Genomic DNA, 55,537 nt, shown 5'->3' with positions numbered 1-55,537 from the left:
TCGTCACCATCCGCGCCAGCTCGCTGGCCGAGTTGTTTGATTGCCCGGCGCGCTGGGAGGCCAAGCACCTCCTGGGCATGCGCATGCCTTCCGGCCCGGCCGCTCACCTTGGCACGTCAATCCATGCCGGCACGGCCGCCTTCGACCAGGCCGAACTGGACGGCCAGCCGATCACGGCTGATGACGCCGCCGGCGCGCTGGTCTCCACGCTGCGCGACAAGAACGCCGAGGTGGACTGGGAAGACACCAATCCCGCCGACGCAGAGCGCATCGGGCTGGCCCTGCATGCGCGCTACTGCGCGGAGATCGCGCCGAGCCAACATTACATCGGCGTCGAGGTGGCGTGCGAGCGCCTGGAGATCCCCGAGTTGGGCATCGCGCTGACCGGCACAACCGACCGCGTGCGCACCACCGCCGCCGGCGCCGGCATCTCGGACCTGAAGTCCGGCGGGCGCGCCGTGAGCGCCGACGGCATCGCGGTCACTGCCGGCCACGGCCCGCAGCTTGGCGTCTACGAGCTACTCGCGGAACACGCCGTGGGCATTCCCATCACCGCGCCGGCGCAGATCGTAGGCCTGAACACCGGCAAGACTGCGGCGGCGCAGCGAGTTGGCGTGGGTGAGATCGAATCGCCGCGCGCCGCGCTACTGGGCACCGAAGAGCGGCCCGGCCTGCTGCAGCACGCCTCGCGCCTGATCCATTCCGGCGCCTTCTACGGCAACGCCAAATCCGTCCTGTGCTCGCCGAAGTACTGCCCGCGGCATGCCACCTGCCCCTACAAGTCCTGATCCCCGATTCCTGAATCCTGAGCGAGACCACCACCATGAACACCGCCACCCTCGAACAAATGCGCGCGCCCGCCGTGCGCGAACCCGCGCCGATCATCACCATGGGCTTCGGCTCGTCGCAATCCTTCGAACTGATGCAGCGCGCTGCCAACCTGCTGTCCTCGTCCACCCTGGTGCCTGCGGCCTACCGCAAGGTCATTGAGAAGCTCGACAAGTTCGGCAACGTGAAGGAATCACGCGAGAACCCAAACGCACTGGCGAACAGCGTTGTGGCGCTCAACATGGCGCAGCGCATGGGCGCCGACCCGCTAATGGTGATGCAGAACCTCTATATCGTCGAGGGCCGCCCGTCCTGGTCGTCGCAGTGGATCATCGCCGCGGTGAACGGCTGCGGCCGCTTCTCGCCGCTGCGCTTCGACATCAAGGTGCTGGGCAAGAAGGTCGTCGAACGCGTCGAGACCGTGTGGGAGAACGGCAACCGCAGCATCGTCACGAAGAAGGTCGAGATCATCGACAAGGTGGCCATTGCCTGGGCGGTGGAACGCGAGACCAAAGAGCGCCTGGAATCGCCGCCGGTCACCATCGAGATGGCCGTCAAGGAAGGCTGGTACACCAAGAACGGCAGCAAGTGGCAGACCATGGACGAGGTCATGCTGCGCTACCGCACCGCCAGCTTCTTCGGGAAGCTCTACGCGCCCGAGCTGCTGATGGGCCTGCAATCCGTCGAGGAAGCGCAGGACATCATCGACCTCAACCCGGACGGCTCGTACACGGTGGCCAGCGCCTCGGTCGATGAGCTGCGTGGCAGCTCGCGCGCCCAGCCGGCCCAGCCCGCCGAGGTGGTCAAACGCGCTTCCGAACCTGCCGCCAGCTCCTCAACCGAGAACGAAAAACAGGAAGTGAGCACTGCGGGCCAGCCGGCCAGCGACGAACTGCCGCCGGATGGCAACCAACAGGATGGTGAGTCCGGTACCGCCGACGGCGAGCCCGCCCTCTCGTTCCAGGACGTGAACCGCGAACTGTTGACGGCAAAGACCATCGACGACCTGGACTACGCGCGCAGCCTCATCAAGCAGATCCCGGATGAGAAGGCCAAGGCGACGCTGAACTCGGTGGCGGCGCGCCGCATGCGCGAACTGGCGCCGCCCGATGAGCCGGCAGCTGCGCAGCCCGCCCGCCGCGCACGCGCGCCGATCAACGCGGACTGAACGATCACGGGCGAAAGCGGATGCCGACGATGACTGCCAGGTGCGCCAGCCCTGGCGTATCAGGTTCGCGGTGCAGCGAGTAGCCCACCCCAACACCCGACAGGACACAGAAATGAGCCATTCCCCTGAATTCAAGAACACCCTGAACATGACCGCCGGAACGCTGGGCAAGGATCTGCTGTCCGCTCTCGTGTTGGAACTGAAGATGCTGCCCGACACCTGGGTGAAGCTGTCGCAGAAGAAGCAGGACGACATCCTTGATCGCCTGCGCAATCGCGTTGACACGTCCGTGAAGATGGCCGTGCACCTGATCGCCAGCCAGGGCCGCACCGTGGTGGTGGGCGACCTGGACAAGGTGACTTTTAAGGGAGGCGCGCAGGCCACTATCAAGATCGGTAAGTCCGCACCAAATCTACATGGTCTGGTTGATGCGGAGGGGCAAGCCGTGATGTTGGTCCTGAGCGGCGACGAAGGCTTCACTGCCGGCATGGAGGAAGTTCGCGGCGAATCCGACCAGCGCGCCTTCGACCTCGGCAAGGAATACACCGACGGTGATGGCGACGGCATGCCCGACGGCAACGGCCCGACGGACGACGACAACATCGTCGATGCCGAATTCACCGAAACGCCGCTGGCGATCGAGCAGCAGCCCCTGCAGGAAGAACTCGAAGCCGCGCACGAGGCCGGCCACCAGGCTGCCAGCGAAGGCAAGCCCGAATCTGACTGCCCGAAGTTCGCCGGCGCGCTCTGCATCGCGTGGGTCAAAGGCTGGAAGCGCTGGCACGAAGAGCAGGCCGGCGCCGATCCGCTTTACGACAAGGTCGTGGCCTTCGTGGTGGAAAAGCAGAAGGTGAGCATCTCCCTCATCCAGCGCCACTTCAAGATCGGCTACAACCGCGCCGCCCGCCTGATCGAACAGATGGAAGCCGATGGCGTCGTGAGCACGCTGGACCTCGAAGGCCACCGCAACGTGCTGAAGACGACCGAGGAAACGGAGTAACTCGCCATGCGCATCACTGCCATCCACGCCCGCAACTTCCTCGGCATCCGGGCAGCCGACATCATCCCAGCCACGCCGGTCTCGCTGATCTGCGGCCCCAACGGCGCGGGCAAGTCCAGCATTCAAGAGGCCGTCCGCATGGCACTCACCGAGGAGACCGTGCGCGTCGGCCTGAAGAAGGAATACAGCAAGCTGCTGCGCGATGGAACCGAGTCCGGCTCGATAGTGGTATCCGTTGGCCCGCAATCGAACAGCATCGCGCTGCCGTCGGGGAAGATCTCGAAGGGTGTTCCAGCGGACGAGCGCGTGAAATACCTGCTCGACGCCCAGCGCTTTGCCAGCCTAGACGTGAAGGCGCGCCGCGCCTTTCTGTTCGACCTGATGGGCCTCAAGATCGGTACCGACCAGGTGCGCGAACGCCTGGTGGCGCGCGGCTGTAACGCCAAGAAAATCGAAGCCGTCCTGCCGCTGGTGCGCGCCGGGTTCGATGCTGCTGCCAAGGAAGCCGGCGGCAAGGCCACCGCGGCGAAGATTGCCTGGCGCGAGCTGACCGGCGACACCTATGGCAGCGTGAAGGCCGCGGACTGGGTGGCGCCGCTGCCCGCCTGCGCCGAGGACCCCGAAGAACTGGCCAGCCTGATCGCCGAGTCGGAAGAGACCATCCGGATCCTGTCCACCGAGGCCGGCGAGCTGCAGCGCCAGCTGGGTGAGATCAACGCAGCGGCGCGGCAGCGCGCGCAGCGCGCCAGCCAGATCGCGGACCTGCGCGCCAAGGCCGAGCTGCTGCCCAAGGCGCAAGACAGCGCTATGCGCGCGATGGTCGAGCGCGATGACTTCCTGCCGAAGGTAGAGGCGCTGCGCGCTGCCGCCGGTGGCAAGGTGGTGGGCATGCCCTGCGCCTGCCCGGACTGCGGCGCCGCCCTGCTCTTCCTGGCCGGCCAGCTCGCCAAATACGAGTCGACGAAGATCGACCCGGAAGCGGCCGGCCGCCTGCCCGAATACGAGCGCAGCCTGACCGTGCTGGAAAACGCGCTGAAGAGCCGTACCACCGAGCGCGACGCTGCCGACACTGCGGCGAAGCAGCTGCGCCTGCTGCAAGAGCAAGCGGAAGCCGAGGCCACCGACAGCGCCGACGAAGTAGAGCGCCACGCCATCGTGAGCCGGCTGGACGCCATCCAGGCCGGCATCGCGCAGTTCAGCAAGGATCTGGACGCGGCACGCGGTACGCAGCGCACCGCAGCCCAAGCCGGCGAGATCACCAAGAAGGCGGCCCAGCACCACGCCGACGTGGCCGCATGGGATGCGCTCGCGGAAGCTCTTGGCCCCAGCGGCATCCCCGCCGACCTGCTTTCCGAAGCGCTGGACCCCATCAACGAGCGCCTGTCGGCCGCCGCGAACGAATCCGAATGGATGCGCATTGGCATCGAGGCGGACATGACCATCACCGCCGACGGCGGCCGGCCCTATGCCCTGCTGTCCGAGTCCGAGCGCTGGCGCGCCGACGCGATGATCGCCGAAGCCATCTCGCGCCTCACCGGCTTGCGCCTGCTGGTGCTGGACCGTGCGGACGTGCTGATCGGACCCGAGCGCGATCGCCTGCTGTATTGGCTCGACGACCTGGCCGCCGCCGACGCGATCGACACCGCGCTGATCTTCATGAGCCTCAAGTCGCCCCCGGGCGCGCTGCCCGAGTCGATCACCTCGTTCTGGATCGCGGATCACGAGGTGGGCACCGTGCGGGAGGCAGCGTGATGGTCAGCACCACCGTGATGATCCAGCGTCTGGAAGGGCTGCTGGGCACCAAAGATCTGAACGACTGGGAAACCAGCTTCGTGCGCTCGCTCGCGACACGCATGCACGCCGGCGAGGTGACGAAGCTCAGCGGCGACCAGGTCGACAAGCTGGACGAACTGCATGGGAGGCACTTCTCGTGAGCGCGACACCGCAACGCCGAATCATCCGGATGCCGGAGGTCCGCACCCTTGTCGGCCTGAGCGAGGGCGCCATCCACGAGCGGATCAGGGAGAAGAAGTTTCCTTCACCGATCAAGCTCGGCCGCGCCAGCGGCTGGATCGAGGAAGAGGTTCAGGCGTGGATCGACGCGCAGATCAAAGCCACTCGTGGAGACCACTGATGCCGCGCGCCATGAAATTCACCCGCAAGGCGGTGCTGACATATCTGCAGGAACGGGCCGGCCAGCGCTTCACGCCGACGCAGATCGCGAACAACTTCAAGCGCAGCAACGCCGAGGCGCGCGAGGTGCTCGACGACTTGCATGCGAACGAGCTGATCCGCAGCGGCGTCGATGGCACCACCCGCGTGTTCTTCGTCGCCGCCCCGGGCAGCAGCGAGCCCCGCCCCGAACGCATCGTCGGCCGCGGCGAGCTGCGCGGCTGGGAAGCCGGCCTGCGCCGCTTTGAGGCGCTTTGCATGACCGTACGGCGCTAAGACAGCGGCCTACCAATCAACAAGCCGAGACCCGGCGCAAAGGAGAAATTGTGGGACTGGACATCACTGTATATCGCGGGTTAACGAAGGTGGAGAACCCGGAACTGGACGCCGACGGCCAGCCAGAGCACGACGACGACGGCGAGCGCATGTTCCGCGAGAACCCCGATTTCCCGGGGCGCATGGAGGGCATCGAAGCCGGCACCGTCTATAGCGCAGAGGAATGCGACGGCTTCGGCTGTGGCGCGTACAGCAGATACAACCGCTGGCGCGAGGACCTTGCGAAGCTGGCCGGCTACCCTGCCGTGGGCTATGAATCCTTCGGCACGGTCGAGCAACGCCACGATGCAGGCGCCTGGAAGGCCGGCGCTGGCCCCTTCTACGAGCTGATCAATTTCTCGGACTGCGAAGGCACCATCGGCCCGGTGGTGAGCGCCAAGCTCGCCAAGGACTTCGCCAATTTCCAGGCGCGCGCCGATGCGCACGAGTCGGAGTACTTCCGCGAGAAATACGCCGAATGGCGCAAGGCCTTCGACATGGCCGCACAGAACGGCGCCGTCTCATTTCACTAACGAGCCGCCCAGGTCGAAGCACCCCCCGCCACTACCCCCACAGGAACGACATCATGACGCCCATCCTCTTCTACGACACCGAGACCTCCGGCCTGCCGCAATGGAGCCTGCCCAGCGAAGACCCAAGCCAGCCGCATATCACGCAGATCGCGGCCGAGCTGCACGACGAAGACACCGGCACCACGCTGGCCTTCATGGACCTGCTGATCCGGCCCGACGGCTGGACCATCCCCAAAGATCTTGAAGCGCTGACCGGCATCACCAACGAGAAGGCCCAGCGCTTCGGCGTGCCTATCGAGAAGGCGATGCCGCTCCTTCTCAGCATGTGGCGCAAGGCAGAGCTGCGCATCGCCCACAACGAGTCGTTCGACATGCGGATGGTGCGCATCGAGATGATGCGTCTGATGACCCATGACGCGCCGATCCACGATGAGTGGAAGACCGCCCCCGCCTTCTGCACGCAGTCGAAGAGCACCAAGATCATCAACCTGCCGCCGACCGAGAAGATGCTGGCCGCCGGTCGCCGCACGCCCAAGTCGCCGAATCTCGGCGAGGCCTTCCGGCACTTCACCGGTAACGACTTGGTAGGCGCGCACAACGCCGCCATCGACCTGGCCGCCTGCCGCACCGTGTACTACGGCATCAAGCGGCATCTCGCCACGGCGGCATGAACTGCCACACGGCATTGATCATCGTCGCCGCAGCCGGCCTGATCTTCACCGCCCTCGGTATCGTCGCAGTGATCCTCCAGGCGGCATGGATGAACCGCTCTCTTGAACAGAACAAGGAATCCGAGCAATGAGCGAACAGAACAAAGACACGCGCGAGGCACTGACCGCCGCTGAGCGGCGAACGGCGGACCGAGTATTCCAGACGGTACTGCGTCGCGCCGGCGACATCGATGATTTCGAGCAACGCCTGATGCGCGATGCATGGGATGCCGCCATGGCGTATAACGCGAGCGCCGCCACCTCGCTACCCGCAGTGGGGGATGGGCTGACGGATGAGCGCACAACCTTCGAAGCGTGGATTTCTTCATGGCAGCTTGCCGAAGGCCAACGTCAGGGGTTCATCGAGTTCTGCCTGCGTCGCGACGTTGATGGGAAATACATCGAGTGGGTCCAGAATCGCTGGCTTGGATGGCAGGCAAGGCGCACGCTACTCGCCGCGCCCGCCGCATCGCATGCGCCGCATTTCGAAACCATCGCGATGGGTTACGGCAAAGTTGACGTGGGAGACGCGATCCACGATGGATTGCCGGCGTTGTGGTTCGGTCGGAATGGCAACGGGATGCTTGGATCGACACGAAACGGTATGCGCGTTGCCGATGATGGCGAAACCATCATCCTGTTCACGTTCGCCAACATTCAAGGATTGGAAGCGATCGAGCGCGCCATGGCCGACGTCCGCCGGCATATCGAAACCGGGGAATTGCAGACCGGTGATGGCCAGACATATCCGGCCGCCCCATCGTCGCAGCAGGTAGCCAGCCAGAGCAGAGAGCCGGTGTCGTTTCAGCAGCGCGTGCAGCCGTGGATGCTTGCCTGCTTCGGCGCAGAGATTGCCGCCGACACCCAGGAGCGCAACCACCGCTTCCTCGAGGAAGCCTTGGAACTGGTGCAAGCCTGCGGCGCCACGGCCAGCGAGGCGCACCAGTTGGTGGACTACGTTTATGGGCGGCCGGTCGGGGACAAGCATCAGGAAATTGGCGGCGTGATGGTGACGCTCGCCGCGCTGTGCCTGGCGCAGGACATTGATATGCATGCCGCGGGCGAGATCGAGCTGGAGCGCATCTGGACGAGGGTCGAGCAGATCCGCGCGAAACAGGCCGCGAAGCCAAAGCACTCGCCTCTTCCCGCTCACCCGGCAGCCGCCGTGCCGATGTTCTACGTCCAGGACACACGCCAGTTCGTCGGCAACTGCGTGATGTGGTGGGGAAAGAATCGCAGCGGCTACGTTACCCGTCTCAACGAGGCCGGCAAGTACACGTTCGACGAGGCGTCGCGCATCTGCGATCGCGACACCGACCGCATGTGGCCGTGCGAGCAGATCGACGCGCTGGCACAGCCTACGGTGGATATGCAGCACCTGCCGCGCAAAACCGCCAAAGGAGTGCGCGCATGATCCGCCGCGAATACACCACCTTCGGCATGTGCTCCGGCCTGGGCGGCGGCGCCAAGGGCTTCAAGAAAGCAGCCTCCCAGGTGGGCAACATGATCGCCACCTGGCGCTGCTTGGGCGGCATCGACGTCGACCCGGCCGCCGCGCGCGACTTCGAGCAGCTCGTGGGCGTGCCCTGCACCGTCATGGACCTGTTCACGCGGGCCATGTACACCGCCTTCCACGGCAAGGAACCGCCGGCGGGCTGGCGCGAGGCCACGGCTGCCGACATCCGGCGCGCCGCCAACAACGAGCACCCGCACTGCGTGTTCATCTCGTCGCCGTGCAAGGGCGCGTCCGGCCTGTTGTCCGAAGCTCTCAGCCGCACGCCAAAGTACCAGGCGTTGAACGAGCTGACGCTGCGCTGTGTCTGGCTGATGTGCGAGGCTTGGAAGGACGACCCCGTCGAACTGATCGTCTTCGAGAACGTGCCGCGACTGGCCACGCGCGGCCGGCACCTGCTCGACCAGATCAAGCAGATCCTGCAGCACTACGGCTATGCCGTGAACGAGACCACGCACGACTGTGGAGAGCTCGGCGGGCTGGCCCAGAGCCGCAAGCGCTTCCTGCTGGTGGCCCGGCACATGGAGAAGGTCCCGGCGTTCCTGTACGAGCCTGAGCTGCGACGCCTGCAGGGTGTCGGAACGGTGCTAGGTCGCATGCCGCTGCCGGGCGATCTGGCCGGCGGGCCGATGCACCGCGTGCCGTCGCTGCAGTGGAAGACCTGGGTGCGGCTGGCGTTTGTCGAGGCCGGTAGTGACTGGCGCAGCCTGAACAAGCTGGCGGTGGAGAACGGGCACCTGCGGGATTACCTGATCCTGCCGGAACGCAGGTCCGGGCACCTTGGCGTCATCGACTGGAAGGATCCAGCGGGCACCGTGGCCGGCGAGTCGCTGCCGACCAATGGCGCTTTCTCTATCGCCGACCCGCGCTTCGCCAAAAGCGCGAAATGGAACGATGGCCATGCTTACGGCGTGCTGCCGTGGGACCAGCATGCAAACACCATCGCCGCGCAGCAGATGCCCGGCCAGGGCTACTACACCGTCGCCGATCCGCGCCACGCCGGCCCGGCCAAGCACTACAACGAGTTCCGAATCGTTCCGTGGGACCAGGCCGCCGGTGCTGTCACCAGCGCGCACGGTACCGGGCAGTGTGTGCAGGACCCACGCGCGTCGACCGGCTTCGAGGGCGCGGGCAAGTACCGCGTCACCGGCTTCGACGAGCCGGCGGGCACGGTCATCGCGCGCAGCGACACCGGCCAGGGGGCGTATGCCGTTGCGGACCCGCGCCCGGGCATGCGACGCGAGCGAGGCGATCACTATCTGACTGGCGGGCACTACGGCGTCGTGGCATGGGATCAGTCGAGTGGCGCCGTGTCGGCAGCTGCTGGCCACGACAACGGCCGCTGGTCGGTCGCTGATCCGCGCCTGCCCGCGGCGAACGACAAGCTGATCGCCGTCATCCGCGCGCTGGACGGCACCTGGCACCGCCCTTTCACCACGCTAGAGCTGGCAGCGCTGCAGTCGCTGATCGAGCCGGAGGAATACCTGGAGTTGGACGGCCTGAGCGATCAGGCCTGGCGCGAGCGCATCGGCAACGCTGTGCCGCCGGACGCCGCGCGCGCAATCGCGGAGGTGATGGGCACCACCCTGCTGCTGGCCGAAACCGGCGAGACGTTCATGCTGTCGGCCACGCCGGTGTGGGTGCGGCCGGTGGCAGTGGCGTTGTCGGTGGCACAGCAGGGGGAGGCAGCGTGATGCTACCCGTTGTTCACAAAACCACCGCCTTCATGAACGTTTGTCGAGTCAATCACGTACAAGGTCGTCTCCGGCTGAGCACGCCACGCATGCCCAAGTTGCGCCGCAAACTTCAACCGATTCTCGGAAAATATCTCCATGAAATCGCGGTTTCCGCCCAGCATCGCGAGCGCAGTACCGGCAGCCATTCCCCGGTAGTTCCACGTGTTTCCCTCACTCTTTACGGTGGCGGTGAAAGATATCCCGTCGGCTTCACCTACATGCTCGCTGTGAATGGACGGAAAGAATGCCAGAACCATGGTTGTCTCCTTGCAGATGTCGGGATGGCAGAAGGGATCCTAGCATGCTGACCAACCACTGCTACCAAGGCGACTGCCGCGCCGTGATGCGCGACCTGATTGCTGCCGGCGTGCGCGTGCAATGCATCGTCACCAGTCCGCCGTATTGGGGCCTGCGCGACTATGGCGTGGCCGGCCAGCTCGGGCTGGAGCCGACGCTGCGCGAGTTTCTGGCCAATATGGTCGAGGTATTCGACCTGTGCCGCGAGTTGCTTGCCGACGACGGCACGCTCTGGTTGAACATGGGTGACAGCTATGCCGGAAGCCGGTCCAATGGCCTGAAGCCGAAGGACCTCATGGGTCAGCCGTGGCGGCTCGCGTTCGCCCTACAGGACGCCGGCTGGTGGCTGCGTCAGGACATCATCTGGAACAAGCCGAACCCGATGCCTGAGACGCTGCGCGACCGCTGCACGAAGGCCCACGAGTACGTGTTCCTGATGACGAAGAGCGAGCGCTATTTCTACGACTTCGCCGCCATGCAGGAGCCGGTCGCCGGTGGCGCCCACGCGCGCGGCGCTGGCGTAAATCCGAAGGCCGAGATCCCGAGCGGCTGGGACACGTCCGCCGGCGGCCACCGGGCGCTGAAGGGGCGGTATCCCGGTACGGGTGTCGGCTTCGGCCGCGGCTACGACAAGGTCGCCAAGCCACGCGCTAAGCAGAACGCCTCGTTCAGCGCTGCGGTGACTGACCTGGTCGACACGCGCAACCGGCGCAGCGTCTGGACCATCCCAACACAGTCCTACAGCGAGGCGCACTTCGCCACGTTCCCCGAGGCGCTGGTCGAGCCCTGCGTGCTTGCCGGCAGCCGCTCGGGCGACATCGTCTTCGACCCATTCATGGGCTCGGGCACGGTGGCCAGCGTGGCGCAGCGCCTGGGCCGCCGATGGCTCGGTGCCGAACTCAATCCGGATTACATTGCCCTTCAGGCGGCGCGGACGCGTCAGGCTGGGCTTCAATTGGAGACAGCGTGACCCCAGTCAGCCCCGGCTCCCAATCGAAGTCTTCCGGCTTGGCATGGCCAGCCTCGATCGCGCTCTCTTCGTCAGCCTTCAACTCGGCCATCTGCTGCTCGAGCGTTGGCTGCCCCTTCGCCACGCGGATGGCGTTGCTTGCCGCGATGAACCCGTTGAGTTCCGAGGCAATGCCGGCAATCTCGACGGCAGCACCGGTACCCAGTTCCTCTTCGAGCTTCTTGTCGAATAATTTTGTCATGGTCGCCTTATCGGCGACCGGCAAGCAAACCTTTAGGCAACTGGCATGCGCAAGGCGGGGCTATCGGATCGTGTCCGCCGCAATTGCAAGCGCCCACCCTGCAAACAGGCAGACAACAACCCAGCCGGAGGTGATGGCCGCAATTTCACGCCAACTCATTGCGTGGCTCCTTCAGCTGTCGATCGCAATAGGGTTAAGGGTAGTAACGATCACCAAAAAATCACGCGGCGAGATGTAAAGAAATGTTGCAACGCACCCACGTCGTGACGGCATCGAAGAAACGGAGATGAAGGAAACATGAGCGAAAACACAAATATCGAATGGACCGATGCCACCTTCAACCCATGGATCGGCTGCACCAAGGTGTCGCCCGCATGCGACCACTGCTATGCCGAGGTGTCGACACCGGCGCGCGCGCTGGGTGTGAGCTGGGGCGCTAAGGAAGAACGGCACCGCACGTCTGCGGGCAACTGGAAGCTGCCGCTGCGCTGGAACGCCCAGCACGAAGAGTTCTACGCGGCGCACGGCCGCCGCCGCCGCGTTTTCTGCGCCAGCTTGGCCGACGTGTTCGACAACGCCGTCAGCGCGCAGTGGCGCTTTGACCTGCTCCGGATGATCGTCGATACGCCCAACCTGGATTGGCTGCTTCTGACGAAGCGCATTGGCAACGCCGCCGAGATGCTGGAACAGGCCATGCGCGCGCTCACCCACGGCAGAGAGGGCTGGCGCGACAACTACATGCCCAATGTCTGGCTCGGCGCCACGATCTGCAACCAGGAGGAAGCCGACCGTGACATCCCGAAGTTGCTGGCCGTGCCGGCGCGCGTGCGGTTTCTCAGCATGGAGCCGCTACTGGGGCCGGTGGACCTGCGCCTGCCGGCTCGCGCGTTCGGCTTCCCGCAACACATCAACCGGCACGGTCACGCGAGCGGCAGGCCTCAAGGTATCGACTGGGTGATCGTCGGCGGCGAGAGCGGCGCCAGCGCACGACCGATGCATCCGGACTGGGCCGCCAGCCTGCGCGATCAGTGCGCCGCGGCCGGGGTCCCGTTCTTATTTAAGCAATGGGGTGAGCACGCGCCGAACAACCGCACGATGGCACAGGTCGAGGCGGCCGAGCGTGGATACACCTTCGTCCACTACAGCGCCAGCCAGCCCTACCCCATTGCGGCAATGGACCGCGTCGGCAAGAAGGCCGCCGGCCGCCTGCTCGACGGCGTGCGGCACGATGGATTCCCGGAGTCGGCTCTATGAGTTCCTACCGGAATACGTGTGGCCACGCGGCAACGACAAGGGCGGCAATCGAGATAACGACTGCCCATCCGGCCCATTTGGCGGAGTTTCTCGCGGCAGCAGCGGAAATCTCCGCGGCTCGCACTGCTCGTTCAGCGCGTTCCTCATCCTTTAGTTTTCCAGAAATTGCGTCGCCGAGCACAGCCTTCTCCCAATGTTTGACGAAATCCTAGCATGACCAAAGAACGCCCCATCCTCTTCAGCGGCGCCATGGTATGCGCCATCCTCGACAGCCGGAAGACGCAGACGCGGCGGGTGATGAGCGAGCGTCACCGCTACCACTTCATCGAGGCCAGCGGCGATCTGACGCTCTGTCCCTACGGAAAACCCGGCGACCGCCTGTACGTGCGCGAGACCTGGGCGCAGCCGGTCCCTTTGGACCCGGGCCCGACGTTCTACCGAGCCGACTATCCGGACAACGTGCTTGGCAGGTACGAGAACTTGCCGTCGGCCGAGGCCATCACCTGGAAGCCGAGCATCCACATGCCGCGCGCGCTGTCGCGGATCCTGCTGGAGGTCACCGCCGTGCGCGTCGAACGACTGAACGACTGCGGCGAGGCAGATGCGATCGCAGAAGGCATCGCACCGGAACTGGATGGCTGGACGGACTACAGCAATCCGAGCTGCCAGATGTGCACGAACCCGATCGATTCCTACCGGAGCCTCTGGGACAGCATCAACGGCGCTGGCGCTTGGGAAACCAATCCTTGGGTGTGGGTGGTGGAGTTCCGGAGGGTTCAGCCTTGATCCTCGATCCACGCTTTCGCCCATGCGATGCCTGCCGCGACGGCAAAATCGAACGTTGCATAGGAGCCCAGAGGCTCAGACGCCTCCAGAACGAGATGGTCCCTTTGCACGGTGCCAAAGGCTTCGAACGAACCATCAGCCAGTTGCTTCGCAAAGCCACGAACTGTGTAGTCCTTGTAGCTCTCAATGCCCATGGTGGCCCCCTGTTTTGGAGGATCGTAGCATGAAGCACCTGACCATCGATGGCGAAGCCGGCTGCATCCTTTCCGACTGCGAGCAATACCGCTATCGCCTCTGGCGTGAGTGGGATCGCACCCAGGCGGCCCTGGGTTTCATCATGCTCAACCCGTCTACCGCTGATCACCAGGTCAACGACCCGACGATCACCCGCTGCCTGCAGCGCGCGCTAGCCGGCCGCTATGGCCGGCTGGAGGTGGCGAACCTGTTCCCGCTGCGCTCGACCGATCCGGACGGCCTGGTGGCCCACCCGGCGCCGCTCGGCGACCGTGCTGACCGGAACGACGGCGCGATCATGGGCGCTCTGGATCGCTGCTCGCTGGTGATCTGCGCCTGGGGCGCGCACAAGGCCGCTCCCGCGCGGGCGGCCGAGGTGCTTCGCATTATCCGGTTGTGCGGGCGCGGCACCCTACTCCATCACCTCGGGCTGAACCAGGATGGGAGCCCGAAACACCCGCTGTATATCGCGGCCAAAGTCCGGCCTCAGCGCTTCACCCCGTAGCCCAACAAACACCAACCACATGGGTAAATGTCATTTACCCGTGTGGTGAGTAGAAAAAGGAAAGCAGTGGAAGCAGCAGCACAACGAATCATCGAATTGACGCGCCAGGCTTGGCGGATTGGAGAAGAAAAGTGAGCGACGCAGACCTGATTGAGCGCTTGGCCGACGAAGTGGCAAAACGCGTGAAGCCATCGCTTCCGCTGTCGGTGCAGCTATGGAACCTGGATATGATCGGCGCCTACCTGCAACGGTCGCCGCGCGTGGTCGGCGAGCGCATCGTCAGCCTGCCGGACTTCCCCAAAGCCATCCGACTGCCGGCAGCCACGGCCGGCAAGGCCGGCGGCGAAGGCAAAAGCAACCCGCTGTGGGAAGCCGCCGAGGTCATCGCTTGGGCGCGCACGCACAAAGAGAAGGCCATGGGACGGCCTCGGAAAACGGACTAGTCGAGCCGCTTGGCGATCTCGGCTGCCGTCTCGTTGTAGTAGGTTCGCAGTTCGGAGAGATTCGTGTGCCCCGTCATGCGCGACAGCTCGAGCACATTGAGCTTCTTCGCCAGACGGGTAATTGCCTCGTGCCGGGTGTCGTGGAAGGTAAGGTCGGTGATGCCGACCTTGGCCTTTGCTTTGCGGAAGAGAGCGTCCCGACTTGCCGGCGACAGCGCAAAGAGGGGCTTCCCCGCCTTTACCTCCGGCAGCTTCTTCAGCAACTCCACGGCCCGCGTGGTCAACGGCACATCTCTGGCCCCACCGTTCTTCGTCAACGGCAGATGAGCCACGCGCACGTCCAGGTTCACCGTGGCGGCCGTCAGCCCCAGGATCTCCCCGGACCGCATGGCCGTCTCGATAGCCAGCAGGAAGGCTACGGCCACCCGCTGGGATGGCAGCACCACCGGCATGGCCTCCTGGTACCCAAGCGCGGCTGTAATTTCCTCAATCTCGGTCTGGGTGATGAGGCGGTCGCGCGGCGGGTTGTCAGGCGGCCGGCGGACATCTTTCATCGGGTCCGTGACGAGCCATCCCCATTCCTTGCGGGCCACCTCCAGCGCGTGGGAGATCAGTGACATTTCCCGGGACACCGACGCGCCGGAGACTTCCCGCACACGCACGTCCCGCCACGTCGCTATGTGCGACGGCTGCAGGTCAGCCAGGCGGATGTCCCGGAACTGCACTCCAGCTACCTTCCGCTTCCCGATTAGCTCCAGCCGCAGGATCTCCCAGCGCTTGCCGCGCTTTGTCGGGCTAACCTTCCTTTGGTATTCGTCCAGCACATCCCCCACCGTGTAGGTCTTGCTTCCCTGCCCCGAACCGATCGATCTCAGTTCGGTCTGGCGCCTGTCCGCCCACTCCTGGGCACTCGCCTTGTTCGGAAAGGTGCGGCTCTCGCGCTGGCCCTTTACGTCGAGCTGCACGCGCCAGCCTTTCGCGGTCTTCTGAAACGATGCCATCGTGGGGGCTCCGTGGGGGATTTCTGGGGGCGGAGCGCCGATTATAAGGTGAAAACGAGTGGGGGCAGGTGCAGACCGGTGGACACACAAAATTGCCGCAAAGCTTTACTGGGCTTGGCTTAGCGGGCTATCGGTGGTGTCTGGTGCAGTGAAGTGCGGCGAGGTGAAAAGTGCTGAATAAGGAACTGTGGTGCGAGGAAGGGGACTCGAACCCCTACACCATTGCTGGCGTCAGGACCTAAACCTGGTGCGTCTACCAATTTCGCCACCCTCGCAGTCCCTGCGGCGTGCATCCCTGGCGGGAGGCCGCTGTGCTCGTTGATTTGCAGGCGGGCCAGGCAGCGATGGGGGTGATCACAAAGCACAAAAGCAAACAGGCGGCTGAAACTGCCCGCCTGGCTTTGTGTTACCCGTGCTGCCGGCGCACTTTGCGCATGCAGCGCAACGAGGCAGCGGATTCTAGCGCAAAGCGCCGCGGGAATCCAGCCCCCTCGTGCTACCTAAGGCATCCGGCTGGCCGTCGCCTCCGTTCAGCGCCTGGTTTTGATAAACGCCAGCACAAGCACGGTGGCGCCCGCCTCGAGCGCTGCGACAAAGTACAAGCCCGCCGAGAGCTGCCCGGTACTGGTCTTGAACCACCCGATCATGTACGGCGCAACGAAGCCTGCCAGGTTGCCGATCGAGTTGATCAGGGCAATCCCGCCGGCTGCGGCGGTACCGGCCAGGAAGGCTGAGGGCAACGACCAGAACACCGGGAAAGCCGCCAGGATGCCGATGGAGGCAATGGTCAGCGCAATCAGCGCCAGTACCGCGCTGTGCAGCCACATGCCGGTCAGGACCAGTCCGGCAGCGGCCATCAGCGTGGCCAGCGCGCAGTGCAGGCGGCGTTCGCCGGTGCGGTCGGAGTGGATGCCGTTCCAGACCATGGCAAGCGTGCCAGCGATGAAGGGAATGGCGGAGACCAGGCCGATCTGCAGGTTGCCTTGTACGCCTAGCTCTTTGATGATGGATGGCGACCAGAAGGCGATGGTGGCGTTGCCGCTGACCACGCAGAAGTAGATGGCGGCGCAGATCCAAACGCGCGAGTTGGTGAAGGCGGCGCGCAGGGAGGAGTGCTTGGCGGGGTCGCGGTTTTCGGCTTCGATCTCGCGGGTGACGAGGTCGCGTTCGCTGGCGGTGAGCCATTTGGCGCCGATGGGCTTTTCGGGCAGGTACATCAGCACGGCGATGCCGGCGAGTACGGAGGGGATGCCTTCGATGACGAACAGCCATTGCCAGTTGGCAAGGCCGTCGACGCCTTCCATGCTGCTCATGATGAAGCCGGCCAGCGGGCCACCGATGACGCCAGCGATGGCGAAGGAGGTCATGAACAGGCCGTTGATGCGTGCGCGGCGCTGGGCCGGAAACCAGTAGGTCAGGTAGAGCACGACGCCGGGGAAGAAGCCGGCTTCGAATACGCCCAGCAGGAATCGCAGGGCGTAGAACTGCATCGGCGTCTTGACGAAGATCATCGCCATGGAGGCGAAGCCCCACAGGATGGTGATGCGGGCGAGCGTGCGGCGCGCGCCGATCTTTTCCAGCAGCAGGTTGCTGGGGACCTCAAACAGGAAGTAGCCGATGAAGAAGATGCCGGCGCCGAAGCCGTACACGGCTTCGCTGAATTGCAGGTCTTGCAGCATCTGCAGCTTGGCAAAGCCGACGTTGACGCGGTCAATCCAGGCGAGCACGAACAGGAAGACGAGGAAGGGGATCAGCCGTACCGCGATCTTGCGGTAGGCTTCATTGCGCTCGGCCGGGGTGTGGGCCGGGTTCTCCACGGCGACAGGGGCGCCGGTCATCACGGAAGACATCGGTGGTACTCCTTGGGTGTTGATTGACGGGGCCGCGCTGCTTGGTCGCGGCCCTCGGTTTTTTGCCTGCTTACCGCAACGCGGCTTCGATGGCGCCGGCTACCTGCAGCACGCGCGCGTCGCTTCCGTTCAGGCCGCCTACGCTCAGGCCAATGCCCTGCCCTGCCGCCAGCAACGGCAGCGATACCGCACAGCCGTCGAGGAAATTGAGCACGCTGGGGTTGCGCAGCACCAGGCCGTTGGTGGCGAAGAAGGCTTCGTCGCTTTCCAGCGCGTCCAGGCGCGGCGGGCGTACTGCCACGGTGGGCATCAGCCAGGAGTCGGCTTCGCGCAGCAGGCCGGCGGCGCGGGCCTGCATGGCGCGGCGTTCGGCCAGCAGTTCGATGTAGTCGGCCGCGCCAAGCTGTTCGCCGCGGCGGATGCGCATGGCGACGCGCTGGTCGTAGTCGTTGCCGCGCTCGGCCAGCAGTTGCTTGTGCCAGTGCCACGCTTCGGCCGCGGTCAGGCCGCCGCCGGCGTTGATCTGCGGCAGGCGCTTGAGTTCGGGGAAGTCGAACGGGATGATCCGCGCACCGAGCCGCGACAGCGTGGCCAGCGTTGCGTCGAAGGCTTGCGCCACCTCGGCGTCGAGGCCGTCGCAAACGAAATCGCGCGTCACCAGCAGGCGCAACCCTGCCAGCGGCGCTGGCCGGCTGTCCAGCGTTTCGCCGCTGACGATGGCGTCGAAGGCCGCGCAGCAGGCAACCGAGCGTGCCAGCGGGCCGGCCGAGTCGAGCGAGGTCGACAATGGCACGGCGCCGGCCAGCGGCACCCGGCTTGCGGTTGGCTTGAAGCCGGTCAGACCGCAGAACGCGCTGGGGATGCGGATGGAGCCGCCGGTATCTGTGCCGAGCGCGGCCACGGCCATGTCGAGTGCCACGCTGACCGCGCCACCCGACGTGGAGCCGCCAGCGATGCGCGCTTCGTCGAAGGGCGTGCGCGGCGTGCCGTAGTGCGGGTTCAGGCCGAGCCCGGAGAACGCGAACTCGCTCATGTTGGTGCGCCCGATCAGCACGGCGCCGGCAGCGCGCAGGCGTGCCACCACGGGTGCGTCGGCGCTCGCGGGGGCGCCGGCCAGCGCTTTCGAGCCAGCGCGGGTTACCTGTCCTTGCACGTCGAACAGGTCCTTGATGGAGATCGGCAGCCCGGCGAGCGGCGATGCCACCAGCCCCGCGGCGCGGGCCTGGTCGGCTGCGCGGGCCGCGGCGAGCGCGCCAGCGGCGTCGACTTCAAGGAACGCGGCGCCGCCGCCGTTGCGGTGGGCGTCGATACGGGCCAGAGCCTGCTCGGTCAGCGCAACGCTGGTGGTGCGGCCGGCAGCCAGATCGGCGGCGAGCGCGGCGATGGTTGGCAGCGCGGCGCTCATGGCGCCACCGCCAGGCATTCCACCCGATAGACATGGCGCAGCGTGCGCTTGCGTACCGGATCATGCAGTTCCACTTCGAAGGCTTCGCCGCTGCCCAGTTCGCCGATCACGGCTTGCGTGCCGCAGAACATGGCGGTGCCAGCCGGCAGCTTGTCTTCGCCGGTCAGGCGCCGGATCAGGTCGCGCGGGTCGAGCAGGCGCGTTACCAGGCCTTCCTGATAGAGCTCGCGCTGACCGTTGCGAGTGCGCCAGCAGCGCATCTGCAACTGGTCCCAGTGCGCTGCCACGTCGGCGAAGCGCCAGAGTTCGGTACCCAGGGGCTTGGCGCACATCTGCTTGGAGACGGTGACGTCGTAGGCTTCGACCTTGCGGTCGGTGTGGTCGGAGCCTACGCCGATGTACATCTCGTCCTTGGCCGCAAGCAGCACGAATTCGATTTCACCGGAGGAATCCTCGCGCGGCACTTCGAGCAGCGCGTCGGTGGTCAGCAGCGAGGCGGCCAGCGGGTAGAAGCAAGGCACGGTGGTGGGCGGCTTGACGCCGATCTCTTCGAGCTCGCGGATGTGATGGTTGACGGCGTCGGCGTCGCGGCCAGTCCAGCCGGCGATGATGAGGCGCTGGATATCGAGGACGAGTTCGCCCTCGCCGGCTACCTGGAAGTGAAGTGTCGGCATTGCTTACTACCTTATCTATTGCGGAGAAAATCGGTCAGATGGTCCGGATGATGTTCTTCCGGAATTCGTCAATGTGTTCGCGGATGGCCTCGCGCACCGCCGGTACGTCGCGCCGCTCGAGGGCGTCGATGATCACCCGGTGCTCCTGGTAGACGTTTTCCAGGTGCTGCGGGTCGGATAGCGAGAGAAACCAGAAGCGCGCCTGCTTCTCATGCAGGCTGCGCAGCAGGTCGGCCAGCACGCGATTGCGCGAGGCGGCCGACATGGCGGTATGGAATTTGAGGTCGAGCGCGGCGAGGCCGGCGATGTCGCGCCGCGCGATCAGGTCGGGAGAGCGGTCGACGATCTCGCGCATGGCCTTGAGATCGCTCTCGTGGGCGCGCTCGCATGCCAGCGTGGCGCACAGCACTTCGTTGGTGGCGCGCACTTCGATCATGTCGAGCACTTCATTGAGCGACAGCGGCGATACCAGCACGCCCTTGCGCGGCATGATCGACACCAGCCCTTCCACTTCCAGCCGGTGCAGCGCCTGATGCACCGGCGTGCGGCCCAATCCGAGCAAGGCCGCGACCTGCGCCTCGTTCAACGGCTCGCCCGGCCGGAACTCGCAGGAAATGATGCGCCGCTTGATCTCGGCATAGGCATGCTCGCGCATCGCGGCGCCGGTCGCTGCCCGCGATGGCGGATCCGCATTGTGATCAGCGCCGCCAACCAGCCGGATCGGGTTCGACATGATGGTTCCTGCGTGTTGAAGTTGTTGTGATACTAGTCTGATATTTCACTGAGCGTCAACCCGTGTGGGCTGCGGGTAAACACTGAAAACTGCGGCACCCGCATGGGCTGCCTTGTCATATTCTTGCGTCATCGCCCACCACGCTTCCAGTCTCATATCGTCAGGAAAGCCTTACCGGGCAATGGTTCCCGGCAAATCCCGGAGATGCGTGCGGCGGAAATCCGGCAGTTTTAGCGGGGCCGCTATTCCCAACGAAAGCCGGGCCGAATATCATTGATGGCAATCCATAGAATCGATAATCGATACAGTTGTATATTGGTGCAATATGCATTCATCGTGGTGCAGGCTCCCAGCGATGGTGCCGCCACGATCGGTACGACGACGACGCGGAACCCGAACATGACCCGGCAAGACAAGCAGGAACCCAGCAACGGATCGCCAGCCACCCCGGAAGAAAGCGGCGAAGAAGCCACTCGCGCGGACCCACTGTTCAACCAGTCGCTGGAGAAAGGCCTGGATGTCCTGCGGGCCTTCAGCGCGGTGCATCGCACGCTCACCCTGGCCGAACTGGCCAGCCTGACCGGCATGACCAAGAGCTCCGCGCAACGCACCGTGCATACGCTGGAGACGTTGGGCTATGTGGCCAAGCACCCGCAGACGCGGCGCTTCCGGCTGACGCCCAAGGTGATGGAGATCGGCTACAACTATCTGTCCGCGGATGCGTTGATCCAGGCCGCCAGCCCTTACCTGTCGCAGCTCGCCAACGCCAGCGGCGAGACCGCCAACCTGACCGAGCCGGTCGGGCTGGAGATGGTCTACGTGGCGCAGCTGATGACGTCGAAATACATCCCGGTGCTGACGCCCGTCGGCATGCGCATTCCCATGTACTGCACCAGCAGCGGCCGCGCGTATCTCAGCACCCTGCCCGACGAGCAGGTCATGGCGATGCTGGAGAATTCGGCGCGCGTGGCGCGCACGCCGGCCACGCTGACCGATGTGGCGGCGATCTTCGAGACAGTGGTGGCTTGCCGCAGGGTGGGCTATGCCTGCAACAACGAGGAGCTGTTCCTGGGCGATATGGGCGTGGGCGCGGCCATCGTCAACAGCCAGGGGCAGGCGGTGGGCGCGGTGCATGTATCGCCGCCCGCTAGCCGCTGGAGCATGGCCGAGGCGCAGAAGAAGCTGGCGCCGATGGTGATCGAATGCGCGTGGGCGATCTCGCGTTCGATCGCCCACTGAGATTGACGCGCGGCGGCGCGGGCGGCGCGCCTTAGCGCGCGTGCTCCAGCATCGCTTGCAGCAGCACGTTCGCCCCGGCCTCGATATGCTCGGGCAGCGCATCTTCCAGCTCGTTGTGGCTGATGCCGTCCTTGCACGGCACGAAGATCATGCCAGTGGGCGCACGCTGCGCCACGTAGACGGCATCATGCCCCGCCCCGCTGACCACATCCATATGCGGCAGGCCCAGCGCGGCGGCGGCGCGGCGCACGCTGTCCACGCATTCTGGCGCGAACGCGCACGGCTCGAACTTCACCACCTGGCGGATCTCCACGCTCACCGCGCCGCGTTCAGCGATCTCCGCGAACGTGGTCCGCATGGCTGCGTCCATACGGTCCAGCCCCGCCTGCGACAGATTGCGGAAGTCCACCGAGAAATCCACCCGCCCGGGAATCACGTTGCGTGAGTTCGGCGTGACCTGCACATAGCCCACCGTGCCGCGCCCGTGCGGCGCCTCGGCCACGGCGATGCGATTGACCTCGTCGATCATGCGCGCCGCCGCCAGCATGGCGTCGTGGCGCAGCGCCAGCGGCGTGGGGCCGGCGTGGGCGTCCATGCCGGTCACGGCCACGTCATACCATTGCTGGCCGAGCGCGCCGGAGACCACGCCGATCGGCAGCCCGGCGGCTTCCAGCACGGGCCCCTGCTCGATGTGCGCCTCGAAGTAGGCTGCGAACATGCCGCCCGGCACCTCGCCCACGGGCTGCTCGCCGCGATAGCCGATCTGCTCCAGTGCCTCGCCTACGCTGATGCCGTCCAGGTCGTGCTGGGCGCGTATGAACTCCGCGCCGAACACGCCGGCAAAGGCGCCCGAACCCATCATCACCGGCGTAAAGCGGGTGCCCTCTTCGTTGGTCCAGAACGCCAGTTCCAGCGGCGCGCGGGTGACGATGCCCTGGTCGTTGAGCGTGCGCATTACCTCCAGGCCCGCCAGCACGCCGAAGTTGCCGTCGAACTTGCCGCCGGAGGGCTGGGTGTCGATATGGCTGCCGGTTGCCACCGCACGCGCATCGGGATCGCTGCCCGCGCGGCGCGCGAACACGTTGCCGACCTCGTCGGTACGCACGGCGAGCCCCGCTTCGCGGCACCAGCCGACCACCAGGTCGCGGCCCTGGCGATCCAGCTCGGTCAGGGCGATGCGGCACACGCCGCCCTTGGGCGTGGCGCCGATCTGCGCCAGGTCCATCAGCGATTGCCACAGGCGTGCTGCGTTGATGCGGGGAAGGTATTGCTGGTCCATGTCGGGAAGCCGGTTGGTTGGGAGACAGGCAGGGATCTCAGCAAAAAGCAGGCCATAGGCGATGCGAGTCCTCTGGTCCATGTTTCATACATGGCTAACGATGGAGAGGCCGCGCTGTACCGGCGGCCAGGATGGAAGCGGCACGAAACGCAACTGGCATGTGACTTGCTTGATTGCCTTCGTCTTCCCTTCCCCCACCCAGGAGCTTTGCCCGTGACCGTCTTTTCTTCCGACTCCGTAAGAAGCGTGAAACCCGGCCTGAAAACCTTCGCTGCCGCCGCTGCCATTGCCTCCGTCTCCCTGCTTGCGTTGCCAGGCACGGCGATGGCCGAGAAGGTGCTGCGCATCGGCATGACCGCCGCTGACATCCCGCGCACGCTGGGCCAGCCCGACCAGGGCTTCGAAGGCAACCGCTTTACCGGCATCCCGATGTACGACGGGCTGACCCAGTGGGATCTCTCGAAGGGCAACGGCCCGAGCCTGCTGATTGCCGACCTGGCCACGGAATGGAAAGTCGATACCAAGGACAAGACCAGGTGGGTCTTCAAGCTGCGCCCCGGCGTGAAGTTCCACGACGGCTCGCCGTTCAATGCGGATGCCGTGGTGTGGAACGTGGGCAAGGTGCTCGACAAGACCGCCAGGCAGTTCGATCCCAGCCAGGTCGGCGTGACCGCCTCGCGCATGCCCACCTTGCGTTCAGCCAGGAAGATCGACGACATGACCATTGAGCTGATCACCTCGGAGCCTGACTCCTTCCTGCCGTACAACCTGAGCAACCTGTTCATGGCTTCGCCCACGCAATGGGAGAAGAAGCTCGCCGCGGTACCGGCCTCGGTGACGGATCCGGCGGAGCGTTCCAAGCAAGCGTGGGTAGCCTTCGCCGCCGACGCCTCGGGCACCGGCCCGTTCAAGATGAGCCGTTTCGTGCCGCGCGAGCGGCTGGAACTGGTGAAGAACGCGCAGTACTGGGACGCCAGGCGTGTGCCCAGGATCGACAAGGTGGTGATGCAGCCGATGCCCGAGGCCAATGCGCGCACCGCCGCCCTGTTGTCTGGCCAGGTCGACTGGATCGAGGCGCCGGCACCGGATGCGGTGGCACAGATCAAGAGCCGCGGCTTCGAGGTCTACGCCAACGCGCAACCGCATATGTGGCCGTGGCAGCTGTCGTTCGCGCCCGGATCGCCCTGGCTCGACAAGCGCGTGCGGCAAGCCGCCAACCTGTGTGTCAACCGTTCCGGCCTGAAGACGCTGCTGGGCGGCTATATGGCCGAGGCCAAGGGCATTGTCGAACCGGGCAACCCGTGGTGGGGCAATCCCAAATTCGATATCAAGTACGACGCCGACGCCGCGCGCAAGCTGATGCAGGAAGCGGGCTACTCCGCCGCCAAGCCGCTCAAGGTGAAGGTGCAGGTCTCGGCTTCGGGCTCGGGCCAGATGCAGCCGCTGCCGATGAACGAGTACGTGCAGCAGAACCTGAAGGAGTGCTTCATCGACGTCGACTTCGACGTGGTCGAATGGAACACGCTCTTCACCAACTGGCGCATCGGCGCCAAGGACCCGAGCGCGCACGGCGCCAACGCGGTCAACGTGAGCTTTGCGGCGATGGACCCGTTCTTCGCCATGGTCCGCTTTGTCAGCACCAAGACGCAGCCGCCGGTCTCGAACAACTGGGGCTACTTCGGCAACGCGGAGTTCGACAAGCTGATCGAAACCGCGCGCACCTCGTTTGACGACAAGGGGCGCGACGCGGCGCTGGCCAGGCTGCATGCGCGCATCGTGGAAGAAGCGCCTTTCGTGCTGATCGCGCATGACGTCGGCCCGCGCGCCATCTCCAGGAAGATCAAGGGCGTGGTGCAGCCGCAGAGCTGGTTTATCGACATCGCCACCATGTCGATGGACTAAGCAGCGCATTGCGCGGCTCGCGTGCGAGGCCGGTCCCGGGCCGGCCACGCACAGCGCAATCAAGAGAATGTCCGGCCGGCACGCATCGGCCAGGCACCCCGCAAACCACGGCAGGCGCCCGCGCCTGCCTTCCCGGCCACGATCATGTTCTACCTGCTCCGCCGCTTCATCTATGCGATCCCCATCCTGCTAGGGGTCGCCCTGCTCTGCTTCTCGCTGGTCCATATCGCGCCGGGCGACCCGCTGGTGTCGGTGCTGCCGCCCGATGCTTCCGAGGACCTGCGCCGCCAGCTCACCGCGCTGTATGGCTTCGATAAGCCCTTTCTCGAACAATTCCTGCACTGGCTCACCCGCGCGCTGCATGGGGACCTCGGCACCTCCATCGCCACCAACCGCCCGGTGATGAGCGAAGTGATGACGGCGGTGATCAACTCGGTCCGGCTCGCCACGGTGGCCACGCTGATCGGTTTTACCTTCGGCTGCCTGTTCGGCTTCGTGGCCGGCTACTTCCGGGATTCCGCCGCGGATCGCACCGCCTCCTTCCTGTCCGTGTTCGGCGTGAGCATGCCGCACTACTGGCTGGGCATGGTGCTGGTGATCGTGTTCTCGGTCTTCCTCGGCTGGCTGCCCGCCACGGGAGCGGGCCCGGGTGGTTCCGGCGACTGGGCGTGGGACTGGGAACATATCCAGTACATGGTGCTGCCGGCCGTGACGATGTCGGTGATCCCGATGGGCATCGTGGCCCGCACCATCCGCGCGCTCGTTGCGGAAATCCTCTCCAATGAATTCATCGTCGGCCTGAAGGCGCGCGGCCTGTCGGAGCTGGCGGTGTTCCGCCATGTGCTGAAGAACGTGGCGCCTACCGCGCTGTCGGTGATGGGCCTGCAACTCGGCTACCTGCTGGGCGGCTCCATCCTGATCGAGACCGTGTTCTCCTGGCCCGGCACGGGTTTCCTGCTCAACTCGGCGATCTTCCAGCGCGACTTCCCGCTGTTGCAGGGGACCATCCTCGTGCTCGCCGTGTTCTTCGTGCTGCTGAACCTGCTGGTCGATGCGCTGCAAACCCTGTTCGACCCGCGCATCCAGCGCAACTGACGCCGTAACTGACGCCATCAAGGAAACCGGGAGTCCCCATGGAAATAACTTTGACGAAGCCCGCGCTGCCTGTCGTGCAGCGTTCGCCAGGCTACTGGACCACCGTAGGCCGGCGCCTGCTGCGCAACAAGCTGGCCATGCTGGCCGCGCTGATCCTGCTGGCGCTGGTGCTGATGGCGATCTTCGCGCCAGTGCTGATGCCGGCGGATCCCTACGCCGCTTCCATCCTCAAGCGCCTCAAGCCCGTCGGCACCGAGCACTACCTGCTTGGCACCGACGAACTCGGGCGCGACATGCTGTCCCGCCTGATGCTGGGCGCCCGCCTGTCACTGTTCATGGGCATCACGCCGGTGCTGATCGCCTTCGTGGTCGGCAGCGCGCTGGGCATCGTGGCGGGCTACGCCGGCGGCTGGACCAATACCGTGATCATGCGGCTGGTCGACATCCTGTACGCCTTCCCCTCGGTGCTGCTGGCCATCGCGCTGTCGGGCACGCTGGGCGCGGGCGTGGGGAATGCGTTGTTGTCGCTGACCATCGTGTTCGTGCCGCAGATCGTGCGCGTGGCGGAAAGCGTGACCACGCAGGTACGCAACCGCGAGTTCGTCGACGCGGCGCGCGCCTCGGGTGCGTCGTCGCTGACCATCGTGCGCGCCCATGTGCTCAACAACGTGCTGGGCCCGATCTTTGTCTATGCCACCAGCCTGATCTCGGTCTCGATGATCCTGGCCTCGGGCCTGTCCTTCCTGGGCCTTGGCGTCAAGCCCCCCGAGCCGGAATGGGGCCTGATGCTCAACACGCTGCGCACGGCGATCTATACGCAGCCGTGGGTCGCCGCCCTGCCCGGCGCGATGATCTTCCTGACCTCGATCTCCTTCAACCTGCTCGCCGACGGCATCCGCTCGGCGATGGAAATCAAGGACTGATGCCATGACCGATGCCATGACCGATACCCTGCTCAATGCCGATGTGGGCGGCCCGGCGCAGCCGCTGGTGATCGCGCGCGACCTGATCAAGCACTTTCCGCTCAAATCGAAGCTTCCCTGGCAGCGCGGCGGCGAGGTTCGCGCCGTCGATGGCGTCAGCTTCGAAGTCAGGAAGGGAGAGACGCTGGGCGTGGTCGGTGAATCCGGCTGCGGCAAGTCCACCACCGCGCGGCTGCTGATGCAGCTGATCGAGCAAAACAGGGGCGAGCTGATCTTCGATGCGCTGGGCGTCGGATCGGCCCAGTTGCCCATGAAGCGCTACCGCAGCCAGGTACAGATGGTCTTCCAGGACAGCTACTCCTCGCTCAACCCGCGCCTGACGATCGAGGAATCCATTGCCTTTACGGCGCGCGTGCACGGCATCAGCGCCGCCGAAGCCACCGCGCGTGCCCGCGCCCTGCTGGATCGCGTGGGCCTGGAGCCGACGCGCTTCGCCGGACGCTATCCGCACGAGTTGTCCGGCGGGCAGCGCCAGCGCGTGAACATCGCGCGCGCGCTGGTACTGCGCCCGCGCCTGGTGATCCTCGACGAAGCCGTGTCGGCACTCGACAAATCGGTGGAAGCGCAGGTGCTGAACCTGCTGCTCGACCTCAAGGCCGAGTTTGACCTCACCTATGTCTTTATCAGCCACGACCTGAACGTGATCCGCTACCTGTGCGACCGCGTGATGGTGATGTACCTGGGCAAGGTGGTGGAGGTGGGCGATACCGAGACCCTGTACGCCAACCCATCGCATCCCTACACCCGCGCGCTGCTGGCCTCGATGCCGGCAATGGATCCGGACCGCCGCACGCTGGTCGCGCCGCTGGCGGGCGATCCGCCCAACCCGATCAACCCGCCGTCCGGCTGCAGCTTCCATCCACGCTGCGCCATGGCCGAGGACGTGTGCTCGCGCCGCGCGCCGGTACTGTCGGATGCGCTGGCCGGGCATCCCGTGGCCTGCCTGATGGCCAACGCCGACGGCGGCCACAGCCGGCATCTGCCGGCGGCCGCCGGTCCGCTCGCTGCAACGATTTGAGGGCCTCATCGTGACTGCATCCAACCCCACTCCAGAACCGCAAACTGCCGCGCCCATGGTATCGGTGCGCGATTTGCGCGTCACCTTCTCCGGCGGCGGCAAGACCATCCGCGCCGTCAACGGCGTATCGCTGGAAGTTGCGCCGGGCGAGGCACTCGCCCTGATCGGCGAATCCGGCTCGGGCAAGAGCGTGACGCTGCGTGCGCTGATGCGGCTGCATCCGCCGCGCCGCGCCCGCATGGAAGGCGAGATCCGCATCAACGGCGCCAACGTCACCGCGCTGGATTCGCGCGGGCTGGCCCGCCTGCGCGGCGGCACCGTTGCGATGGTGTTCCAGGAGCCCCTGCTGGCGCTGGACCCCGTCTACACGGTTGGCCAGCAGATCATCGAATGCATTCGCACCCATGCCCGCGTGTCCGCCGCCGAAGCGCGCCAGCGCGCCCTGCGGGCGCTGGAGGCGGTGCGCATTCCCAGCCCGGAGCGGCGGCTGGCGGCTTATCCGCACGAGATGTCGGGCGGCATGCGCCAGCGCGCCATGATCGCGCTGGCGCTGTCGGCCAACCCGAAGGTGCTGCTGGCCGACGAGCCCACTACCGCGCTGGACGCCACCGTGCAGATCCAGGTGCTGATCCTGCTGCGGGAACTGCAGCGCGAGCTGGGCTTGTCGATCGTGTTCGTCACCCATGACATCGGCGCGGCGGTGGAGATCGCCGACCGCGTGGCCGTCATGTACGGTGGGCGCATTGTCGAGGAAGGCCCGATCCGCACCATCCTGCGGGCCGCGCGCCATCCCTACACCATGGCACTGCTGCAAAGCCGCCAGCACGGCATGGACCGGGGCCAGCGGCTGCAGACCATTGCCGGTTCGCCGCCCGACCTGTCCGCCTTGCCGCCCGGCTGCAGCTTCGCCCCGCGTTGCCCGCAGGCGCGTGCGCAATGCCTGCAGGCGGTGCCGCAGAGCGTCGCGCTGGGCGGTGGTCATCGCGTAAGCTGCGTACTGGCCGCCGAGCCAGTTGCCATCGCGCAGGCCGTGGCTTGAGCCGTGCGCTCCGTTCAAGAGCGCACGGTCACAAGTTGCATGCTTTGCCCGCCGTGCAGTCCGTGCCAATATCACCTTTACTGATTGCTTCCCACACCGCTAACCGCATCCATGAACCTGGCCAGCCATCCCTCCCACGCCTTCCTTCCCTACCCGGCAGCGCCGGTCGCCAACGCCGCGAGCGGGCCGCTCGCCGGCCTCACCTTTGCCGCCAAGGACTTGTTCGACGTGGCCGGCTACCCCACCGGCGGGGGCAACCCCCATGTGCTGGCGATGTCGGGCATCAAGACCGCCACCGCCCCAACCGTGCAGCGCCTGCTTGACGCCGGCGCCGCCTTCGTCGGCAAGACCCACACCGATGAACTGGCGTTCTCGATGAACGGGAAGAATGCCCACTACGGCGCGCCGGTCAACGGCGCGGCACCGGGACGCATCACCGGCGGCTCGTCGTCGGGCTCGGCCTCGGCGGTATCCAACGGGCTATGCGACTTCGCGCTAGGCACCGACACCGGCGGCTCGGTGCGCGCCCCGGCCAGCCATTGCGGACTGTTCGGCATCCGCCCCACGCACGGCCGCATCTCGCTCGCGCAATGCCTGGCCCTGTGTGACAGTTTCGATACCTGCGGCTTCTTCGCCCGCGATATCGGCACCTTTGCGCGCGTGGCCGGCGTGCTGCTCGGGGACGATGCAAGGCCGCTGCCCGCCAGCCCGCGCCTGCTGCTCGCCGAAGACCTGTTCCGCATGCCCACCCCTGCCGCGCTGGACGCGCTGCTACCGGTGGTCGGCGGCATCGAGGCCGCCTTCGGCAAAGCCACCCCCGTCACGGTCGCGGATCGCGCGCTGGAAGATATCTGGTGGGCCTTCCGCTACGTGCAGGGCTGGGAAGCCTGGCAAACCGACGGCGCCATGATCGAACAGTACGGCCTGCAGCTCGGCGCGGACGTGGCCGCACGATTTGCCTTCTCCAAGAGCGTCACGGCCTCGCAGTTCGAAGCATCCAGTGCCATCCGCCGCGCCTTCACCGCCCACCTCGCGGCGCTGCTCGGCAACGACGGCATCCTGATCCTGCCGACCATGCCGGACATCGCGCCCCTGTCGGACGCCGCTGGCGAAGAACTGGAAACCTACCGCAACCGCTCCGCCCAGACCCTCTGCCTGGCGCCCCTGTCCGGCTTTCCCCACCTGAGCCTGCCTCTGGCCGGCCGCGCCGGCGCACCGCTCGGCGTCTCGCTGATGGGCCCCGCCGGCAGCGACCGCAGCCTGATTGCATTTGCAGAAAAGCTGGTGATGGCACTAAGCTGAACCACTGCCCCGATTCCCCCAAGGAGAGCCAGAATGGCCCGAATCCGTATCACCGCCGGCGGTTACCAGTTTGTCGCCGAAACCAATCCCGATGCCCCACAGACCGTGGCGGCCTTCACCAAGTTGCTGCCCTACCGGCAAAAGCTGATCCACGTCCGCTGGAGCGGCGAAGGCTGCTGGATTCCGCTGGGCGAATTCAAGCTGGGCGTGGACTTCGAGAACCACACCAGCCACCCGTCGGTGGGCGACATCCTGTTCTACCCCGGCGGCTACAGCGAAACCGAGATCATCCTGGCGTACGGCAGTTGCTGCTTCGCCAGCAAGATGGGGCAACTGGCGGGCAACCATTTCCTGACGATCGTGGAAGGCAAGGAGAACCTGCGCGCGCTGGGCACCAAGGTGCTGTGGGAAGGGGCGCAGGATGTGAGTTTTGAATTGATGTAAGGCGCGATGCGTACTCGGCGGCGCCAGCCGTCCGAGCACGATCCCGGGCATGTTCAGCGCGCCAGGACTGCCGCGCCCGCTTCCGGCGCCTTCACCCGGAACCACGCCGCATACAGCGCCGGCAGGAACAGCAGCGTCAACGCCGTGGCAATCACCAGCCCGCCCATGATCGCCACCGCCATCGGCCCCCAGAACACCGAGCGCGACAACGGGATCATGGCCAGCACGGCGGCCGCGGCGGTCAGGATGATCGGGCGGCAGCGGCGCACGGCCGACTCGACGATGGCTTCCCAGACCGGCGCGCCGGCGCTGATGTCCTGCTCGATCTGGTCGACCAGGATCACCGAGTTGCGGATGATCATGCCCAGCAGCGCGGTGATGCCAAGCTGCGCCACAAAGCCCATCGGCGCGCTCAGCAGCAGCAGCGTGGCGGCCGCCCCGATCAGCCCCAGCGGCCCGGTCAGGAACACCATCAGCGAGCGCGAAAAGCTGTGCAACTGCAGCATCAGCAGCGTGAAGATGATGAAGATGCACAGCGGCAGCTGCGCGGCAATCGACGCGCCAGCCTTGCCGCTTTCCTCTTCCGCCCCGGCCACGGTGATGCGGTAGCCCGCCGGCAGCGTGGCGCGCAGCTTGTCCAGCTTGGGATTGATCTGCGCCGTCACGGTGGGGCCCTGGATGCCTTCGACCACATCGGACTGCACGGTCACGCCGAAGTCGCGGTTCTCGCGCCAGATCACGCCAGGCTCGGAGCGGAAAGCGATGCGCGCGACCTGGGTCAACGGCACCACGCGGCCGCTGGCGGTGGGTACCTGCATGTTCTGCAGGTCGGACATGGCGTCGCGTTCGTTGCGCGGCGCGCGCATCAGGATGTCGATCAGCTTGTCGCCATCGCGATACTGCCCCACGGCCACGCCGCTCAGCACGGTCTGCGTCACGCGCGCGATGGCGGTGGTGCTGACGCCGAGCGCGCGTGCCTTGTCCTGGTCGATATCCAGGCGCAGCACCTTGACGCTCTCGTTCCAGTTGTCATTGACGCCCAGCGTATTCGGGTTGGCGCTCATCACGGCCTTGACTTCGTCGGCCAGCTTGCGCACGCCGGCGGCATCCGGCCCGATGACCCGGAACTGCACCGGATAAGGTACCGGCGGCCCGTTCGGCAATAGCTTGACGCGTCCGCGCAACTGCGGGAAATCGCTCGCCAGCAGGCTGACGACGCGCTGCCGCACGCGGTCGCGCAGTGCCACCCCGGCCGGCATCACGATCACCTGCGCCACATTGGTCTGCGGAAAGATCTGGTCGAGGGGCAGGTAGAAGCGCGGCGCGCCGCTGCCCACGAATGTGGTCAGGCTGGCGATCTCGCGGTCCCCGCGCAGCGCGGCCTCGAAGCGTTTGGCCTCGGCCTCGGTCTGCGCAAAGCTGGTGCCCTCGGGCATCCACAATTCCACCATCAGCTCCGGCCGGCTCGAATCCGGGAAGAACTGTTTCTCGACGAACTTGAAGGCGTACAGGCCAAGGCCGAAGGCCACCAGGGTGATGACGATCACCGTCTTGCGCCAGGTCACGCACCAGTTCACCAACTGGCGGAAGCGGTTGTAGAACGGCGTGTCGAACACCTCATGCTGCTCGCCCTCGCCGGCCGGCCGGGACTTGAGCAGCAGGTAGCCCAGGTAGGGCGTGAAGTAGACAGCGGCCAGCCACGACAGCACCAGCGCCATCGCGGTCACGGCAAAGATGGCGAAGGTGTACTCGCCCACGGTCGAACGCGCCAGCCCCACTGGCAGGAAGCCTGCGGCGGTGATCAGCGTGCCGGTCAGCATCGGCATCGCGGTGGAGGTGTAGGCGAAGGTGGCCGCCTCCATCTTGGAGAAGCCTTCCTCCAGCTTGCGCACCATCATCTCCACCGCGATGATGGCGTCGTCGACCAGCAGCCCGAGCGCCACGATCAGTGCCCCGAGCGATATCTTGTGCAGCCCGATGCCGAACATGTTCATGAAGAGGAACGTGACGGCGAGCACCAGCGGAATGGTCAGCGCCACCACCAGCCCCGGCCGCACATCCAGCCGCAGCGGCCTGGTATGCAGGCCGAGCGAGACAAAGCTCACGCCCAGCACGATCACCACCGCTTCGATCAACACATGCACGAACTCGCCAACCGAGCGCTCGACCGCGTCGGGCTGGTTCTGCACCTGATCCAGCTCGATGCCGACCGGCAACTGCCCGCGCAAGCCATCCGTCGCGGCGCGCAGGTTCTTGCCCAGCGCGATGATGTCGCCGCCCTTCTCCATCGAGATGCCCAGCCCGATCACTTCCTTGCCCTGGAAGCGCATCTTGCTCGCCGGCGGATCGACATAGCCGCGGTAGACGTGGGCGATATCGCCCAGGCGGATGTTGGCGGTGCCGTTGGGGCCGCGCAGCACCAGGTTTTCCAGGTCGGCCACCTTGGCGAACTGTCCCGACAGGCGCACCTGCAGGTTGTCGCCGGGCGTCACCAGCACGCCGCTGGCGGTCATGCTGTTCTGCTGGGAGATCTGGTCCGCGATTGCATTGATGTCCAGGCCGAGCTGGGCAAAGCGTGCCTGGTTGAATTCGATATAGACCTTCTCGTCCTGCAGCCCGATCAGCGCGACCTTGGCTACCGACGGCACGCGCAGCAGTTGCTGGCGCACCAGGTCGGCGTATTCGCGCAGTTCCTTGTAGTTGAAGCCATCGGCGGACAGCGCGTAGATCGAGCCGTACACGTCGCCGAACTCGTCGTTGAAGAATGGCCCGCGCACGCCCGGCGGCAGCGTCTGCGCGATGTCGCCGACCTTCTTGCGCACCGTGTACCAGATCTGCGCGGTGTCCTTTGCCGGCGCGGTGTCCTTGAGCTGGAAGATCACCGTGGTCTCGCCGGGCTTGGAGAAGCTGCGGATCTTGTCGGCGTAGGGCACCTCCTGCAACTGGCGCTCGATCTTGTCGGTGACCTGCACCGCGATCTGCTCGGCGGTGGCGCCAGGCCAGAACGCCTGCACCACCATTACCCGGAAGGTGAAGGGCGGGTCTTCGTCCTGGCCGAGCTGGAAGAACGCGAAGAGCCCGCCCAGCAGCAGCACCACCAGCAGGTAACGGGTCAGCGGCTGGTGCTCCAGGGCCCAGCGGGAGAGATTGAAACGGGAATGGTCCATGCTGCGCGCCCTAGTTGCGCACGGCCGGCGCGGACGCCACCGCCTGCAGCGGCCTCACTTTCTGGCCGGGCTTGAGCAGGTGCACGCCCGCGGTGACGATGGTTTGCCCGGCGGACAGCCCCTGCCTGACCTGGACCTCGTTGCCCTGCAGTTCGCCCAGGGTGACCGCGACCGGCTGCACGGTGCCCTTGGCAGCGTCATACACCCAGACCTGGTTGCTACCCTGTTGCTGCAGCAGCGCGGAAAGCGGCACGCGCAGCGTGGCGTTGTCGCCGGTGCGGGTGAATGTCACCACGGCGGTCATGCCGAACTTGAAGTCCGGCGGCGGGTTGGGCACGCTGATGCGGGCCGCATAGGTACGCGTAACCGGGTCGGCCATCGGGGATATCTCCCGCACGCGGCCTGGCAGGGGACGGCCGGGCTCGGCCCAGGTCCGCACCGTCACGTCGGAAATGCCCCGCAGGCGCTCGACCTGATCTTCCGGCAACCCGACCGCCACCTCTTTCTCGGCGGTTTGCGCCACCCGGACAACCGACTGGCCTGCCGCGACTACCTGGCCAACCTCCGCTTCGATCAGCGTCACCACGCCGTCGGCGTCGGCGGTCAGGACGCCATAGGTAGTCTGGTTGGACTGGTTGCGCAGCCCTGCCTCGGCCTGGCGCAGGCGGGAGACGGCGGAGTCATAGGTGGCCTGGCGACGTTGCTGCTCGGCGGCGCTGATGAATTTCTTGGCGAACAGCTCGTTGTAACGCTTGAGATCGGCCTCGGCGAGGTCGCGATCGGTCCTGGCCGCGTCGTACTGGGCACGCGAGCCCGCTTCCGCCAGGCTCAGGTCGGTGGGATCGAGCCGTGCGAGCGGCTGGCCCTTGCGGACTGTGGCGCCCACATCGACCAGGCGGGCAGCGATCTTGCCCCCGACGCGAAAGCCCAGCCGTGATTCGATCCGGGGCCGCACGTCGCCGGAGAACTCGAGATCGGTCTTGCCCGCGCCGGGCTGCACCTGCATCAACCGCACGGGGCGGATTTCAGGTGGGCGCTCGGGCTGGCGATTACAGCCACCCAGCACCAGCAAGCCGGCAAGTACCGGCACCATGAGCCGCGCGCGGGCCGGCAGCGCGCGGCGAGCGGTATCCGCCATCGCCGCAGCAGCTCCGCTGGCATCCACCAGAGTGGAAAAAGGCACATCGACGGCCGCAACTTCCGGCCTGGGAGAAGGCACTGGCATGAGTTAAGCGAGGAATCGGTGAAACAGCGGGCACTGCGGAAGGCGGCGCGTTAATTAATAACTCGCCGGTCAGCAATATATAGGGGACCACCCGAAGGCGTCAAACCACACCGGAAGAACATGCAACGAAAAAAGCACTATTCAGGTGACAAACACGCCGGCGAGCCAATGTGGCGCAAAAAATCGGGGCGCGGCGCGGCGTAACGTCGCAGACGCCATTGTTGCCGGCTGGCGCGCAGCCTGCCGCGCCAGCCATCGCTGCTGGCTGGCGCCGATGACGCACCGCAAGGCCATTAGAGGGCAAATGCTACAATCCGGCCCGTCGCTCGCGCGGCCTCGCCACGGATCGCGGGGCGGCTTTCGCCCACGTTGCCGGCTCTTGGCGCTGCCATGGCGCGTCCAGCGAAAACGCGTGCTGCCGGTTGCACCCAGGCCGGCCCCCATGTTCCGCCAGACAGGCCGCGGCGACGCCCGCAGTCATAAAGCCCCCCCAATCACCGACCCGAGACCGGCGTGACGCCCGATCAGTATTGCCAAGAAAAAGCCGCGCAGAGCGGCTCCAGTTTCTATTACAGCTTCCTGTTCCTGCCGCCGGAGCGGCGGCAGGCCATCACCGCGCTCTACGCCTGGTGCAGGGAAGTCGACGATGTGGTGGACGACACCCAGGACGCCAGCGTTGCCCACCAACAGCTCGCCTGGTGGCGCAGTGAGCTTGGCCAGATGTTCAATGGCGCACCCACCCACCCCGTCACCAAGGCGCTCCAGCCGCACGTGCAGGCGTACGGCCTGACGCAGTCGATGTTCGGCGAAGTGCTCGAAGGCATGGAGATGGACCTGACCCAGTCGCGCTACCTTGATGACATCGCGCTCGCGCGCTATTGCCATTGCGTGGCCGGCGTGGTCGGCACCATGAGCGCGCGCATCCTGGGCTATCAAGATGCGCGCACGCTCGAATTCGCGGAAAAGCTGGGCTTGTCGCTGCAGATGGTCAATATCCTGCGCGATGTCGGCGAGGACGCCCGGCGCGGCCGGATCTATCTGCCGGTCAACACGCTGCAGCGCTTCGAGGTACCCGTGTCCGAGATCAACCAGGCCATCCATTCGGACCGCTTCGTGACGTTGATGCGCCACCAGGCCGAACAGGCTCGCACACTCTACCGGGAAGCGCTGGCGCTGCTGCCCCGCGCCGATCGCCGCGCCCAGCGCGCCGGCCTGGTGATGGGCGCGATCTACCAGACACTGCTTGATGAAGTCGAGGCCAGCGGCTTCCAGGTACTGAACCAGCGCATCTCGCTGACGCCGATGCGCAAGCTCTGGATCGCATGGAAGACCTGGATGGGCAATCGCTGACTGCCGCCTGAGTGCCAGCCGGGCGCGACGGGCTCCTGGCGGCCCGCCTCCGGGTATCATCACGAGTCCTCACGCCCGCTTCCGGGCGTGAGGATTTCCGCATTGTCTCTGCCTTCCCTTCCGCGCAACTGCCATGATCCAATCTCCCCAGCCCCCCTTTCCGCTTGGCCAGGCCATTCTTGACCAGGCTGCCGCCCTGGCGTGCTTCTCGGACATGGAGGGTGGCCTGACTTGCGCCTACCTGACGCCCGCCCACCGCGCCGCGCAGGCGCGGCTGGCCGAATGGATGGAGGCGGCGGGGATGCAGGTTCGCATCGATGCCATCGGCAATGTGATCGGCCGCTATGCCGCCGACCCGGCCGTGGGCGATGCGGCGCGCGTGCTGATGACCGGCTCGCACTTCGACACGGTGCGCAACGGCGGCCGCTATGACGGCCGGCTCGGCATCCTGCTGCCGGTTGCCGTGGTGGGCGCGCTCAATGCCGCCGGCATCCGCCTGCCCTATCACTTTGACGTGGTGGGTTTCGCCGAAGAGGAAGGGCTGCGCTTCAAGACCAGCTTCCTGGCCAGCAGCGTGCTGGCCGGGCGCTTCGACCCGGCTTTGCTGGACCGCACCGACACCGATGGCGTGACGCTGCGCGAAGCGCTGGCCGCCTCTGGCCTGCCGGGCGCGGGCACCATTGAAGCCCTGCAAGCCGCGGCGGTGGACCCCGCTACCCTGCATGGCTTTGTCGAAGTCCATATCGAGCAAGGCCCGGTATTGCTGCACCACGGCCTGCCGCTCGGCGTGGTCACGCAGATTGCAGGCAGCAGCCGCTTCCAGGTACGCGTGCAAGGCCTGGCCAGCCACGCCGGCACCACCCCCATGACCATGCGCAAGGACGCCGCCGCGGCCGCCGCCGAAATGGTGCTGCTGGTGGAACGGCGCTGCGCCGAGGTGCCTGCGCTGGTCGGCACGGTGGGCCAGTTGCAGGTGCCGAACGGCTCAAGCAACGTCATCCCCGCCGAATGCGTGTTTTCCATGGACATCCGCGCTGGCGAGGATGGCATCCGCGAGGCCGCCATTGCCGACATCGTGGCCGGCATCCAGGCGATCGCCGCGCGCCGCGGCCTCGTTGCCGAGGTGGAACGCGTGGCGCCGGTGAACAACGCGCCCTGCGCGCGCTGGCTGATGGACCAGTTTGGCGCGGTGCTGAAAAAGCGCGGCCTGCAAGCCTACGAACTGCCCTCGGGCGCGGGGCACGACGCCATGATGATGCAGCGCATTACCGACGTGGCGATGCTCTTCGTGCGCTGCGGCAACGGTGGCATCAGCCACAACCCGCTCGAGACCATCACCGCGGACGACGCCCAGCAGGCCGCCGAGGCCTTCGTCGACTTCCTGCGGCATTTCCAGCCGCGCGCCTGACACCCCACTGCGGCACGCTTGCGATCCCGGCGCAAATCGTATTGGATGTAGGCACATCCAATCACAAGATCGAAAGATCGAAAGATCACAAAGGAGACACGCATGGCGCGCCGCGAATTGTCGGTACTGACCGAGGGACACACCTTCCTGGAAGGCCCGCGCTGGCACGAGGGCCGGCTCTGGCTCTCGGATTTCTACACGCACAGGGTGATGGCGGTGAGCCTGGATGGCACCGTCGAGCCGATCGCCGAGGTACCGCAGCAGCCTTCGGGCCTCGGCTGGCTGCCGGACGGGCGCCTGCTGATCGTCTCGATGCGCGACCGCAAGCTGCTGCGGCGCGAAGCGGACGGCAGCCTCAGCGTGCATGCCGACCTGTCAGCAGTGGCCAGCGGGCATGTGAACGACATGGTGGTGGACCAGCACGGCCGTGCCTATGTGGGCAATTTCGGCTTCGACCTGATGGCCGGCGCGCCCATGCGCACCGCCAGCCTGGCGCGGGTCGATCCCGATGGCACGGTCACCGTGGTGGCCGACGGCTTGTTCTTTCCGAACGGCTCGGTCATTACGCCGGACGGCAAGTCACTGGTGGTTGGGGAGACGCTTGGCAACCGCATCTCGGCGTTCGATCTGCACGCGGATGGCTCGCTTGGCCCCCGCCGCGACTGGGCGCTGTTCGGCAGCCAGCCTGCCGGCACCGAGCTGGCTCAGGTGCTGGGCGGCGCCAAGGTCGCGCCGGATGGCTGCGCGCAGGACGCGGAAGGCGCGCTGTGGGTGGCCGACGCTATCGGTAATCGTGTATTGCGGGTGATGCCCGGCGGCCATATCGCTGAAGAGATCGCCTGCGGGACGGGCATATTCGCGGCAGCCCTGGGTGGCCCGCGAGGCACCACGCTGTTCCTGGCCGCGGCGCCGAATTTCGATGAGGCCGAGCGCCGCGCCTCCCGCCTGGGCCATATCCTGATGACCGAAGTGGAAGTGCCGCACGCCGGCCTGCCCTGAAAGAGGCCGCCGGCACGGCAACCGGCGGGAAAGTCTTGGGAAGGACCGGGACGCCGCGGGCTGGACGCTGGCGGCGGCTGCAGGCGGGCCTACAGGGCAGAAGTAGGACGCACCCCGATATCCGGATGCCGCGCACTATGCCAAGCTGCGTCATATGCGCGGCCTAGCCGCCCTGGTACATCTCCCGCCCCAGTTCATACAGGTTCTGGCGCAGCTTGCGCCGATCGTCCGGCGAAAGTTTGTCGTTTGGGAGTGCGCGGGGCAAACGCTCGTTCAGATCGCGCTCGGTGCGGTACTTTCCGGCGCGCGCGCGCGCCTCATCTTGCCCGTTGTGCGGGCCGCCCTCACGGAGTCCGGCCTTGCCGGGACCAGGCAGCAAGTGCGCCATGCCAGGCGATTGCGGGTATCCCGCACTGGCAGCAAGGAGCAGCGCGACAGCCGCGCCGGCGCGGTAAAGGGTACGCCCGGCGCGCTTGCGGGTGACTTTCATTGATAATGGCGGTTTTGGCTTCGGAAGCGGCAGTAGCAGGACCGCCGGAAGCCGGAAATCCGGTAGCCCCGCCTCGCCGCCTCATGGCAGTGAGTTTTCACGGCGGAAACCCACGAAAAACCCGTGGGACTGGCTGCGGAAACGGTATGCGGCAGTGTAAACGCAGGGTAGATGCGCGCCCGCATACCACGCGGTAAAGTATGTAACCTTTTGTTAAGCCATTTTGACCGAAAGCGTTTGTCGCTAAGATACCGCCATGGAAAATACCAGTCACAAGATTCTCGTCGTAGACGACGACCCCCGTCTGCGCGACCTGCTGCGCCGCTACCTTGGCGAACAGGGCTTCACGGTACTGGTAGCAGAAAACGCCACCGCGATGAACAAGCTTTGGTTGCGCGAGCGTTTCGACCTGCTAGTACTCGACCTGATGATGCCGGGCGAGGATGGCCTGTCGATCTGCCGCCGGCTGCGTGGCGCCAACGACCAGACGCCCATCATCATGCTTACCGCCAAGGGTGAGGATGTCGATCGCATCGTCGGCCTCGAGATGGGTGCCGACGACTACCTGCCCAAGCCTTTCAACCCGCGCGAGCTGATTGCGCGGATCCACGCGGTGCTGCGCCGCAAGGGCCCCGCCGAAGTCCCCGGCGCCCCCTCCGAAACACCGGAAACCTTCGCTTTCGGCGACTTCGTGCTCAACCTCGCTACGCGCACGCTGACCAAGAACGACGAAGAGATCACCCTGACCACCGGCGAGTTCTCGGTGCTCAAGGTCTTCGCCCGGCATCCGCGCCAGCCGCTGTCGCGCGAGAAGCTCATGGAAATGGCGCGTGGCCGCGAGTACGAGGTATTCGACCGCAGTCTCGACGTGCAGATCTCGCGCCTGCGCAAGCTCATCGAGCCCGATCCGGGCAACCCGCGTTTCATACAAACGGTCTGGGGCCTCGGCTACGTATTCATCCCCGATGGCGTGAAGTAAGGCGCCGCGGATCGTGGCGACTGTCATCAGCCGCACGGCTACGCGCCTGTTCGGTTCGCTGTTCTGGCGAACTTTCATGCTGATCGCCCTCTTGCTGGCGATCTCGCTGGGTATCTGGTTCCAGAGCTATCGGCTCTTCGAACGCGCTCCGCGCGCCCAGCAGGTCGCCATGCAGGTGGTCAGCGTGGTCAAGCTCACGCGCGCAGCCCTGCTCTATTCCGACCCCGCGCGGCGGCGCTTCCTGCTGCTCGACCTGGTGCAGAACGAAGGCATCAAGGTCTACCCGCGTGAGAAAGACGACGATTTCACGGTAGCGACGACAAATCCCTTCCTGACCCCACTGGTGCAGCAGGAGATTCGCAGCCGGCTTGGCGAAGGCACCGTGATCGCGACCACGGTGAACGACATCCCGGGTGTCTGGGTCAGCTTCGAGATCGAAGGCGACGACTACTGGGTCGCGATCAGCCCCGAACGGTTCGAACGCGTGCCCGGCATCCAGTGGCTCTGGTGGAGTATTGCCGCGCTGCTGCTGTCGATCATCGGCGCCGCCTTTATCACGTCACTGGTCAACCACCCGCTCAAGCGGCTGGCCAACGCGGCGCGCGCCATCGGCGGCGGGGGCGACCCGCCCACACTGCCCGAACACGGCGCCAGCGAGGTAGCGCAGGCCAACCACAGCTTCAACCAGATGGTGCGCGACCTGCGCCAGCTCGACGACGACCGCGTGGTCATGCTGGCCGGCATTTCGCACGACCTGCGCACACCGCTCACGCGGCTGCGGCTGGAAACCGAAATGTCGCCCGTGGATGACACCACACGCGAGGCCATGATTGCCGACATCGAACAGATGGACGCCATCATCGGGCAATTCCTCAACTACGCCCGGCCGGCGCTGGAGACGGTCGAACCCGTCGACCTGTCCGCCCTTGTCCAGGATGCTGTCGGCGTCTATGGCGCGCACGACGATGTGCGCGTGCATGTACGCGCCAGCGCCCCCGTGATGGCCGTTGCCAACCGCATGGAAGTGCAGCGCATCCTCGACAACCTCGTTGAAAACGCGCGGCGCTATGCCAAGGATGAAGACAACGGGGTGGCGGTCGTCGAGATCAGTACGCGGATAGAAGACAAAGAAGCCGTGCTGACGGTGGCCGACCATGGCAATGGTGTGCCAGAAGCCCAGTTGCCTTTGTTGACGCGACCGTTCTACCGGCTGGATGGCGCGCGCAGCGAAGCGAAGGGGGCGGGATTGGGCATGTCGATTGTCAACCGTATCCTGCAGCGGAATGGCGGGCGCTTGATGTTGGCCAACCGGCCAGCGCCGGCTACGGGGCTGGTTGTCAGTGCGTTTTTCAGGCGGGCGTAAAACGCGCGCAGCCCCGCCGACCCCAAACCCCAGCGCTCGCACTGCGCAAGATCTCAAATCAAGGCGCCGCAACCGATCCGCGATTCGGTTTAGCCGTGAGAAGCGCCCGACGGGCGGGCCACACCATCCCGCGATGCGAAGCGAGCCGTGAAGGTTTGCTCATCCCGTATGGGGCGCCTTCTTTGCCTACTTTCTTGGCGAGACAAGAAAGTAGGTCGCCTCCCCGCAGGGGAGGTGAAACTGCCTTTGACTTTAAGCCATTGACTTTGAAGTTAAGCAGTTACAGTTGACGTTAAATCACAAACGCCAACAACACCCCACCGCCCCCCCTCCGCTGACAGGCTTTCGACAGCATTTGATATCAAACTGAAAGCCATTTGACAGCGTAATGACAGCCCCCCCGGCGCAAACTTGCCGCCATCAGCAGGACACCCCCAAACCCAAGCCCAGCCAAGGCCAGTCCCCCGCATAGCTGATCCCGGATCCTGGCTGGCAGCCGACCAAAATCAAGCCTCCGGAACCAACCGGCGGCATCTGCGAGAGACAGCCAAATGTCAAACTCCCCCACCCAGCAACACGGGTTCCGCACCGTGTTCCGCGTCGTCAGCGGCAACTTCCTGGAAATGTACGACTTCATGGTGTACGGCTTTTATGCCGCCGCCATCGCCAAGACGTTCTTCCCCAGCGGCAACGAGTTCGCGTCGCTGATGCTCTCGCTCGCGACCTTCGGCGCGGGCTTCCTGATGCGTCCGCTCGGCGCCATCATCCTCGGCGCGTATATCGACCATCACGGCCGCCGCAAGGGGCTGATCCTGACCCTGGTCCTGATGGCGCTGGGCACCTTGCTGATCGCCTGCGTGCCGGGCTATGCCTCGATCGGCGTGGCCGCGCCATTGCTGGTGCTGGCGGGCCGCTTGCTGCAGGGCTTCTCCGCAGGGGTGGAACTGGGCGGCGTGTCGGTCTACCTCGCAGAGATCGCCAAGCCCGGCAAGAAGGGCTTCTACGTGGCCTGGCAGTCGGCCAGCCAACAGGTGGCGGTGATCTTTGCCGGCCTGCTCGGCGTGGTCCTGCATGCCATGCTGTCGCCCGAGCAGATGGGTGAATGGGGCTGGCGCGTGCCGTTCCTGATCGGCTGCCTGATCGTGCCCTTCCTGTTCCTGATCCGCCGCTCGCTGGAGGAAACCGAGGAATTCAAGACGCGCAAGCATCGCCCCGCCATCCGCGAGATCTACCGCTCGATGCTTGAGAACTGGCGCATCATCATCGCCGGCTGCATGATGGTCGTGATGACCACGGTGTCGTTCTACATGATCACCGCCTACACGCCGACCTTCGGCAAGACCGTGCTCAAGCTCGACGACGTGGACAACCTGATCGTCACCATGTGCGTTGGGCTGTCCAACTTCATCTGGCTGCCGCTGATGGGTGCCTTGTCGGATCGCGTGGGCCGCAAGCCCCTGCTGGTGATCTTCACCATCCTCACCTTGCTCACGGCCTATCCGGCAGTGTCCTGGCTGGTGGCTGAGCCGTCTTTCGGCCGCCTGCTGATGGTCGAGCTGTGGCTGTCTTTCCTGTATGGCAGCTACAACGGCGCGATGGTGGTGACGCTGACCGAAGTGATGCCGCCCGCGGTGCGCACTGCCGGCTTCTCGCTGGCCTACAGCCTCGCCACGGCCTTGTTCGGCGGCTTCACGCCGGCCATCTCGACCTACCTGATCCACAGCACCGGCAACAAGGCCGCGCCCGGCCTGTGGCTGATGTTCGCCGCTGCGTGCGGGCTTATCGCCACGCTGGTGATTTTCCGCGGCGGACGGCAGCACGCCTACGTCGAACCGGCGGCCAGGACGGTCTGAGCTACGCCACGGCGGCCCTGCTGGGGTAGACTCCCCCTTCCGGCAGGGCTGCGCGAGCGGCGGAGGCGGCTGACATCGCGCCGCAACATGGCGCCGCCACCATCGTCGATCGGCGCGCGCGCTGCCGGACACGCGGCCCCCCGCGCCTGGCTATCGGGCTCTTTGAGAATATCAATTAGCCCCGCCTCCGGGGATGACGCATAATCCATGTTCGTTGCGCGGCAGCCCGGGCCTCAAGGCCTGGCTGGCAGCGCGAGCGTTTCTCTTCAACCGTATCCAGGAGCAGTCTATGAAGACCGTTGGTGACAAGATCGAAGCCTTCCACGTCGTCGGTGTCAAGCCGGGTTTCAACAACCATGAAGAGAACGGCCAGTCGGCCTTCGAAGACATCACCGAAAAATCGTTCGAAGGCAAGTGGAAGATCATTTACTTCTACCCGAAGGACTTCACCTTCGTGTGCCCGACCGAAATCGTTGCCTTCGCCAAGCTGAACGGCGACTTCGCCGACCGCGACGCGATCGTGCTGGGCGGCTCGACCGACAACGAATTCGTGAAGCTGGCATGGCGCCGTGAGCACAAGGACCTGAACAAGCTGGACCAATGGCAATTCGCCGACGTGACCGGCTCGCTGATCGACCAGCTTGGCGTGCGTGACCACGCTGCCGGCGTCGCACTGCGCGCTACCTTCATCGTCGATCCGGACAATGTCATCCAGCACGTGTCGGTGAACAACCTGAACGTCGGCCGTAACCCGGACGAAGTCCTGCGTATCCTCGACGGCCTGCAAACGGACGAGCTGTGCCCGTGCAACCGCGCTGTTGGCGGCGCCACGCTGTAAGCTGTCGACCAGCTGGCATGCTGAACAAACCGCCGGTGCTCAATGGCCGGTGGTTTGTGACGATTTGCGCGGCGGGCTCCGGCCCGCACCTCGAAACCCGCCATGGCGGGTTTTTTGAGCCCCTACCGATAGGAGATTTGTATGGAATTCCTCAGCACGATTAAAGGCCTCATCCCTGACTACGCCAAGGACATTCGCCTGAACCTTGACGGCACCATCGCCCGCTCCTCGCTCGAGGGCAACGATGCGGTAGCGGTAGCCCTGGCTGCGGCGTTTGCCGCCAAGAGCCGCGTGATTGTCGATGCGATCCGCAATGCCGGCGTGCTGTCGCCCGAGGAAACCAACGCGGTGCTGACCGCCGCCGCGCTGATGGGGATGAACAACGTCTGGTATCCGTTCGTTGAAATGGCGGACGACCCCGATCTGGCCACCCAGCCGGCCGGCCTGCGCATGAATGCGTACGCCACGCATGGCGGCGTGGACAAGCGCCGCTTCGAGATGTATGCGCTCGCCGCCTCCATCGTCGGCAAGTGCCATTTCTGCATCAAGTCGCACTACGCGCTGCTCAAGAACGAGCAAGGCATGACCGCGCAGCAACTGCGCGACGTGGGCCGCATTGCTGCCGTCGTAGTGGCCGCCGCCAATGTGATCGCCGCGGAATAAGACCGCACAGGGCCGCAGGCCGGCACGTGCCGGCCCGGCCTTCATGGTGCGTCCACGGGGCCCCGCCACACGTTCCGCTCGTGGCGGCGCAAGCCTGTGGCCGGTGTGCCAAGTCGGTGATTCACTGACTGCATTTGTGCACCGAAGAGCCTACAATCCAGCAAAGGTCACAGTCTTCACCCCTCCGCCATGAGCTCCCTTCCCTCGCATACCTCCCCGCGCTTCCATTACCGGCTCGCCGCCGTGCACGACTGGGGCGACATTGCCGCGGTGACCCAGCAGGCCTATGGCCAATACGAACTGGAGATCATGGAGGATTGCCGGGCGTCCTTCCAGCAAGGCATGAAATCCGTGCTGGCGGCAACAACCTCGGAAATGGAATGGTGGGTGGCGGAAACCGATCACGGCATCAGCGGTGCGGTGTTGTTCTGCCACCCGGGCGCCACCCTGCAGGCACTGGACGGCAGCACCATCACGCTAGGCCTGCCGGAAGCACGCCTGCTGGCGGTGAACCCGCAGGCGCGGAGCCTTGGGCTGGGCCGCACGCTGATGCAGGTCTGCATCCAGCGCGCGCGCGATATCGGCGCCAGCGCGTTGCTGGTGCGGACCATGCCGGAAATGAAATCCGCCAACCGGCTTTGCGAGCAAATGGGCTTTGCCAAACGCACGGAGGCTGGTGCGCGCTCAGGACAGATGGCCCGGTTGATCGACTACGTCTACACCCTGTCGCCCGAAAAAGCGGCGGAGGCCGGCACAACGTCCAAAGGCTGAACACCGGGACGGCCGAACGCCGGCCCGGCGGTCACCGTCCCCGCCGTCAGCCTTAGTCCTGCGTGTTCGCGATCGTGCCGCGCCAGATCAGCACCACGGCCTGCGCCACGATGCCTTCCTGCTTTCCCTCGAAGCCCAGCTTCTCATTGGTCTTCGCCTTGACGTTGCAGCTTGCCGGCGGCAAGCCGAGGTCTTCGGCCAGGTTTGCCACCATGGCGCCGATATGCGGCGCCAGCTTCGGCGCCTGCGCGATCACGGTCGCGTCCACATTGCCGATTTCGTAGCCGGCCTCGCGAACCCGCCGAGCGGCCTCGCGCAGCAACACACGGCTGTCCGCACCCGCGAAACGCGCATCGGTATCAGGGAAATGCCGGCCGATGTCCCCCAGGCCTGCCGCGCCGAACAATGCATCGGTAATCGCATGGAGCAACGCGTCGGCGTCGGAATGCCCGAGCAGGCCGCGATCGTGGGGGATGTCCACGCCGCCCAGGATGAGCTTGCGGCCGGGCACCAGCGCGTGCACGTCGTAGCCTTGGCCGACGCGGATATCGAATGGGGTCATGGGAGCGGCACTCCTTCAGGATCGGGTTAGGGAATGGGTTTCAGGGCTTCGTGGCGGCGTCTTCGCCCAGCAGCAGCTCGGCCAGGGCGAAGTCTTCGGGATAGGTCACCTTGAAATTGCGCAGCGAGCCGTTGACCAGCCGCGGATGCAGGCCCAGCCGCTCGATCGCGCTGGCCTCGTCGGTCACCACCGCGCCCGCCGCCAACGCTTCCTGCAGCGCCTGCCGGAGCACGCCGACGCGGAACATCTGCGGCGTCTGCGCCTGCCACAAACCCTCGCGCGGTACCGTGGCGCCGATGCGCACCACGGCAGCCGGCTGGGCGCCGGATGCCGGGTCGGCGCGCTTGAGCGTATCGGGCACCGGCACCGCCAGGATGCCGCCGATGGCGGCGTCGGGGCCATCTTCTTCCGCGCCACTCTCGCCCTCCACGGCGCGCACCAGCGCGTGGATCATGGCAGGCGTGAGCCCGGGACGCGCGGCATCGTGCACGAGCACCCAGTCGCGGTCGGTGGCGCCGAGCTGTGCCAGGTGATGCAAGCCCGCCAGCACGGAAGCATGACGCGTATCGCCGCCCACGAACGCGGTGTCAAAACGCAGGCCGGCAAAGGCCGCCGCGCCGAAGCGGGACTCCAGCGGCATATCGTCCGGCGCCAGCACCAGCGCGGTGGCGCTGATGGCATCGCAGGCCGCGAAGGCGGCCAGCGCGTACCAGATCATCGGCCGGCCGGCCACAGTCTGGTATTGCTTGGGCAAGCTGCCGCCGGCGCGGCTGCCGGTACCGGCACAGGGGATCAGGGCAAAACGGCGAGCAGACACGGATAGCGCAAGGGGGCAAGGTGGGTGCCGTGCACGGAGCACGGCGCAAGGCTTTCAAGTTTTCCACCCTCGCCACCCGACTGGCAGGCGCGAGGCAAGGCATTGAAAACGCGGATTTCGGAGCGCATTCTATAATACGGCCTTCGCCCGCGGACATGCGGGCGACGAAAGCGCAGTGCCTTTGTTCCTGTGAGCGCCGCCTGCTCCGCCTGCACCCCGCCCGCAACGCCGGCGGGGTGTCGCTGTTGCATGGCACGCTTTCTTGCCCGCAACCGTACGCACACGCACAGCACATACCGCCTGCAACGTCCGCAACGCCCCAAGCAAGCCACCAAGCCAGCCCGCACCCGATGCCTGAAGCCAATCGTCCCGCCCCCTTCGCCAACCTCCCCTTGGTCAAGGCCGGCCAGCGCAACACCGTGTCCGGCCTGGCCGGCTCCGCCGACGCCCTGGCGCTGGCCGCCTACGCCAGCCAGCACCGCGAGCGCGTGCCGATGCTGGCGGTGATGTGCGCCAATGCAATCGACGCCCAGCGACTGGCCGAGGAAATCCCCTGGTTCGCGCCGGACTTGCGGGTGCGCCTGCTGCCCGACTGGGAAACCCTGCCCTACGACAGTTTCTCGCCGCACCAGGACCTGGTCTCCGAGCGGCTGGCCACCTTGCACGACATCCAGGGCGGCCAGTGCGACATCATGCTGGTGCCGGCGCAGACCGCGCTCTACCGGCTGGCACCGCCTGCTTTCCTGGCGGCCTACACATTCTTCTTCAAGCAGGGCGAGAAGCTCGACGAAGCCGCGCTCAAGGCACAGTTCACGCTGGCCGGATACGAGCATGTCAGCGCCGTCATGCGGCCCGGCGAGTACAGCGTGCGCGGCGGCCTGATCGACCTGTTCCCGATGGGCTCGCCGCTGCCGTACCGTATCGACCTGTTCGGCGAGGAAATCGAAACCATCCGCGCCTTCGACCCCGACACCCAGCGCAGCCTTTACCCGGTCAAGGAAGTGCGCTTGCTGCCCGGCCGCGAGTTTCCGCTCGACGAAGCCGCGCGCACCGCCTTCCGCGGCCGCTGGCGCGAACTGTTCGAAGGCGATCCGAGCAAATCGACGATCTACAAGGACATTGGCAACGGCGTACCGTCGGCCGGCATCGAGTACTACCTGCCGCTGTTCTTCGAAAGCTCGGCCACCGTCTTCGATTACCTGCCGGCCGATAGCCAGATCGCCTACGTCGGCGATGTACACGAGGCGATCCGCCGTTTCTGGGCCGATACCACGCAGCGCTACAACTTCATGCGCCATGACCGCGAGCGGCCGCTGCTGCCGCCCGCGGCGCTGTTCCTGCTGGAGGAACAGTTCTTCGCCGGCGCCAAGCCGCTGGCGCGGCTGGTGCTGCAGGCTGCCGCCAGTGCGGACACTACGCCGCTGGCCGAACCGCTGCCCGATGTCTCGGTCAACCGCCGCGCCGAAGACCCGCTGGTCAACCTCGAAGCCCTGCTGCTGAAGAAGGACCGGCGCGTGCTGATGTGCGCCGACTCCGCCGGCCGGCGCGAAACCCTGCTGCAGCTGTTCGGCGAAAGCGGGCTGCGCCCGCAGCCGATCGACGACTTTGCCGCCTTCCTGGCCGGCGACTCGCATTTCTCCATCGTGGTGGCGCCGCTGCAAAGCGGCTTCGCCCTGGCCGGCGCGGACGGCATCGCGCCGCTGGCCTTTGTCACCGAGGCCGAGCTGTATGCCGGCACCGCGCGCCGCACGGGCCGGCGCAAGCAGGAACAAGCCAGCGCGGTCGACTCGATGGTGCGCGACCTGGCCGAGCTCAAGATCGGCGACCCCGTGGTGCACAGCGAACACGGCATCGGCCGCTATCAGGGCCTGGTCACGCTCGACATGGGCCAGGGCGAAGAGGAATTCCTGCACCTGGATTACGAGAAAGGCAGCAAGCTGTACGTGCCGGTGCACCAGTTGCACGTGATCTCGCGCTACTCCGGCGCCGATCCGGACACCGCGCCGCTGCACCAGCTCGGCTCCGGCCAGTGGGACCGCGCGAAACGCAAAGCCGCGCAGCAAATCCGCGATACGGCCGCCGAACTGCTCAACCTGTACGCGCGCCGCGCCTTGCGCCAGGGCCATGCCTTCGAACTCACGCCCAGGGACTACGAGAAATTCGCCGAGAGCTTTGGCTTCGAGGAAACACCGGACCAGGCCGCCGCCATCGCCGCGGTGATTGCCGACATGACCTCGGGCAAGCCGATGGATCGCCTGGTATGCGGCGATGTGGGCTTCGGCAAGACCGAAGTCGCGTTGCGCGCCGCCTTCGTCGCGGTCATGGGCGGCAAGCAGGTGGCCATCCTGGCGCCCACCACGCTGCTGGCCGAGCAGCATTTCCAGAATCTCTCCGACCGCTTCGCCGAATGGCCGGTGCGGATCGTGGAGCTGTCGCGCTTCAAGACCAAGAAGGAGATCGACGGCGCCATCAAGCAGATCAACGACGGCACCGCCGACATCGTGATCGGCACGCACAAGATGCTGTCGGACGATGTCAAGTTCCAGCGCCTCGGGCTGGTCGTTATCGATGAGGAACACCGCTTTGGCGTGCGCCAGAAGGAAATGCTCAAGACCCTGCGCGCCGAGGTCGACGTGCTGACCCTGACCGCCACGCCAATCCCCCGCACGCTGGGCATGGCGCTCGAAGGCCTGCGCGATTTCTCGGTGATCGCCACCGCGCCGCAAAAGCGCCTGGCCATCAAGACCTTCGTGCGGCGCGAGGAAGACGGCGTGGTGCGCGAGGCCATCCTGCGCGAGCTCAAGCGCGGCGGGCAGGTCTACTTCCTGCACAACGAAGTCGACACCATCGAGAACAAGCGCGCCAAGCTCGCCGAACTGGTACCGGAAGCCCGCATCGCGGTGGCGCACGGGCAGATGCACGAGCGCGAGCTGGAGCGCGTGATGCGGGACTTCGTCGCGCGCCGCGACAACATCCTGCTGTGCACCACCATCATCGAGACCGGCATCGACGTGCCGACCGCCAACACCATCCTGATCCACCGCTCCGACAAGTTCGGCCTGGCGCAGCTGCACCAGTTGCGCGGCCGCGTCGGGCGCTCGCACCACCAGGCCTACGCCTACATGCTGGTGCACGATGTGGACGGCCTGAGCAAGCTGGCGCAGCGCCGTCTCGAAGCCATCCAGCAGATGGAAGAACTGGGCTCGGGCTTCTACCTGGCCATGCACGACCTGGAGATCCGCGGCGCGGGCGAAGTGCTGGGCGACAAGCAATCCGGCGAGATCCACGAGATCGGCTTCCAGCTCTACACCGACATGCTCAATGCCGCCGTCAAGGCGCTCAAGGCCGGCAAGGAGCCCGACCTGATGGCGCCGCTGGCGGCCACCACCGAAATCAACCTCGGCACCCCGGCCCTGCTGCCCAGCGACTATTGCACCGACGTGCACGAACGCCTGTCGCTGTACAAGCGCCTGGCCAACTGCGAAGCGGCCGAGCGCGTGGACGATATCCAGGAGGAGCTGATCGACCGCTTCGGCCGGCTGCCGCCGCAGGCGCAGGCGCTGATCGAAACCCACCGGCTGCGCATTGCCGCCGTGCCGCTGGGCGTGCGCAAGATCGACGCCAGCGATGCGGCGATCAGCATGCAGTTCCTGCCCAACCCGCCGATCGATGCGATGAAGATCATCGACCTGGTGCAGAAGAACCGGCACATCAAGCTCGCCGGCCAGGACAAGCTGCGCATCGAGGCCAAGATGCCCGATATTGCAGTGCGCGCGCAAACGATCAAGCACACGTTGCGCCAACTGGCCTGATCATTGCTCCGCGCTACCCCGCTACCCCGCTACCCTGCTACCCGCTTCCGGCGCATTGCCGCGAGAGCGGGCGGCGATGGTGCACCGTGCATGGACCTTCAGCCCGCCTCGGTGTAGCATCGTTCACTTAACACGTTAACACGTTACCCAAAGCCAAAGGCCCCAAGCCATGCAAGCCGATACCCTCAGCAAGCCTGCCGATGCCGCCAACCGTGGCAGCGCGCTCGACTGGACCCAGCGCCTGGTCAGCTACGACACCACCAGCCGCCATTCCAACCTCGGCCTGATCGAAGCGGTGCGCGATCATTTCCTGGCCAAGGGTCTGCGCCCCCACCTGACCTACAACCCGCAGGGCGACAAGGCCAACCTGTTCGTCACCGTGCCCGCCGCAGACGGCAGCACCGATGGCGGCATCGTGCTGTCGGGCCACACCGACGTGGTACCGGTGGACGGCCAGAACTGGACCACCGATCCGTTCAAGCCGGTGATCCGCGACGGCCGCCTGTACGGTCGCGGCACCTGCGACATGAAAGGCTTCATCGGCACCAGCCTGGCGCTGCTGCCCACCATCCTGCAGGCCAAGTTGCGCGAGCCGGTGCACTACGCGCTGTCCTTCGACGAAGAGATCGGCTGCATGGGCGCGCCCTACCTGCTGGCCGAACTGCGCGATCGCGGCGTGCGCCCGGCCGGCTGCATCGTGGGAGAGCCCACCAGCATGCGCGTGATCGTGGCGCACAAGGGCATCAATGCCTACCGCTGCTGCGTCAAGGGCCAGGCCGCGCATTCGTCGCTCACGCCCAAGGGCGTCAATGCCATCGAGTACGCCGCGCGCCTGATCTGCTTCATCCGCGACATCGCCGACGAGTTCAAGGCCAACGGCCCCTACGACCGCGACTTCGACGTGCCCTTCACCACCGCCCAGACCGGCACCATCCAGGGCGGTATCGCGCTCAATACCATCCCGGCGCTGTGCGAGTTCGTGTTCGAGTTCCGCAACCTGCCGGGGGTCGATCCCGAAGCCATCTTCGCCCGCATCCAGGGCTACGCCAACGAGGTGCTGCTGCCCAGGATGCGCGCCGAGCACGGCGACGCCGGCCTCACCATCAGCAAGATCGCCGCCGCGCCGTCGCTCGACGTGGCCGAGCAGGAAGCCATCACGCAACTGGTGCGCGCGCTCACCGCCGACCGTGACGTCAACAAGGTCGCCTATGGCACCGAGGCCGGCCTGTTCCAGCGCGCCGGCATCCCGGCCGTGGTGTGCGGCCCCGGCGATATCCAGCAGGCGCACAAGCCCGACGAGTTCGTCGAACTGGAACAACTCGCCGCCTGCGAGTCGTTCCTGCACAAGGTGGTCGACAGCCTGCGGGTGAACTAAGCCGTTTTTTGCGTTGTGGACGGCCCGCCTCCGCGGCGGGCCGGTTGTTGCGTCATGTCCAAAAATAACAGGGAGACACCATGACAGCAGTATCGGCAAGCGGTACCGGCAACACCGGCGCGGCGCAGGCGGCAGCGCCCGTTTCGCGCCATCCCTGGCGCGCGGTGATATCGGCCTCCATCGGCAATGCCCTGGAGTGGTTCGACCTGGTCGTCTACGGCTTCTTCGCCGTCACCATCTCCGCGCTGTTCTTTCCCAACCACGACGAAACCACCTCGCTGTTGCTGACGCTGGGCACGTTCGGCGTGTCGTTCTTCATGCGGCCGCTGGGGGCCATCGTGATCGGCGTCTATGCCGACCGCAAAGGCCGCCGCGCCGCGCTGACGCTGTCGATCCTGCTGATGATGGTGGGTACGCTGATCATCGCGCTGCTACCCACCTATGCCTCGATCGGCGTGCTGGCACCTGTCGGCATCGTGCTGGCGCGCATGATCCAGGGCTTCTCCGCAGGCGGCGAGTTCGGCAGCGCGACGGCTTTCCTGGCAGAGCATGCCCCCGACCGGCGCGGCTTTTACTCGAGCTTCCAGGTCGCCAGCCAGGGCCTGACCACCCTGCTCGCGGCGGGCTTCGGCGCCGTGCTCACCACCACGCTCGCGCCCGAGCAGATGCAATCCTGGGGCTGGCGCGTGCCCTTCCTGTTCGGCCTGCTGATCGGCCCGGTGGCTTACTACATCCGCCGCCATGTCGACGAAACACCCGAATTCCTCCATGCCGAAACCACCGACACGCCGCTGCGCGACACGCTTGGCCACCAGAAGGAACGCCTGCTGCTGGCGATGGGCGTGGTGATTGTCGCCACGGTGTCGACTTATCTCGTGCTGTACATGCCGACCTATGCCGTCAAGCAGCTGGGCCTGCCACCCTCGACCGCATTCGCTGCCACCCTGGCCACGGGCATGGTGCAGATGCTGTTCTCGCCGCTGGTCGGGCACTGGTCGGATCGCTACGGCCGCATCGCGCCCATGCGCATCGCCGCGGTCCTCCTGCTGGTGTCGATCTGGCCGCTGTTCTGGCTGCTCAGCCACTATCCTGGCTTCGGCATGATGCTGGCGGTGCAGGTGGCGCTGGGGCTGATGATGACGCTGTACTTCGGCGCGCTGCCCGCGCTGGCGTCGGAGATCTTCCCTGTCAAGACGCGCACGACCGGCCTCTCTCTGTCCTACAACATCGCGGTGACACTGTTCGGCGGCTTTGCGCCCTTCATCCTGACCTGGCTGATCGGCGCCACCGGCAGCAAGCTGGCGCCGAGCTTCTACCTGATGGCCTGCGCTGTGGTGAGCCTGGTGGCGCTGGGCCAGACGCGCGCGCGCCTGGGCATCCGCTGAGGCGCGGTACGCATACGGTTGCGGGGCCGGGCCAGGCCCCGTTTTTCAGGGTCGACAGCAAAATCAAGGAGACCACTTCATGGCTGTGCAACAAGCCCATCGTTCCCAAACGTCCACGCGCTCCACACTGCGTGCTGGCCTGTCCGCACTCTCGCTGGCCGCCGGCCTGCTCTGTCTCGTCCCCGCCGCACAAGCCCAAGGCGCCAGCGGCGAAAGCCTGCAGGCGCAGATCGACACCCGCGCCAAGGCGGTCGAGGCGCAACTGATCGCCTGGCGCCGCGATATCCACCAGCACCCGGAGCTTGGCAACTACGAGGTCCGCACCTCCAGGCTGGTGGCGGACCACCTGCGCAAGCTCGGCATGGAGGTGAAGACGGGCGTAGCCAAGACCGGCGTGGTAGGCGTGCTCAAGGGCGGCAAGCCGGGTCCGGTGGTGGCGCTGCGCGCGGACATGGATGCGCTGCCGGTCAAGGAACGCGTGGACGTGCCCTTCGCCTCCAAGGCCAAGGGCCTGTTCCTGGGCAAGGAGGTGGACGTGATGCACGCCTGCGGGCATGACACGCACGTCGCGATCCTGATGGCAACGGCAGAGGTGCTGGCCGGCATGAAGGACCAGTTGCCCGGCACGGTCAAGTTCATCTTCCAGCCGGCCGAGGAAAGCCCGGCGGATTTCGAGCCTGACGGCAGCAATATGTGGGGCGCCAAGCAGATGGTGGCGGAAGGCGTGCTGGACAATCCCAAGGTGGATGCCATCTTCGGCCTGCACGTGAGCAGCGGCATCGAGTCTGGCAAGCTCGGCTGGCGCAGCGGCCCCGCCATGGCCGCCGCCGACCAGTTCCGCATCGACGTCAAAGGCCGCCAGACCCACGGTGCACTGCCCTGGGGTGGCATCGACCCCATCGTGGTGGCCTCCCAGATCGTGCTCGGCCTGCAGACCATCCAGAGCCGCCAGGTCGACGCCATGCTGGAACCGTCCGTCATCACCGTGGGCACCATCCATGGCGGCAACCGCATGAACATCGTGCCTGAAATGGTCGAGATGAAGGGCACCATCCGCACCTACCACGAAGGCATGAGGAAGGACATCCACGCCCGCATGAAGCGCACCACCGAAGCCATCGCCGCCAGCGCCGGCGCCGAGGCGAATTTCAAGGTGCTGGAACTCTACAACGCCACCGTCAACCAGCCGGCGCTGACCGAGAAGATGGCGCCCACGCTCAAGCGTGTGGCGGGGGACGGGAACTGGATGATTAGCCCGAAGCTGACGGCTTCCGAGGACTTCTCGTTCTATCAGGAGAAGGTGCCGGGGTTGTTCTTTAACCTGGGGGTGACGCCCAAGGGGACGGATGTGAACAAGGCACCCGCGAATCATTCGCCGGAGTTTTATGTGGACGAGGCGGCGTTGGTGAATGGGGTCAGGGCGTTGGCTGGTTTGACGGTCGACTATATGACTATGGTGCAGCGATAGGGGGATTGCCGGGCGGGCGATGGTCGGGGTGATCTCGTCTGTTTGGAAGGCTGTTATGGGCGATGACTGCTTCCGGCCAGTTCCGGCCGTCGGCCCGGTGGTCCATTCGGACGCTCGAGCGTCGCTTCAACACTAAACAACGGCCACTCGCACGTCGGCGGCGCTTGTCGGTTCATCGGCCGTTGCGCACCGTCATGTTGCTTGCCCGATGATCGTGAAGGACCGCCAGAGTCAGCCAACTGCGGCCGTTGTCCGGCCCCATCCAAGAGACATTCGAAACGTCCGCAGACAACGGATCTTCGCGCGCCGGGTACTCCAGATCGAGGACAAGGCCGGAATGATG

The 55,537-nt window shown here is 65.9% G+C and carries 52 protein-coding genes and 1 tRNA gene (1 of these 53 cut by a window edge); 38 read left to right on the top strand and 15 right to left on the bottom strand.

Annotation, left to right across the window (positions count from 1 at the left end; translation table 11 throughout):
* The 12 genes in view from AC1DS6_RS23480 to AC1DS6_RS23425 are tightly spaced (at most 53 nt apart) and all read left to right on the top strand, a layout consistent with a single transcriptional unit that may run on beyond the window.
* Positions 1-788 carry the 3' portion of a RecB family exonuclease gene (locus AC1DS6_RS23480; RefSeq protein WP_477103224.1) on the top strand. 7 nt of this gene lie to the left of the window's left edge, so the window shows 788 of its 795 coding nt (coding positions 8-795); its start codon lies beyond the left edge, outside the window; it ends in the stop codon at positions 786-788.
* A 35-nt stretch (positions 789-823) separates the two neighbouring features.
* Positions 824-1,996: a hypothetical protein gene (locus AC1DS6_RS23475; protein WP_477103223.1), complete on the top strand. Its 1,173-nt coding sequence runs from the start codon at positions 824-826 to the stop codon at positions 1,994-1,996.
* Positions 1,938-2,996: a DNA translocase FtsK gene (locus tag AC1DS6_RS23470; RefSeq protein WP_477103222.1), complete on the top strand. Its 1,059-nt coding sequence runs from the start codon at positions 1,938-1,940 to the stop codon at positions 2,994-2,996. Before AC1DS6_RS23475 ends, AC1DS6_RS23470 begins: the two co-directional genes overlap by 59 nt.
* Positions 2,997-3,002: 6 nt before the next feature.
* Complete coding sequence (locus tag AC1DS6_RS23465) at positions 3,003-4,748, top strand: AAA family ATPase (RefSeq protein WP_477103221.1); 1,746 nt, start codon at positions 3,003-3,005, stop codon at positions 4,746-4,748.
* Positions 4,748-4,930, top strand: a complete 183-nt coding sequence (locus tag AC1DS6_RS23460; protein WP_477103291.1) for a hypothetical protein — start codon at positions 4,748-4,750, stop codon at positions 4,928-4,930. The genes AC1DS6_RS23465 and AC1DS6_RS23460 overlap by 1 nt, the downstream gene beginning before the upstream one ends.
* Positions 4,927-5,130 carry a helix-turn-helix transcriptional regulator gene (locus AC1DS6_RS23455; RefSeq protein ID WP_477103220.1) on the top strand — a complete coding sequence of 68 codons (204 nt, stop codon included), beginning with the start codon at positions 4,927-4,929 and terminating at the stop codon, positions 5,128-5,130. The genes AC1DS6_RS23460 and AC1DS6_RS23455 overlap by 4 nt, the downstream gene beginning before the upstream one ends.
* The gene (locus AC1DS6_RS23450; protein ID WP_477103219.1) at positions 5,130-5,444 is read left to right on the top strand and encodes a hypothetical protein; all 315 of its coding nucleotides are present in this window, start codon (positions 5,130-5,132) and stop codon (positions 5,442-5,444) included. Before AC1DS6_RS23455 ends, AC1DS6_RS23450 begins: the two co-directional genes overlap by 1 nt.
* Before the next feature lie 50 nt (positions 5,445-5,494).
* Positions 5,495-6,016 carry a hypothetical protein gene (locus AC1DS6_RS23445; RefSeq protein ID WP_477103218.1) on the top strand — a complete coding sequence of 174 codons (522 nt, stop codon included), beginning with the start codon at positions 5,495-5,497 and terminating at the stop codon, positions 6,014-6,016.
* Between the two features lie 53 nt (positions 6,017-6,069).
* Positions 6,070-6,687 carry a 3'-5' exonuclease gene (locus tag AC1DS6_RS23440; RefSeq protein WP_477103217.1) on the top strand — a complete coding sequence of 206 codons (618 nt, stop codon included), beginning with the start codon at positions 6,070-6,072 and terminating at the stop codon, positions 6,685-6,687.
* Positions 6,684-6,818: a hypothetical protein gene (locus tag AC1DS6_RS23435; RefSeq protein ID WP_477103216.1), complete on the top strand. Its 135-nt coding sequence runs from the start codon at positions 6,684-6,686 to the stop codon at positions 6,816-6,818. The genes AC1DS6_RS23440 and AC1DS6_RS23435 overlap by 4 nt, the downstream gene beginning before the upstream one ends.
* Positions 6,815-8,140: a hypothetical protein gene (locus AC1DS6_RS23430; protein ID WP_477103215.1), complete on the top strand. Its 1,326-nt coding sequence runs from the start codon at positions 6,815-6,817 to the stop codon at positions 8,138-8,140. Before AC1DS6_RS23435 ends, AC1DS6_RS23430 begins: the two co-directional genes overlap by 4 nt.
* Positions 8,137-9,933: a DNA cytosine methyltransferase gene (locus AC1DS6_RS23425; RefSeq protein WP_477103214.1), complete on the top strand. Its 1,797-nt coding sequence runs from the start codon at positions 8,137-8,139 to the stop codon at positions 9,931-9,933. The genes AC1DS6_RS23430 and AC1DS6_RS23425 overlap by 4 nt, the downstream gene beginning before the upstream one ends.
* A 2-nt stretch (positions 9,934-9,935) precedes the next feature.
* On the opposite strand, the gene AC1DS6_RS23420 is transcribed toward AC1DS6_RS23425, so the two are convergent.
* The gene (locus AC1DS6_RS23420) at positions 9,936-10,232 is read right to left on the bottom strand and encodes a hypothetical protein (RefSeq protein ID WP_477103213.1); all 297 of its coding nucleotides are present in this window, start codon (positions 10,230-10,232) and stop codon (positions 9,936-9,938) included.
* A gap of 44 nt (positions 10,233-10,276) precedes the next feature.
* Between AC1DS6_RS23420 and AC1DS6_RS23415 the strand changes: the two genes are divergently transcribed.
* On the top strand, positions 10,277-11,242 hold the full coding sequence (locus AC1DS6_RS23415; RefSeq protein WP_477103212.1) for a DNA-methyltransferase: 966 nt from the start codon (positions 10,277-10,279) through the stop codon (positions 11,240-11,242).
* On the opposite strand, the gene AC1DS6_RS23410 is transcribed toward AC1DS6_RS23415, so the two are convergent.
* Positions 11,172-11,483 carry a hypothetical protein gene (locus AC1DS6_RS23410; RefSeq protein WP_477103211.1) on the bottom strand — a complete coding sequence of 104 codons (312 nt, stop codon included), beginning with the start codon at positions 11,481-11,483 and terminating at the stop codon, positions 11,172-11,174. The genes AC1DS6_RS23415 and AC1DS6_RS23410 overlap by 71 nt on opposite strands.
* Before the next feature lie 297 nt (positions 11,484-11,780).
* Between AC1DS6_RS23410 and AC1DS6_RS23405 the strand changes: the two genes are divergently transcribed.
* Positions 11,781-12,737 (top strand): phage Gp37/Gp68 family protein, encoded by a 957-nt coding sequence (locus AC1DS6_RS23405; protein ID WP_477103210.1) that lies wholly within the window; start codon positions 11,781-11,783, stop codon positions 12,735-12,737.
* A 213-nt stretch (positions 12,738-12,950) separates the two neighbouring features.
* On the top strand, positions 12,951-13,523 hold the full coding sequence (locus tag AC1DS6_RS23400; protein WP_477103209.1) for an ASCH domain-containing protein: 573 nt from the start codon (positions 12,951-12,953) through the stop codon (positions 13,521-13,523).
* Here the strand turns inward: AC1DS6_RS23400 and AC1DS6_RS23395 are convergent.
* Positions 13,514-13,717 (bottom strand): hypothetical protein, encoded by a 204-nt coding sequence (locus AC1DS6_RS23395; RefSeq protein WP_428179468.1) that lies wholly within the window; start codon positions 13,715-13,717, stop codon positions 13,514-13,516. The genes AC1DS6_RS23400 and AC1DS6_RS23395 overlap by 10 nt on opposite strands.
* A 29-nt stretch (positions 13,718-13,746) precedes the next feature.
* Between AC1DS6_RS23395 and AC1DS6_RS23390 the strand changes: the two genes are divergently transcribed.
* Positions 13,747-14,262, top strand: coding sequence for a DUF1643 domain-containing protein (locus AC1DS6_RS23390; RefSeq protein ID WP_477103208.1), 516 nt, complete (start codon positions 13,747-13,749; stop codon positions 14,260-14,262).
* Between the two features lie 131 nt (positions 14,263-14,393).
* On the top strand, positions 14,394-14,705 hold the full coding sequence (locus tag AC1DS6_RS23385; protein ID WP_477103207.1) for a hypothetical protein: 312 nt from the start codon (positions 14,394-14,396) through the stop codon (positions 14,703-14,705).
* Here the strand turns inward: AC1DS6_RS23385 and AC1DS6_RS23380 are convergent.
* From AC1DS6_RS23380 to AC1DS6_RS23355, 6 genes are all read right to left on the bottom strand, one after another.
* Positions 14,702-15,706, bottom strand: coding sequence for a tyrosine-type recombinase/integrase (locus AC1DS6_RS23380; protein ID WP_477103206.1), 1,005 nt, complete (start codon positions 15,704-15,706; stop codon positions 14,702-14,704). The two genes, AC1DS6_RS23385 and AC1DS6_RS23380, sit on opposite strands and share 4 nt — an antisense overlap.
* A 188-nt stretch (positions 15,707-15,894) precedes the next feature.
* Positions 15,895-15,981 (bottom strand) — tRNA-Leu (locus tag AC1DS6_RS23375).
* A gap of 255 nt (positions 15,982-16,236) precedes the next feature.
* The gene (locus AC1DS6_RS23370; protein ID WP_441633625.1) at positions 16,237-17,556 is read right to left on the bottom strand and encodes an MFS transporter; all 1,320 of its coding nucleotides are present in this window, start codon (positions 17,554-17,556) and stop codon (positions 16,237-16,239) included.
* Between the two features lie 70 nt (positions 17,557-17,626).
* A complete protein-coding gene (locus tag AC1DS6_RS23365) occupies positions 17,627-18,961 on the bottom strand; it encodes an amidase (RefSeq protein ID WP_477103205.1) in 1,335 nt (444 codons plus the stop codon).
* Positions 18,958-19,635, bottom strand: coding sequence for a DUF2848 domain-containing protein (locus tag AC1DS6_RS23360; protein WP_441634042.1), 678 nt, complete (start codon positions 19,633-19,635; stop codon positions 18,958-18,960). Before AC1DS6_RS23360 ends, AC1DS6_RS23365 begins: the two co-directional genes overlap by 4 nt.
* 34 nt (positions 19,636-19,669) lie before the next feature.
* Complete coding sequence (locus tag AC1DS6_RS23355) at positions 19,670-20,368, bottom strand: GntR family transcriptional regulator (RefSeq protein WP_045241692.1); 699 nt, start codon at positions 20,366-20,368, stop codon at positions 19,670-19,672.
* A gap of 399 nt (positions 20,369-20,767) precedes the next feature.
* Between AC1DS6_RS23355 and AC1DS6_RS23350 the strand changes: the two genes are divergently transcribed.
* The gene (locus AC1DS6_RS23350; RefSeq protein ID WP_441634040.1) at positions 20,768-21,607 is read left to right on the top strand and encodes an IclR family transcriptional regulator; all 840 of its coding nucleotides are present in this window, start codon (positions 20,768-20,770) and stop codon (positions 21,605-21,607) included.
* Between the two features lie 31 nt (positions 21,608-21,638).
* Here the strand turns inward: AC1DS6_RS23350 and AC1DS6_RS23345 are convergent, their stop codons facing one another.
* Positions 21,639-22,886: a Zn-dependent hydrolase gene (locus tag AC1DS6_RS23345; protein ID WP_441634038.1), complete on the bottom strand. Its 1,248-nt coding sequence runs from the start codon at positions 22,884-22,886 to the stop codon at positions 21,639-21,641.
* 324 nt (positions 22,887-23,210) lie between these two features.
* On the opposite strand from AC1DS6_RS23345, the gene AC1DS6_RS23340 reads away from it, so the two are divergent.
* From AC1DS6_RS23340 to AC1DS6_RS23310, 7 genes are all read left to right on the top strand, one after another.
* Positions 23,211-24,788 (top strand): ABC transporter substrate-binding protein, encoded by a 1,578-nt coding sequence (locus AC1DS6_RS23340; RefSeq protein ID WP_441634046.1) that lies wholly within the window; start codon positions 23,211-23,213, stop codon positions 24,786-24,788.
* 144 nt (positions 24,789-24,932) lie between these two features.
* Positions 24,933-25,883 carry an ABC transporter permease gene (locus AC1DS6_RS23335; protein ID WP_441634036.1) on the top strand — a complete coding sequence of 317 codons (951 nt, stop codon included), beginning with the start codon at positions 24,933-24,935 and terminating at the stop codon, positions 25,881-25,883.
* A 38-nt stretch (positions 25,884-25,921) separates the two neighbouring features.
* Entirely contained in the window at positions 25,922-26,806 is an 885-nt protein-coding gene (locus AC1DS6_RS23330) for an ABC transporter permease (RefSeq protein WP_441634034.1), read from the top strand.
* Between the two features lie 4 nt (positions 26,807-26,810).
* Positions 26,811-27,884 (top strand): ABC transporter ATP-binding protein, encoded by a 1,074-nt coding sequence (locus AC1DS6_RS23325; RefSeq protein ID WP_441634032.1) that lies wholly within the window; start codon positions 26,811-26,813, stop codon positions 27,882-27,884.
* Between the two features lie 55 nt (positions 27,885-27,939).
* Complete coding sequence (locus AC1DS6_RS23320; protein WP_441634044.1) at positions 27,940-28,923, top strand: ABC transporter ATP-binding protein; 984 nt, start codon at positions 27,940-27,942, stop codon at positions 28,921-28,923.
* A gap of 111 nt (positions 28,924-29,034) precedes the next feature.
* Complete coding sequence (locus AC1DS6_RS23315; RefSeq protein ID WP_441634030.1) at positions 29,035-30,225, top strand: amidase; 1,191 nt, start codon at positions 29,035-29,037, stop codon at positions 30,223-30,225.
* 33 nt (positions 30,226-30,258) lie between these two features.
* Positions 30,259-30,669 carry a DUF3830 family protein gene (locus AC1DS6_RS23310; RefSeq protein ID WP_035871016.1) on the top strand — a complete coding sequence of 137 codons (411 nt, stop codon included), beginning with the start codon at positions 30,259-30,261 and terminating at the stop codon, positions 30,667-30,669.
* A 53-nt stretch (positions 30,670-30,722) separates the two neighbouring features.
* On the opposite strand, the gene AC1DS6_RS23305 is transcribed toward AC1DS6_RS23310, so the two are convergent.
* Both AC1DS6_RS23305 and AC1DS6_RS23300 read right to left on the bottom strand, forming a co-directional pair.
* Complete coding sequence (locus AC1DS6_RS23305; RefSeq protein WP_441634029.1) at positions 30,723-33,836, bottom strand: efflux RND transporter permease subunit; 3,114 nt, start codon at positions 33,834-33,836, stop codon at positions 30,723-30,725.
* A gap of 10 nt (positions 33,837-33,846) precedes the next feature.
* Positions 33,847-34,974: an efflux RND transporter periplasmic adaptor subunit gene (locus tag AC1DS6_RS23300; protein ID WP_441634027.1), complete on the bottom strand. Its 1,128-nt coding sequence runs from the start codon at positions 34,972-34,974 to the stop codon at positions 33,847-33,849.
* Positions 34,975-35,574: 600 nt separating this feature from the next.
* On the opposite strand from AC1DS6_RS23300, the gene hpnD reads away from it, so the two are divergent.
* From hpnD to AC1DS6_RS23285, 3 genes are all read left to right on the top strand, one after another.
* Entirely contained in the window at positions 35,575-36,411 is an 837-nt protein-coding gene (gene hpnD, locus AC1DS6_RS23295; protein ID WP_441634025.1) for a presqualene diphosphate synthase HpnD, read from the top strand.
* A gap of 133 nt (positions 36,412-36,544) precedes the next feature.
* Positions 36,545-37,819, top strand: a complete 1,275-nt coding sequence (locus AC1DS6_RS23290) for a Zn-dependent hydrolase (RefSeq protein WP_441634023.1) — start codon at positions 36,545-36,547, stop codon at positions 37,817-37,819.
* Between the two features lie 102 nt (positions 37,820-37,921).
* Positions 37,922-38,818, top strand: a complete 897-nt coding sequence (locus AC1DS6_RS23285) for an SMP-30/gluconolactonase/LRE family protein (RefSeq protein WP_035871026.1) — start codon at positions 37,922-37,924, stop codon at positions 38,816-38,818.
* A gap of 163 nt (positions 38,819-38,981) precedes the next feature.
* On the opposite strand, the gene AC1DS6_RS23280 is transcribed toward AC1DS6_RS23285, so the two are convergent.
* Entirely contained in the window at positions 38,982-39,308 is a 327-nt protein-coding gene (locus AC1DS6_RS23280; RefSeq protein ID WP_441634021.1) for a hypothetical protein, read from the bottom strand.
* A gap of 256 nt (positions 39,309-39,564) precedes the next feature.
* Between AC1DS6_RS23280 and ompR the strand changes: the two genes are divergently transcribed.
* The 6 genes from ompR to AC1DS6_RS23250 all read left to right on the top strand — a co-directional run bounded on the left by ompR (position 39,565) and on the right by AC1DS6_RS23250 (position 45,775).
* Positions 39,565-40,287 (top strand): osmolarity response regulator transcription factor OmpR, encoded by a 723-nt coding sequence (gene ompR, locus AC1DS6_RS23275; protein WP_006576352.1) that lies wholly within the window; start codon positions 39,565-39,567, stop codon positions 40,285-40,287.
* 13 nt (positions 40,288-40,300) lie between these two features.
* Positions 40,301-41,650: an ATP-binding protein gene (locus tag AC1DS6_RS23270; protein WP_035871030.1), complete on the top strand. Its 1,350-nt coding sequence runs from the start codon at positions 40,301-40,303 to the stop codon at positions 41,648-41,650.
* Between the two features lie 551 nt (positions 41,651-42,201).
* Positions 42,202-43,503, top strand: coding sequence for an MFS transporter (gene tcuC / locus AC1DS6_RS23265; RefSeq protein WP_441634018.1), 1,302 nt, complete (start codon positions 42,202-42,204; stop codon positions 43,501-43,503).
* A gap of 289 nt (positions 43,504-43,792) precedes the next feature.
* Positions 43,793-44,341, top strand: coding sequence for a peroxiredoxin (locus AC1DS6_RS23260; RefSeq protein WP_020201245.1), 549 nt, complete (start codon positions 43,793-43,795; stop codon positions 44,339-44,341).
* 141 nt (positions 44,342-44,482) lie between these two features.
* Positions 44,483-45,004, top strand: a complete 522-nt coding sequence (locus AC1DS6_RS23255) for a carboxymuconolactone decarboxylase family protein (RefSeq protein WP_035860200.1) — start codon at positions 44,483-44,485, stop codon at positions 45,002-45,004.
* Between the two features lie 189 nt (positions 45,005-45,193).
* Entirely contained in the window at positions 45,194-45,775 is a 582-nt protein-coding gene (locus AC1DS6_RS23250; protein WP_477103204.1) for a GNAT family N-acetyltransferase, read from the top strand.
* 52 nt (positions 45,776-45,827) lie between these two features.
* Here the strand turns inward: AC1DS6_RS23250 and ispF are convergent, their stop codons facing one another.
* Both ispF and ispD read right to left on the bottom strand, forming a co-directional pair.
* Positions 45,828-46,337, bottom strand: a complete 510-nt coding sequence (gene ispF / locus AC1DS6_RS23245) for a 2-C-methyl-D-erythritol 2,4-cyclodiphosphate synthase (protein WP_477103203.1) — start codon at positions 46,335-46,337, stop codon at positions 45,828-45,830.
* Positions 46,338-46,377: 40 nt separating this feature from the next.
* Positions 46,378-47,154, bottom strand: coding sequence for a 2-C-methyl-D-erythritol 4-phosphate cytidylyltransferase (ispD, locus tag AC1DS6_RS23240; RefSeq protein WP_441634012.1), 777 nt, complete (start codon positions 47,152-47,154; stop codon positions 46,378-46,380).
* Between the two features lie 350 nt (positions 47,155-47,504).
* On the opposite strand from ispD, the gene mfd reads away from it, so the two are divergent.
* The 4 genes from mfd to AC1DS6_RS23220 all read left to right on the top strand — a co-directional run bounded on the left by mfd (position 47,505) and on the right by AC1DS6_RS23220 (position 55,194).
* Positions 47,505-50,966: a transcription-repair coupling factor gene (mfd, locus tag AC1DS6_RS23235; protein WP_441634010.1), complete on the top strand. Its 3,462-nt coding sequence runs from the start codon at positions 47,505-47,507 to the stop codon at positions 50,964-50,966.
* Positions 50,967-51,135: 169 nt separating this feature from the next.
* On the top strand, positions 51,136-52,341 hold the full coding sequence (gene argE / locus AC1DS6_RS23230) for an acetylornithine deacetylase (protein WP_441634008.1): 1,206 nt from the start codon (positions 51,136-51,138) through the stop codon (positions 52,339-52,341).
* A gap of 80 nt (positions 52,342-52,421) precedes the next feature.
* Entirely contained in the window at positions 52,422-53,726 is a 1,305-nt protein-coding gene (locus tag AC1DS6_RS23225; protein ID WP_441634006.1) for an MFS transporter, read from the top strand.
* 79 nt (positions 53,727-53,805) lie between these two features.
* Positions 53,806-55,194, top strand: a complete 1,389-nt coding sequence (locus AC1DS6_RS23220) for an amidohydrolase (RefSeq protein ID WP_441634004.1) — start codon at positions 53,806-53,808, stop codon at positions 55,192-55,194.
* Positions 55,195-55,537: the final 343 nt, after the last annotated feature.

Source organism: Cupriavidus sp. 05L310 (assembly GCF_056398185.1).
This window is presented reverse-complemented; position numbering and strand designations above follow the sequence as displayed.

Bases quoted from the DNA above. Each gene is read 5' to 3' on its own strand.
- AC1DS6_RS23365 (WP_477103205.1), bottom strand. From the start codon at position 18,961: ATGAGCGCCGCGCTGCCAACCATCGCCGCGCTCGCCGCCGATCTGGCT.
- AC1DS6_RS23300 (WP_441634027.1), bottom strand. From the start codon at position 34,974: ATGGCGGATACCGCTCGCCGCGCGCTGCCGGCCCGCGCGCGGCTCATG.
- AC1DS6_RS23220 (WP_441634004.1), top strand. From the start codon at position 53,806: ATGGCTGTGCAACAAGCCCATCGTTCCCAAACGTCCACGCGCTCCACA.
- AC1DS6_RS23465 (WP_477103221.1), top strand. From the start codon at position 3,003: ATGCGCATCACTGCCATCCACGCCCGCAACTTCCTCGGCATCCGGGCA.
- AC1DS6_RS23415 (WP_477103212.1), top strand. From the start codon at position 10,277: ATGCTGACCAACCACTGCTACCAAGGCGACTGCCGCGCCGTGATGCGC.
- AC1DS6_RS23340 (WP_441634046.1), top strand. From the start codon at position 23,211: ATGGCCGAGAAGGTGCTGCGCATCGGCATGACCGCCGCTGACATCCCG.
- AC1DS6_RS23325 (WP_441634032.1), top strand. From the start codon at position 26,811: ATGACCGATGCCATGACCGATACCCTGCTCAATGCCGATGTGGGCGGC.
- AC1DS6_RS23285 (WP_035871026.1), top strand. From the start codon at position 37,922: ATGGCGCGCCGCGAATTGTCGGTACTGACCGAGGGACACACCTTCCTG.
- AC1DS6_RS23330 (WP_441634034.1), top strand. From the start codon at position 25,922: ATGGAAATAACTTTGACGAAGCCCGCGCTGCCTGTCGTGCAGCGTTCG.
- argE (WP_441634008.1), top strand. From the start codon at position 51,136: ATGCAAGCCGATACCCTCAGCAAGCCTGCCGATGCCGCCAACCGTGGC.
- AC1DS6_RS23345 (WP_441634038.1), bottom strand. From the start codon at position 22,886: ATGGACCAGCAATACCTTCCCCGCATCAACGCAGCACGCCTGTGGCAA.
- AC1DS6_RS23320 (WP_441634044.1), top strand. From the start codon at position 27,940: ATGGTATCGGTGCGCGATTTGCGCGTCACCTTCTCCGGCGGCGGCAAG.
- ispF (WP_477103203.1), bottom strand. From the start codon at position 46,337: ATGACCCCATTCGATATCCGCGTCGGCCAAGGCTACGACGTGCACGCG.
- AC1DS6_RS23255 (WP_035860200.1), top strand. From the start codon at position 44,483: ATGGAATTCCTCAGCACGATTAAAGGCCTCATCCCTGACTACGCCAAG.
- AC1DS6_RS23290 (WP_441634023.1), top strand. From the start codon at position 36,545: ATGATCCAATCTCCCCAGCCCCCCTTTCCGCTTGGCCAGGCCATTCTT.
- AC1DS6_RS23430 (WP_477103215.1), top strand. From the start codon at position 6,815: ATGAGCGAACAGAACAAAGACACGCGCGAGGCACTGACCGCCGCTGAG.
- AC1DS6_RS23395 (WP_428179468.1), bottom strand. From the start codon at position 13,717: ATGGGCATTGAGAGCTACAAGGACTACACAGTTCGTGGCTTTGCGAAG.
- AC1DS6_RS23390 (WP_477103208.1), top strand. From the start codon at position 13,747: ATGAAGCACCTGACCATCGATGGCGAAGCCGGCTGCATCCTTTCCGAC.
- AC1DS6_RS23475 (WP_477103223.1), top strand. From the start codon at position 824: ATGAACACCGCCACCCTCGAACAAATGCGCGCGCCCGCCGTGCGCGAA.
- AC1DS6_RS23250 (WP_477103204.1), top strand. From the start codon at position 45,194: ATGAGCTCCCTTCCCTCGCATACCTCCCCGCGCTTCCATTACCGGCTC.
- AC1DS6_RS23425 (WP_477103214.1), top strand. From the start codon at position 8,137: ATGATCCGCCGCGAATACACCACCTTCGGCATGTGCTCCGGCCTGGGC.
- AC1DS6_RS23370 (WP_441633625.1), bottom strand. From the start codon at position 17,556: ATGTCTTCCGTGATGACCGGCGCCCCTGTCGCCGTGGAGAACCCGGCC.
- AC1DS6_RS23360 (WP_441634042.1), bottom strand. From the start codon at position 19,635: ATGCCGACACTTCACTTCCAGGTAGCCGGCGAGGGCGAACTCGTCCTC.
- ompR (WP_006576352.1), top strand. From the start codon at position 39,565: ATGGAAAATACCAGTCACAAGATTCTCGTCGTAGACGACGACCCCCGT.
- AC1DS6_RS23350 (WP_441634040.1), top strand. From the start codon at position 20,768: ATGACCCGGCAAGACAAGCAGGAACCCAGCAACGGATCGCCAGCCACC.
- AC1DS6_RS23315 (WP_441634030.1), top strand. From the start codon at position 29,035: ATGAACCTGGCCAGCCATCCCTCCCACGCCTTCCTTCCCTACCCGGCA.
- AC1DS6_RS23470 (WP_477103222.1), top strand. From the start codon at position 1,938: ATGAGCCGGCAGCTGCGCAGCCCGCCCGCCGCGCACGCGCGCCGATCA.
- AC1DS6_RS23260 (WP_020201245.1), top strand. From the start codon at position 43,793: ATGAAGACCGTTGGTGACAAGATCGAAGCCTTCCACGTCGTCGGTGTC.
- AC1DS6_RS23450 (WP_477103219.1), top strand. From the start codon at position 5,130: ATGCCGCGCGCCATGAAATTCACCCGCAAGGCGGTGCTGACATATCTG.
- AC1DS6_RS23460 (WP_477103291.1), top strand. From the start codon at position 4,748: ATGGTCAGCACCACCGTGATGATCCAGCGTCTGGAAGGGCTGCTGGGC.
- AC1DS6_RS23380 (WP_477103206.1), bottom strand. From the start codon at position 15,706: ATGGCATCGTTTCAGAAGACCGCGAAAGGCTGGCGCGTGCAGCTCGAC.
- AC1DS6_RS23440 (WP_477103217.1), top strand. From the start codon at position 6,070: ATGACGCCCATCCTCTTCTACGACACCGAGACCTCCGGCCTGCCGCAA.
- AC1DS6_RS23435 (WP_477103216.1), top strand. From the start codon at position 6,684: ATGAACTGCCACACGGCATTGATCATCGTCGCCGCAGCCGGCCTGATC.
- AC1DS6_RS23305 (WP_441634029.1), bottom strand. From the start codon at position 33,836: ATGGACCATTCCCGTTTCAATCTCTCCCGCTGGGCCCTGGAGCACCAG.
- AC1DS6_RS23410 (WP_477103211.1), bottom strand. From the start codon at position 11,483: ATGACAAAATTATTCGACAAGAAGCTCGAAGAGGAACTGGGTACCGGT.
- AC1DS6_RS23420 (WP_477103213.1), bottom strand. From the start codon at position 10,232: ATGGTTCTGGCATTCTTTCCGTCCATTCACAGCGAGCATGTAGGTGAA.
- AC1DS6_RS23310 (WP_035871016.1), top strand. From the start codon at position 30,259: ATGGCCCGAATCCGTATCACCGCCGGCGGTTACCAGTTTGTCGCCGAA.
- AC1DS6_RS23225 (WP_441634006.1), top strand. From the start codon at position 52,422: ATGACAGCAGTATCGGCAAGCGGTACCGGCAACACCGGCGCGGCGCAG.
- AC1DS6_RS23280 (WP_441634021.1), bottom strand. From the start codon at position 39,308: ATGAAAGTCACCCGCAAGCGCGCCGGGCGTACCCTTTACCGCGCCGGC.
- mfd (WP_441634010.1), top strand. From the start codon at position 47,505: ATGCCTGAAGCCAATCGTCCCGCCCCCTTCGCCAACCTCCCCTTGGTC.
- AC1DS6_RS23355 (WP_045241692.1), bottom strand. From the start codon at position 20,368: ATGTCGAACCCGATCCGGCTGGTTGGCGGCGCTGATCACAATGCGGAT.
- AC1DS6_RS23400 (WP_477103209.1), top strand. From the start codon at position 12,951: ATGACCAAAGAACGCCCCATCCTCTTCAGCGGCGCCATGGTATGCGCC.
- AC1DS6_RS23405 (WP_477103210.1), top strand. From the start codon at position 11,781: ATGAGCGAAAACACAAATATCGAATGGACCGATGCCACCTTCAACCCA.
- AC1DS6_RS23335 (WP_441634036.1), top strand. From the start codon at position 24,933: ATGTTCTACCTGCTCCGCCGCTTCATCTATGCGATCCCCATCCTGCTA.
- tcuC (WP_441634018.1), top strand. From the start codon at position 42,202: ATGTCAAACTCCCCCACCCAGCAACACGGGTTCCGCACCGTGTTCCGC.